This is a genomic window from Tengunoibacter tsumagoiensis, from assembly GCF_003967535.1.
Taxonomy (GTDB): Bacteria; Chloroflexota; Ktedonobacteria; order Ktedonobacterales; family Ktedonobacteraceae; genus Tengunoibacter; species Tengunoibacter tsumagoiensis.
In genome coordinates this window covers 2,463,086-2,520,756 of sequence record NZ_BIFR01000001.1, presented here as the reverse complement: position 1 = coordinate 2,520,756, position 57,671 = coordinate 2,463,086, and the positions used below count along the sequence as shown (strand labels likewise).

General features: G+C 48.0%; 48 protein-coding genes (2 of these 48 running past the window's edge). 31 read left to right on the top strand and 17 right to left on the bottom strand.

Annotated elements, in window-relative coordinates; genetic code table 11:
• The 3 genes from EL628_RS09890 to EL628_RS09880 form a co-directional block, all read right to left on the bottom strand.
• Positions 1 to 786, bottom strand: partial view of a site-2 protease family protein gene (locus EL628_RS09890; RefSeq protein WP_126579789.1) — the 5' portion only. It extends 330 nt beyond the left edge of the window; only the first 786 of its 1,116 coding nucleotides appear in the window; its start codon is at positions 784 to 786; its stop codon lies beyond the left edge, outside the window.
• 204 nt (positions 787 to 990) lie between these two features.
• Positions 991 to 3,339: a Tex family protein gene (locus EL628_RS09885; protein WP_443098278.1), complete on the bottom strand. Its 2,349-nt coding sequence runs from the start codon at positions 3,337 to 3,339 to the stop codon at positions 991 to 993.
• Between the two features lie 71 nt (positions 3,340 to 3,410).
• Positions 3,411 to 5,081, bottom strand: coding sequence for a serine/threonine protein kinase (locus EL628_RS09880; RefSeq protein WP_126579788.1), 1,671 nt, complete (start codon positions 5,079 to 5,081; stop codon positions 3,411 to 3,413).
• Positions 5,082 to 5,708: 627 nt separating this feature from the next.
• Between EL628_RS09880 and EL628_RS09875 the strand changes: the two genes are divergently transcribed.
• From EL628_RS09875 to EL628_RS09855, 5 genes are all read left to right on the top strand, one after another.
• Positions 5,709 to 6,635: a sigma-70 family RNA polymerase sigma factor gene (locus tag EL628_RS09875; protein ID WP_245994044.1), complete on the top strand. Its 927-nt coding sequence runs from the start codon at positions 5,709 to 5,711 to the stop codon at positions 6,633 to 6,635.
• Between the two features lie 340 nt (positions 6,636 to 6,975).
• Positions 6,976 to 8,211, top strand: coding sequence for a serine/threonine protein kinase (locus EL628_RS09870; protein WP_161975391.1), 1,236 nt, complete (start codon positions 6,976 to 6,978; stop codon positions 8,209 to 8,211).
• Between the two features lie 127 nt (positions 8,212 to 8,338).
• Complete coding sequence (locus EL628_RS09865) at positions 8,339 to 10,012, top strand: HEAT repeat domain-containing protein (protein ID WP_126579786.1); 1,674 nt, start codon at positions 8,339 to 8,341, stop codon at positions 10,010 to 10,012.
• 78 nt (positions 10,013 to 10,090) lie between these two features.
• A complete protein-coding gene (locus EL628_RS09860; RefSeq protein WP_126579785.1) occupies positions 10,091 to 10,813 on the top strand; it encodes a cytochrome c biogenesis CcdA family protein in 723 nt (240 codons plus the stop codon).
• Between the two features lie 16 nt (positions 10,814 to 10,829).
• Positions 10,830 to 11,651, top strand: a complete 822-nt coding sequence (locus tag EL628_RS09855; RefSeq protein WP_126579784.1) for a DUF2085 domain-containing protein — start codon at positions 10,830 to 10,832, stop codon at positions 11,649 to 11,651.
• An 11-nt stretch (positions 11,652 to 11,662) separates the two neighbouring features.
• Here EL628_RS09855 and EL628_RS09850 read toward each other — a convergent pair whose 3' ends face one another.
• Positions 11,663 to 11,965: a zf-HC2 domain-containing protein gene (locus EL628_RS09850; protein WP_126579783.1), complete on the bottom strand. Its 303-nt coding sequence runs from the start codon at positions 11,963 to 11,965 to the stop codon at positions 11,663 to 11,665.
• A 233-nt stretch (positions 11,966 to 12,198) separates the two neighbouring features.
• On the opposite strand from EL628_RS09850, the gene EL628_RS09845 reads away from it, so the two are divergent.
• Positions 12,199 to 12,864 carry a sigma-70 family RNA polymerase sigma factor gene (locus tag EL628_RS09845; protein ID WP_126579782.1) on the top strand — a complete coding sequence of 222 codons (666 nt, stop codon included), beginning with the start codon at positions 12,199 to 12,201 and terminating at the stop codon, positions 12,862 to 12,864.
• 88 nt (positions 12,865 to 12,952) lie between these two features.
• Here the strand turns inward: EL628_RS09845 and EL628_RS09840 are convergent, their stop codons facing one another.
• From EL628_RS09840 to EL628_RS09830, 3 genes are all read right to left on the bottom strand, one after another.
• The gene (locus EL628_RS09840) at positions 12,953 to 13,219 is read right to left on the bottom strand and encodes a MarR family transcriptional regulator (protein WP_126579781.1); all 267 of its coding nucleotides are present in this window, start codon (positions 13,217 to 13,219) and stop codon (positions 12,953 to 12,955) included.
• Between the two features lie 264 nt (positions 13,220 to 13,483).
• Positions 13,484 to 13,879 (bottom strand): hypothetical protein, encoded by a 396-nt coding sequence (locus EL628_RS09835; RefSeq protein WP_126579780.1) that lies wholly within the window; start codon positions 13,877 to 13,879, stop codon positions 13,484 to 13,486.
• A 96-nt stretch (positions 13,880 to 13,975) separates the two neighbouring features.
• The gene (locus EL628_RS09830) at positions 13,976 to 14,821 is read right to left on the bottom strand and encodes a helix-turn-helix domain-containing protein (RefSeq protein WP_126579779.1); all 846 of its coding nucleotides are present in this window, start codon (positions 14,819 to 14,821) and stop codon (positions 13,976 to 13,978) included.
• Between the two features lie 723 nt (positions 14,822 to 15,544).
• Between EL628_RS09830 and EL628_RS09825 the strand changes: the two genes are divergently transcribed.
• The 17 genes from EL628_RS09825 (at position 15,545) to EL628_RS09745 (ending at position 25,755) form a co-directional block, all read left to right on the top strand.
• The gene (locus EL628_RS09825) at positions 15,545 to 15,904 is read left to right on the top strand and encodes a hypothetical protein (RefSeq protein ID WP_126579778.1); all 360 of its coding nucleotides are present in this window, start codon (positions 15,545 to 15,547) and stop codon (positions 15,902 to 15,904) included.
• Between the two features lie 40 nt (positions 15,905 to 15,944).
• Positions 15,945 to 16,235 carry a hypothetical protein gene (locus EL628_RS09820; protein ID WP_126579777.1) on the top strand — a complete coding sequence of 97 codons (291 nt, stop codon included), beginning with the start codon at positions 15,945 to 15,947 and terminating at the stop codon, positions 16,233 to 16,235.
• Positions 16,228 to 16,536 (top strand): hypothetical protein, encoded by a 309-nt coding sequence (locus EL628_RS09815; protein ID WP_126579776.1) that lies wholly within the window; start codon positions 16,228 to 16,230, stop codon positions 16,534 to 16,536. Before EL628_RS09820 ends, EL628_RS09815 begins: the two co-directional genes overlap by 8 nt.
• The gene (locus tag EL628_RS09810; RefSeq protein ID WP_126579775.1) at positions 16,526 to 16,798 is read left to right on the top strand and encodes a hypothetical protein; all 273 of its coding nucleotides are present in this window, start codon (positions 16,526 to 16,528) and stop codon (positions 16,796 to 16,798) included. Before EL628_RS09815 ends, EL628_RS09810 begins: the two co-directional genes overlap by 11 nt.
• 445 nt (positions 16,799 to 17,243) lie before the next feature.
• Positions 17,244 to 17,564 carry a hypothetical protein gene (locus EL628_RS09805; RefSeq protein ID WP_126579774.1) on the top strand — a complete coding sequence of 107 codons (321 nt, stop codon included), beginning with the start codon at positions 17,244 to 17,246 and terminating at the stop codon, positions 17,562 to 17,564.
• Positions 17,564 to 17,857, top strand: coding sequence for a hypothetical protein (locus EL628_RS09800; RefSeq protein WP_126579773.1), 294 nt, complete (start codon positions 17,564 to 17,566; stop codon positions 17,855 to 17,857). Before EL628_RS09805 ends, EL628_RS09800 begins: the two co-directional genes overlap by 1 nt.
• Before the next feature lie 47 nt (positions 17,858 to 17,904).
• The gene (locus EL628_RS09795) at positions 17,905 to 18,177 is read left to right on the top strand and encodes a hypothetical protein (protein WP_126579772.1); all 273 of its coding nucleotides are present in this window, start codon (positions 17,905 to 17,907) and stop codon (positions 18,175 to 18,177) included.
• A gap of 71 nt (positions 18,178 to 18,248) precedes the next feature.
• Positions 18,249 to 18,884: a hypothetical protein gene (locus EL628_RS09790; RefSeq protein ID WP_126579771.1), complete on the top strand. Its 636-nt coding sequence runs from the start codon at positions 18,249 to 18,251 to the stop codon at positions 18,882 to 18,884.
• Positions 18,885 to 18,893: 9 nt separating this feature from the next.
• Complete coding sequence (locus EL628_RS09785; RefSeq protein WP_126579770.1) at positions 18,894 to 19,856, top strand: hypothetical protein; 963 nt, start codon at positions 18,894 to 18,896, stop codon at positions 19,854 to 19,856.
• An 87-nt stretch (positions 19,857 to 19,943) separates the two neighbouring features.
• Complete coding sequence (locus tag EL628_RS09780) at positions 19,944 to 20,924, top strand: TOTE conflict system archaeo-eukaryotic primase domain-containing protein (protein ID WP_126579769.1); 981 nt, start codon at positions 19,944 to 19,946, stop codon at positions 20,922 to 20,924.
• 13 nt (positions 20,925 to 20,937) lie between these two features.
• Positions 20,938 to 21,132: a hypothetical protein gene (locus EL628_RS09775; protein WP_126579768.1), complete on the top strand. Its 195-nt coding sequence runs from the start codon at positions 20,938 to 20,940 to the stop codon at positions 21,130 to 21,132.
• Positions 21,133 to 21,184: 52 nt separating this feature from the next.
• Positions 21,185 to 21,592 (top strand): hypothetical protein, encoded by a 408-nt coding sequence (locus EL628_RS09770; protein ID WP_126579767.1) that lies wholly within the window; start codon positions 21,185 to 21,187, stop codon positions 21,590 to 21,592.
• Between the two features lie 211 nt (positions 21,593 to 21,803).
• The gene (locus EL628_RS09765; protein WP_126579766.1) at positions 21,804 to 22,070 is read left to right on the top strand and encodes a hypothetical protein; all 267 of its coding nucleotides are present in this window, start codon (positions 21,804 to 21,806) and stop codon (positions 22,068 to 22,070) included.
• A complete protein-coding gene (locus EL628_RS09760) occupies positions 22,057 to 22,278 on the top strand; it encodes a hypothetical protein (RefSeq protein ID WP_126579765.1) in 222 nt (73 codons plus the stop codon). The genes EL628_RS09765 and EL628_RS09760 overlap by 14 nt, the downstream gene beginning before the upstream one ends.
• Positions 22,275 to 24,128, top strand: coding sequence for a hypothetical protein (locus tag EL628_RS09755; protein WP_126579764.1), 1,854 nt, complete (start codon positions 22,275 to 22,277; stop codon positions 24,126 to 24,128). Before EL628_RS09760 ends, EL628_RS09755 begins: the two co-directional genes overlap by 4 nt.
• A 182-nt stretch (positions 24,129 to 24,310) precedes the next feature.
• A complete protein-coding gene (locus EL628_RS09750; RefSeq protein ID WP_126579763.1) occupies positions 24,311 to 24,568 on the top strand; it encodes a helix-turn-helix transcriptional regulator in 258 nt (85 codons plus the stop codon).
• Between the two features lie 17 nt (positions 24,569 to 24,585).
• Positions 24,586 to 25,755, top strand: coding sequence for a tyrosine-type recombinase/integrase (locus tag EL628_RS09745; protein ID WP_126579762.1), 1,170 nt, complete (start codon positions 24,586 to 24,588; stop codon positions 25,753 to 25,755).
• Positions 25,756 to 26,038: 283 nt separating this feature from the next.
• Here the strand turns inward: EL628_RS09745 and EL628_RS09740 are convergent, their stop codons facing one another.
• Positions 26,039 to 28,174 (bottom strand): sensor histidine kinase, encoded by a 2,136-nt coding sequence (locus EL628_RS09740; RefSeq protein WP_161975390.1) that lies wholly within the window; start codon positions 28,172 to 28,174, stop codon positions 26,039 to 26,041.
• A gap of 403 nt (positions 28,175 to 28,577) precedes the next feature.
• Here EL628_RS09740 and EL628_RS29780 point away from each other — a divergent pair, with 403 nt between their 5' ends.
• A complete protein-coding gene (locus EL628_RS29780) occupies positions 28,578 to 28,817 on the top strand; it encodes a hypothetical protein (RefSeq protein WP_161975389.1) in 240 nt (79 codons plus the stop codon).
• A gap of 610 nt (positions 28,818 to 29,427) precedes the next feature.
• Here the strand turns inward: EL628_RS29780 and EL628_RS09735 are convergent.
• From EL628_RS09735 to EL628_RS09720, 4 genes are all read right to left on the bottom strand, one after another.
• Entirely contained in the window at positions 29,428 to 31,923 is a 2,496-nt protein-coding gene (locus EL628_RS09735) for an NACHT domain-containing protein (protein WP_126579760.1), read from the bottom strand.
• Positions 31,920 to 34,415: a helix-turn-helix domain-containing protein gene (locus EL628_RS09730; protein WP_161975388.1), complete on the bottom strand. Its 2,496-nt coding sequence runs from the start codon at positions 34,413 to 34,415 to the stop codon at positions 31,920 to 31,922. The genes EL628_RS09735 and EL628_RS09730 overlap by 4 nt, the downstream gene beginning before the upstream one ends.
• 114 nt (positions 34,416 to 34,529) lie before the next feature.
• Positions 34,530 to 34,799: a hypothetical protein gene (locus EL628_RS09725; RefSeq protein ID WP_126579758.1), complete on the bottom strand. Its 270-nt coding sequence runs from the start codon at positions 34,797 to 34,799 to the stop codon at positions 34,530 to 34,532.
• A 297-nt stretch (positions 34,800 to 35,096) separates the two neighbouring features.
• Positions 35,097 to 36,920 (bottom strand): reverse transcriptase domain-containing protein, encoded by a 1,824-nt coding sequence (locus EL628_RS09720; RefSeq protein WP_170211134.1) that lies wholly within the window; start codon positions 36,918 to 36,920, stop codon positions 35,097 to 35,099.
• A 734-nt stretch (positions 36,921 to 37,654) separates the two neighbouring features.
• Between EL628_RS09720 and EL628_RS09715 the strand changes: the two genes are divergently transcribed.
• Complete coding sequence (locus tag EL628_RS09715) at positions 37,655 to 37,972, top strand: hypothetical protein (RefSeq protein ID WP_126579756.1); 318 nt, start codon at positions 37,655 to 37,657, stop codon at positions 37,970 to 37,972.
• A gap of 774 nt (positions 37,973 to 38,746) precedes the next feature.
• On the opposite strand, the gene EL628_RS09710 is transcribed toward EL628_RS09715, so the two are convergent.
• Entirely contained in the window at positions 38,747 to 39,337 is a 591-nt protein-coding gene (locus EL628_RS09710; RefSeq protein WP_161975387.1) for a helix-turn-helix transcriptional regulator, read from the bottom strand.
• A gap of 214 nt (positions 39,338 to 39,551) precedes the next feature.
• Between EL628_RS09710 and EL628_RS09705 the strand changes: the two genes are divergently transcribed.
• The 6 genes from EL628_RS09705 to EL628_RS09680 all read left to right on the top strand — a co-directional run bounded on the left by EL628_RS09705 (position 39,552) and on the right by EL628_RS09680 (position 50,232).
• The gene (locus tag EL628_RS09705) at positions 39,552 to 41,867 is read left to right on the top strand and encodes a penicillin acylase family protein (RefSeq protein ID WP_126579754.1); all 2,316 of its coding nucleotides are present in this window, start codon (positions 39,552 to 39,554) and stop codon (positions 41,865 to 41,867) included.
• A gap of 70 nt (positions 41,868 to 41,937) precedes the next feature.
• The gene (locus tag EL628_RS09700; protein ID WP_126579753.1) at positions 41,938 to 43,119 is read left to right on the top strand and encodes a hypothetical protein; all 1,182 of its coding nucleotides are present in this window, start codon (positions 41,938 to 41,940) and stop codon (positions 43,117 to 43,119) included.
• Positions 43,120 to 43,948: 829 nt separating this feature from the next.
• Entirely contained in the window at positions 43,949 to 44,974 is a 1,026-nt protein-coding gene (locus EL628_RS09695; protein ID WP_126581913.1) for a queuosine 5'-phosphate N-glycosylase/hydrolase, read from the top strand.
• A 52-nt stretch (positions 44,975 to 45,026) separates the two neighbouring features.
• Positions 45,027 to 46,547 carry a UDP-N-acetylmuramoyl-L-alanyl-D-glutamate--2,6-diaminopimelate ligase gene (locus EL628_RS09690; RefSeq protein WP_161975386.1) on the top strand — a complete coding sequence of 507 codons (1,521 nt, stop codon included), beginning with the start codon at positions 45,027 to 45,029 and terminating at the stop codon, positions 46,545 to 46,547.
• 114 nt (positions 46,548 to 46,661) lie between these two features.
• A complete protein-coding gene (locus EL628_RS09685; protein ID WP_161975385.1) occupies positions 46,662 to 48,674 on the top strand; it encodes an MraY family glycosyltransferase in 2,013 nt (670 codons plus the stop codon).
• A gap of 250 nt (positions 48,675 to 48,924) precedes the next feature.
• The gene (locus EL628_RS09680; RefSeq protein ID WP_126579750.1) at positions 48,925 to 50,232 is read left to right on the top strand and encodes an MFS transporter; all 1,308 of its coding nucleotides are present in this window, start codon (positions 48,925 to 48,927) and stop codon (positions 50,230 to 50,232) included.
• A gap of 18 nt (positions 50,233 to 50,250) precedes the next feature.
• Here EL628_RS09680 and EL628_RS09675 read toward each other — a convergent pair whose 3' ends face one another.
• The 4 genes from EL628_RS09675 to EL628_RS09660 all read right to left on the bottom strand — a co-directional run.
• Positions 50,251 to 54,030: a tetratricopeptide repeat protein gene (locus EL628_RS09675; RefSeq protein ID WP_161975384.1), complete on the bottom strand. Its 3,780-nt coding sequence runs from the start codon at positions 54,028 to 54,030 to the stop codon at positions 50,251 to 50,253.
• A gap of 331 nt (positions 54,031 to 54,361) precedes the next feature.
• Positions 54,362 to 55,666, bottom strand: a complete 1,305-nt coding sequence (gene obgE, locus EL628_RS09670) for a GTPase ObgE (protein WP_126579748.1) — start codon at positions 55,664 to 55,666, stop codon at positions 54,362 to 54,364.
• Between the two features lie 296 nt (positions 55,667 to 55,962).
• Positions 55,963 to 56,463, bottom strand: a complete 501-nt coding sequence (locus tag EL628_RS09665; protein WP_126579747.1) for a hypothetical protein — start codon at positions 56,461 to 56,463, stop codon at positions 55,963 to 55,965.
• Positions 56,464 to 56,597: 134 nt separating this feature from the next.
• On the bottom strand, positions 56,598 to 57,671 hold the 3' portion of the coding sequence (locus tag EL628_RS09660; RefSeq protein WP_161975383.1) for a serine/threonine protein kinase. 558 nt of this gene lie beyond the right edge of the window; only the last 1,074 of its 1,632 coding nucleotides appear in the window; its start codon lies beyond the right edge, outside the window — the gene reads right to left on this strand; it ends in the stop codon at positions 56,598 to 56,600.

The following is a 57,671-nucleotide window of genomic DNA, read 5'->3' as shown; positions in this document are numbered from 1 at the left end:
TGAGATATTGGCAGGGACAGTAACAGGATTCTTCACCATCACTTCCTCTACTGTTACATCCCCCAGAACCTCATCAAAGGTAGCTTGAGCCCGTACAGAATTGGAGGCCGACAACAAAAACCAACCAATAAACCCGATCCAGATCCCATCCAGAACATCCCCACTGAAGACCTGAAAGATTCCCCAGATAATAAAAAGGTACGCAATCAGACTCCCGACACCAGTGGTAATCCGTGTCGCACGATTGGCATTCCCCGTTATCTTCCAGAACACTGCCCTCAACACACGTCCCCCATCCAACGGATAGCCCGGAATAAGATTAAAGACGCCAATCACCAGGTTCATGACAAAGAGAACCTCTAACAAGGCCTGAATAGCTGATGATGATTGCCGCAGCGGCCACCATAAACCAAAGCAGAGAAGACCAATGCCAATACTCACCAATGGACCTATTATGGCTATCTGAAAGTCTGCCCCGGGGGTCCTGGCCTCCTGCTCTATATTTGAGACGCCCCCAAATATAAACAGGACAATGTTTTTTACCTTCAAACCATGGGCACGCGCAACCAGTGAATGACCTAACTCATGCAATAAAATAGAGAGAAAAAGAAACAATGAACTGATCAATCCCAGCAAGATATACGTTCCACTAGAGGCATTCGGATAGATTCGAGGCAACCAGCCAGAGGAAAGTGTGACTGTAAGGAGAATGATTGCAATAAACAATCCGAAGCTAATGTAGACATCAATGCCCGCTAAACGGCCCAGCCGATATACCCCAGACATAGACTTCCTACTTTCTACAGTAAGGTAAAGGATATTTACCTTATTGTCCGTTGCTCCTTCCCAGGAAAAAGGATATTCTTCAGAGTCATCGTATGATACATCTGGCTGGCGATGCAAACTGAACTTTTACCCAAAAAAGCCTTCTTCTGTCCATTCGCTTTCTGAGGACAGAAGAAGGCCCGGTGTGAATTACGTCAGCACAAATTATTTGACATTTCTCATGCTCAACTGAACGCGTCCACGGCGCGTATCGATGCTAAGAATGCGGACCTGAACAACCTGACCAACAGCCACAACACTAAGAGGATCACGAACAAAACGATCTGCCAGTTCTGAAATGTGAATCAGGCCATCTTGCTTGACGCCGATATCCACAAAGGCTCCAAAATCAACAACGTTGCGAACCGTTCCCTGCAAGATCATATCTGGCTGGAGATCTTCCATCTTGAGCACATCATGGCGCAGAATGGGTGCAGGTAATGCATCGCGTGGGTCCAGGCCTGGCTTCTCAAGATTCTCCAGAATATCATTGAGCGTTGGCAGACCTATACCAACCTTCTTCGCCAGTTCACTCCAGGCTGCACTCTCACTACCTTCAGTTGAACCCGTTGAACGATTGCGATTTGAACGTCCACCTCCCAGGCTGTTCTGCAATTTGCCCAGGGTATTTTGCATCTGTAGATTCTTCCGAAACAGCGCAATGCGTTCAGAAGGTTTATTCTTACCACCAGGCTCAACAGGCAGGAGATCCAACAGCGTGCGTGTGGCCTGATAACTCTCAGGATGGATAAATGTATTGTCCAGAGGATCACTTCCATTGGCAATCTTTAAAAAGCCCGCTGCCTGAACAAAGGTAGCCGGTCCCAGACCAGGAACCTTCTGTAATCCCTGACGCGACACAAAAGGACCATGAGCCTCACGATATTTCACAATGGCATTCGCGACACGCGAATTAATCCCGGAGACATGCTTCAAAAGCGCGGCTGAGGCCGAATTGACCTCAACACCCGCAAAGTTCACGCAGGAGACAACCACACGATCGAGCATAGCTGCCAGTTCCTTCTGATCAACATCATGCTGATACAGTCCAACTCCCACGGCCTTGGGATCAATCTTGACCAGTTCGGCCAACGGATCTTGCAGACGGCGGGCAATGGAGATCGTGCCCCGCTGAGTCGCATCTAAGGTGGGAAATTCTTCCCGAGCAGCTTCTGATGCCGAATAGACTGATGCCCCTGCTTCGTTGACGATGACGTAGCCAATCTCGTTGTTACCCGCTTCTTTCAACTCGCGCAAGAGATCGGCAACCAGTTGCTCAGTCTCCCGAGAGGCTGTACCGTTCCCAATCGAAATCACACTAATCTGATATTTCTCAATCAGTGAACGCAACAACTGCCGCGCCTTCTGCTCCTGAAACAGATACAGCGTATCCGAAGTGATAAACTTGCCAGTCTCGTCCACCACCGTCAATTTACAACCAGTACGAAAGCCCGGATCTATACCAAGCACCTTCTTGCCACGCAGAGGGGGCTGAAGCAGAAGATTACGTAGATTGGCCGCAAAAATATGAATCGCATGCTCTTCAGCCTGTCTGGTCAATTCGACGCGGACCTCACGCTCCATTGCCGGTGCAAGCAGGCGTTTATATCCATCTTCCATCGCATCGGAGAGCAATCTGGCAAATGGTGATGTCTGTTTGATGGGATGATGTTGAGCGATGCTCTGTTGCACCTGCTCATAGGGCAGGGTGATGCTAACGCGCAAGACCTCTTCCCGTTCGGCTCGATTCAATGCCAGGACGCGATGAGGCACCAGTCTAGTCACATCTTCATGAAAGTCGTAGTAGAGCTGATAGACACCATTGGGATCTTTTTCGGCAACCTTCTCTGGATCTGCCGCTTTTGCTCCAACAACCGACTGCTTAAAAAATTGCGTTCGCACACTCCCACGAACAGCCGCATCTTCGGTAATTATCTCTGCCACAATATCACTGGCCCCAGCATACGCCTCCAGGCTGGTAGGGACCCCTTTTTCTTCACTCAGATAGGCAGCAGCGGCCAGTTCAAGCTGATGTTCATGATCGGTGGCAAACTCCGGTTGGGCAATGATCAGCTCGGCCAGGGGAGCCAATCCTTTCTCACGAGCCACGCTCGCCCGGGTTTTTCGCTTCGGACGATAGGGAAGATAGAGATCCTCAACCTCCTGCAAGGTTGTTGCAGTCTCAATTGCTGCCGCCAGTTCGGCTGTTAACTTCCCCTGACCTTCAATTAAACGGCGCACATCCTGTTTGCGATCGTACAGAGCCCGTAATGAGGCGGCCCGGTCTGCAATCGCCTGGATCTGTACTTCATCCAGGCTACCTGTGGCCTCTTTACGATAGCGCGAAATAAAGGGAATAGTATTACCCTCGTCGAGGAGGGCAATTGTACTCGCAATCTGTCCCTTCCCGATACTTAATTCTGTACTCAGGATCTGCGCAATCTCACTAACAGAAAGGACTGTCTCCGTTGACTGCTCTCCAACACTTTCACTGTGCTTGCTATCTTCTTGTATAGCCAAAACTCTCAACCTACCTTCTCTAAAATTGCAATGCTATGCCGCATGAACAGGCATGTAAAGTCGGCTTACGGACGGCGACCATTTTGGGGACGTCCACTTGACCGTAGCCTGCGGATCAGACCACCAAGCCATCCACAGAGCCATGCTACCACTAATCCTGCCAGCAATAAAGCACCTACGTTTATCCATAGTGGCTGGCGCGCAAATAATAAGACTTTTGGCCAGATTGGCTGAACATCGCGCCAGGCCTGGTTTACGATCTCATTGGAGGGCTGACCCGCCAGGCGCTTGTTGAGATCATTCGCCCGCAGACTCACGCGCACAACCAGCCCGATCCCCAACGTAATCCAGAAAGAGATCGTACCAAGGATACCAGCCCAATAGCCAGCCCAGCCACCACGAAGCACCGATCCCCCCTTACGCGTTGCCCGCATCCCTGCCCAGACGTAAAACAGCAGCCCTAATCCCCACGCCAGAATAAAGGCGCCTGGTTCCCGAAGAAACAGGACAATGAGGGCACTCAACATACCCTGCAGCAACCCCCAGGCACACCCTACATCAGTCGGATTAGGCAATGAGACCATCCGAGGCTGAGGAGAAGAGGGGGCTCCATAACGCGGCGAGACGGGTGGATGGGCAGGCAACTGAGGATAGACAGCATGCACCTGTATTGGTGAGCTATATCCTCCAGGCTGAAATGCTGGATAAGAGGACTGAACCGTTGAGGAATTATAAGGGTTATAAGCTACAGGCGGTCCTGGATACGCCGCAGGAGCGGCTGGATGAGGTGCACTCAGATAAAGCGGCGCAGGCGAGGGCACAATTGGCAAAGAGGTCAGCGAGGGCCCCAGGATCGTCTGATCAGCATGAGCCGTAAACTCAGGCTCCATCAACGCTTGTGCAAAATCATGCATACTCCCATAGCGATCATCTGGATGAACAGCCAGTGCTTTCAATAGCACCCGTTCCATCTTCTGAGACACAAGAGGATTAAGCAAGCGAGGAGAAATAAGTTCATCCTGAACGCTTCTTGTTACGGCTGGTGGAGGCAAGCGATTTGTTAACAGGAGGTACATAGTAGCAGCCATGGAATAGAGATCCGATCGTGGGCTTGTCTGTCCAATATACTGCTCTAACGAGCTAAAACCTTCTGAGACTGCTTTGACCAGGGTCTGTGTACCACGCGTTGGATCATATAACTTTGTCAATCCAAAGTCCACCAGCACAGCCTTCTGCTCTGGTGTGATGATGATATTTCCGGCTTTAATATCACGATGCAAAATCGGTGGCTTACGGCTATGTAACTCTTGCAAGACATCAATAATAGGCAGCAACCAGTTTAAAACCTCTTGCTCAGTGCAGGGTCCACTGTGAGCCTGATAGGGCTGTTGTTCACCGATACGCAGACCTGGCAGACGTTGCTGAAGGAGTTGAAGGAGATTCTGCCCTTCAACAAATTGCATGATGAGATAGAAGCGGCCATGATCCTCCAATGCATCGTAGACCTCCGGCAAATGAGGACTCCGGACAGTAAACAGAATGCTCGCCTCCATCAAAGCCTGGCGTCGAGCTGCGGGAGTGACATCGTAGGTCTCTTTCAGTGCACAGAGACGATTCCCCTCGCTCGTATCTACTCCCCGATAGACAGCCCCAAAGCCTCCACGGTTGATCAGATCCCCAATAATATAATGACCACCAATCACCGTTCCCGCTGTTAATAGCACAGGTGAGCTCATAAGTGAGCACTTGCCTCAACTTTCCGCACAACAACACACACTACATATCCTCTTCTCTCGCATATTTGACGTTAGCAATCTTCTCCCCTATCTACGTTTTACCGTTCTCATTAGTTAGAACGTAGAAGATACTCTTCTCGCAAACTGACCATATCTGGCTACAGGCCCAGACGAAACACACAGAGCAAAGAAACCAGACGAAACATAAACCGCAAATGAAAATGAAATGCTTCGAAAACTTCACCCACAAAAAATTGTTTGTGCGACGTTCACTAATGGATGAGGACCTTTTCTTGCCCATCAGATCGAGGGGGGTTGCATATATGGGCATCGCCGGGTTTATAATGATCATACTATCCTTCAACAATATGCTCTAAAGATAGGTAACGAGGAACAGACGAGCCAGAGCTCCGCCAAAATTTGCTTCGAGCCGGCTCCTAACCAGTAGGTTTCCTACCTCCATTTACCAGTCGGAGCGTCCAACACCCAGAGCCTCTAGCCGGGCATGAAGGACTGTTTATCTACTGAATCCGGGGAAGATGTACCTTGCAATACCCCATACGTATGATACAATAAACCAGGACTGAACTGATCTACGTACATGTTGCAGGAGAAGAGAGCAAGCACTTGGAACGAAATGTGATGTTTAACGCAGAACGTGATCGTGAGAAATCGGGTGAATCCGAGCGCGAAACACAACAGGACCATGGCGATATAAGTAGTCTGGCGCAAAGCGATAGCCTGCGTCTCTACCTTCGCGAAATTTCACGCATTCCTCTGCTCTCAGCAGCTAGCGAGTCTCGCCTCGCGGAACGCGCCGAAAATGGAGACAGGGATGCAAGAAATCACCTCATTGAGGCGAATCTTCGTCTAGTCGTGAGTATTGCAAAAAAGTACGTTGGGCAGGGGCTGACCCTGGAAGATTTAATTGGTGAGGGCAATATCGGCTTGATCCGAGCCGTTACCAAATTTGATTATCGAAAAGGCTTTCGCTTCTCCACCTATGCAACCTGGTGGATCAAGCAGGCCATTACACGCGCCATCTTAGAAGGGACACGTGTCGTTCGCCTCCCAGTCTATATTATGGAAGAGGTCATGCGCGTCAAACGCACTACCCGCCAGTTGTATCAAGAAATGGGACGCGAACCTACCCCTGAAGATATTGGCGAACGCCTCAATATGACACCAGAACGCGTCAATGAGCTGTTGATCTGGGCCGAAAAGGTCTTTTCGCTCGATGCTCCTCTCTCCGAAGAAGAGGAGAATACCCTGGGCGATATTATCGAGGATATGCACGAACGCAGTCCATCCGAGATTACCGATCAACAATTGTTACGTGAAGAGATTCGTAAGGTTCTTGGACAACTTACCCTCCGCGAACGACAGGTAATCGAACTGCGCTTTGGTCTGGTCGATGATCATGATCATACGCTGGAGGAGGTTGGGAAGAAATTGAAGGTGACACGAGAGCGCGTACGCCAGATCGAAGAACGCGCAATCCGTAAACTACGTCATCCACAGGCTAGTCGCATTCTCAAAGACTACCTCGACTAAACAAAGCTTTATTATTGTAGAAGAGCATGATGCAGAGGCAAGATACCTGCCATGCTCTCTTCCTCGACCCATTTATTTGGGCACTTCTGCTCGGGTGTCTCACCCGGGTAGCGAGAATATGCGTCGGGTTACCTCTCCTGGGCTCGCTTCTTTCTGTTCTATAGAGAAAGGCGCGACAAACAGAGAGATAACCCGACACTATCAGGTGTTTAAGCGTTCCCACCTCAAAAACGCTTCCCCGCATGGGGACTTGAATCCTTTTGTTCACTAAAGCGAAGAAAGGGGATGCAGCGCCTGTTCCTCACGCGTCTACGCTGAGGCTTCTGCGCTGTAGATGCTGATGAATGAACTAGCAGGGCATACCCTTGGGGGCTACTATTTAGAGGAAGAAGTTGGTCGAGGCTCGATGGGAGTGGTCTATCGCGGCAAACAGATCGCTTTAGGACGCGAGGTGGCGATCAAAGTACTCCCCCAGGTCCTGGCTCGTGATACTTCCTATATCGCTCGCTTCATTCGTGAAGCGCAGATCATCGCTGGACTCAATCATCCCAATATTGTGCAGATCTATGACGCAGGACAGCAGCAGTCGTTGCTCTATTTTATCATGGAGTTTGTTCAGGGTCCTACACTTGCCAATCTGCTCTATCTTGATGGTATGATCCCGCAACACCTGGCTGCCGAATACGCGGCTCAGATCGCTGATGCACTCGATGCCGCCTACAAAGAGCGCCATGTCATTCATCGGGATATCAAACCTGAGAATCTGATGCTCAATCGCTGGGGCAAGATTAAAGTGATGGATTTTGGTCTGGCACGTGCATCTGGCCTCCAGACGATCACGGTGGCTCGTACCCTGGTCGGCAGCATCTATTATGCTTCTCCTGAACAGGTCTGGGGCCATACACTTGATAATCGGAGCGATATCTATGCGTTAGGTGTCGTACTCTATGAGATGGTTAGCGGACGCCGCCCGTTTAATGGACGCACCATGCCCGAGTTGACGCAGATGATTATCAAAGGGTCCATCACTCCTCCTGGTACGTTAAATCCAGAGCTCTCTCCGGAGCTGGAGCAGATTATTATGACGGCCCTCTCTCGCGATCGCCATAAACGCTACTCAGAAGCCAGCTTGATGGCTGAGGCGCTCCGAGGCCTCCATCTTCCAATACCTTCAAATACAGGGGCGCTCCCTCTTGGTCAGCGTCTTCAACGTCCCTTGCAACCACCCAAACGACCACAAGCCCAACGCCCTCGCTATATGGAACAGGTCGAGGATCTCCCAACTAAGAAACAGCCAACACAGGAGATGAAACCTATCCCACACACTCCTTCACATCCATCACTGGCGAATAATCCAACTGCTCAACAGGCCTCTCCTCTACCTCCTACCTATGAGGACCGCCAGGCGATCAGTAATATACCCACCCATCCCTTTCCACGCCCACAGCAGCAAGAAGAGCTGGCTCAACAAGAGCGAGCTACCAATGCTCGCTCAGATGAGCAACAGGCACCCGAAAAGAACCAGGATCGCCATAAGCTCTGGCAACAACTTCAGCAGCTCTTCAAATCTCCCTAACCGGGTTTGGATGAGCAAGGTATAACAAAAAGAGAGCGTTTCTCTGCTCTCATATACAGAGATGGGAGGAGTAAATCATTTACCTTGCTCTTCATTTGATGCTGGTATCGTGGGTGAAAGGAGTGGTGTGGTTGTGCGACAGGCTCGACGAGAAAATGTTCAGGCTGCACTCACCCTGTTACTCGGCCCCGAAACGGAGTATGCGTTGCGTGTGCGTGCAACCCGTCGCCTGATTCGCTACGGTCCTGATATCCTCCCGATCGTCCTCAACGCATTTACCTCGTATCCCGAGATCACAACGCCTGCCTGGCCCTGGTGGCCGCCACAATATGAACATACGAGCAAGCTCCTCCTCCATCTCAGCCAACAGGCTCATCTCTCTCTGGAGGATCTCCTGACATCTTCTTCCTTGACACAACCACCAGGACCCGTCCTCTGGGCAAGCATTATAGAGGCTACATCCCATGTTCCGCATTCCAACTACGAACAACTCCTCTGCCAGGGCCTGGCTGCTCCCTGGCAGACGGTTCGTTATGCGGCGGCTCTTGCCCTGGCGACACGTTCCAGCAAGGTCTTTCTTCACGCTGACTCTCTACAAACGCTGCGAACTCATCAAACGACCGAAGAGAGCTATCCTGTTCGTCTTACTTGCTCCTATGCTCTGCTCCTCAATCATGAACAGTCTGGACTTGAAATCCTTCTGACATTTTTATATGAGGCGGTTCCAATCGATATTCGCAAGGCGGCACTGTTCATTCTTTCGACTGAATTACCAGTACAATTAGTGGCCAATAAACGTGAGCAAGCGACCACACAATTGCTCCACTTACTCTTTGATCCTGATCCCGAACTGGCCCTCCAGGCTGCCTATGCCCTCCATCTCGTGGCGACACCAGCCCTCTTACCTCGCCTTGCTGATCTGCTTGTCACTCCTGAAGAACAGGGGCAAGCAATGGTTCTGGTGGCCTTTGAGGAGCTGGCTAAACGGCAGACGTTCCGCCAACTTATTCGCCATCTCGCACTACCTGCTCGTTTCTTACCCTTTCTAAAAGCTCAGTCTCCTGTCGTACGCCGACAGGCCTGTTATACTCTGGCCGCTTGCGGAGGAGAATATGTTGCTGCTGTTTTAGGGACTGTTGTAATTACAAGAGAACATCCAGCTTATCTCGAGGCAATTGAATGTCTGCGCTTTCTCCATGGCGTACTTCGTGCTCCATTACGGGAAAATGTGCTTCGCTGGCTCATTGGAACGATCAAATTGGCGCAGGAAGAAGGACGTGTGACGGCGCTCGATACGCTGGCCTCTCTGCTCTGGCAGGCACGGAAACGACGCCAGAAGCAGGCCTGGCAGGATCTTAGCCTCGGCCTAACGAAGACAGGGGTAGTGTTCTTACTCCTCCACGATGCGAGCGCCTGGATACGCCAACGAATCCTGGAGATGCTACCTCTTTTGTATCAGCCAGTCAGTACGTTGCCTGGTCTAGAGGCCCTGATTGAGTCTATCCTGCTCTATGACGCAGATAGTGGGGTTCGAGCCTGCGCTGCCTATATCTGCCGTCAACTGGAAGCACGATGGGCACTTCCAGCCTTATTACTCAGCTTGCTCGATGTAGATAAAAATGTTGCTCGTACAGCTCTGCTTGCGTTGGAGCAACTCGCCTCGCCTGAGGATACCATCGTAGTAGCTGCCCTTCAGGAACTTGCTCTGATCCAACATGACGCCGATCAATCAGTCGCAGCATTGGGCTTGGAGGCTCAGGCGCTTCTTAATCGGTGGCTTCCTCAATCGTACTCTGGATAATGTCTGCTTCGCCTTGCGAGCTTCTGCTATAATATGAGGGCGATCGCATCTCAAAGTCGGTAGGAGCAGGCATTTTTTATGAATCCAACAGATATCAGTCTCGGTCTGGCCTTTCTCGCGGGCCTGGCCTCGTTTCTCTCTCCATGCGTCTTACCTCTAGTCCCTATCTATCTTATTCAATTAGTGGGGCAGAGTGTCTATCAGAGCGGTCAGCAACAGACCTTAACGGCACGCTTAATCACATTCCTTCATGCTCTAACATTTGTAAGCGGCTTCACTCTGACCTTTGTAGCCCTGGGAGCTACAGCAAGCACTCTGGGAGGACTCCTGTCAAGTCATCTCCATCTTCTGCGGCAGATTGGGGGGATCGTCCTTCTCCTGGCTGGACTCTACCTGACAGGGATCCTAAAACTCTCATTCCTGGAGCAACAGAAGCGCTTCTCATTCCGCTCAACTCGCCCTGGCTATCTAGCCTCGCTTCTCACGGGCATCATCTTTGCGATTGCCTGGACTCCCTGTATTGGCCCCATTTTGAGCTCGATTCTTATTCTGGCTGGCAGTAGTACCACGTTACAGCAAGGTGTCTTGCTCCTGCTCGCTTATGCCCTTGGATTAGGGGTACCATTTCTCTTGCTTGGGCTGGGCCTGACTGGTCTAAGCCTTGCACTCAAACGGTTAAAACCCTTCTTAGGAGCTATTCAGATTGGGACTGGCGTGCTGATGATGATCGTAGGAGTGGTGATCTTTTTCAATCTCTTTAGCTATTTCAATGCTTACTTTGGCCTGGGATTAGCCCTCTAAGAGAGGATAAAGTAGTATGTGGATGTCACGTTCGGCTGGCTCACAACGATATCTCAAAGCTCCACGCTGGCTCTTACTCTCGACTATGGGGGTCTATCTGGTGCTGGCTGGTCTGCTCGTCTGGTCGCATGAAAGCTCATTGCTCAACGCGCTGCGCTGGCTGGATAGTGGCATCTGTGCCCAGATCTTGACACATTCATTTTATCCTGGAGGTGAACGGCTCCCTCTCTGCGCACGCAATACAGGGATCTATCTGGGAGCATTTCTCAGTGGTCTTATACTTTATGCAAGTGGACATGGACGGGCCCAATTATTGCCTCCTCGTCCCATTCTGGTGGTATTATTGCTCGGAGTCCTGATGATGGCCGTTGATGGCACAAATTCCTTCTTGCTCGATCTTGGCCTCATTCACTTGTATCAACCACAGAACCCGTTTCGCCTGGCAACTGGTCTGCTGGCTGGATTAGCACTGGGCAGTTTGAGCCTTCCTATTCTGAATCAGTTTCTCTGGTGCGATCTCCACGAGCAGCGCAGCATCTCTTCCTGGTCCCACCTCTGCCTGTTCTTGCCTGCGCTGCTACTCTGCTTTTTTGCCATCTGTGCGCAAAATAGCGTGATCCTCTATCCTATTGCCATCTTTAGTAGTCTGGGCCTGATCCTTACAATGGGCTGCTTCAATCTATTGCTGCTGCTGACCGTGTGCCGACGCGAACAACAGTTTGTCGCTTATCGGGAACTCTTTCCCTTTGTAGGATTGGCGATCGGCTGCGCCATAGGAGAACTTCTCCTGCTAGCACAGGGGAAAATGTGGCTTCTCCATCTGTCAGGTCTTAGCTAAGCTTTCTTTGATTAGCAACCTTCAAGATCTGCGCTCAGCGATTGATGGACCTCTTTTGCAAGGGCTGGATCAATCTTTACACGCTCTCCACGCGCCAGGTTCATTACAGCTTCGCGAAGGTGTGCTGGAGCATGCACGATCGTACAGCGATCATGGATGAGTTTCTTTACATGCGAGTCAAAATGAAAGCGACACTCACAGTGAGGACAGCTCTCTAAGTGCTGTTGTACAATAATGACCTCTTCATCACTTAACTCGCGATCAATATAGAGATGAAGCCGTGCTGTCGCTGCAACACAATCCAGACATTCCATAGATACCTTCTCCTACTACAAACTAGCGCTCCATTCCAGGAGATACCATCTTACGTTCTCCCAGCGACAGCCGCCTTGACTGCCAGAGACGAACTCGTCACGCTATCTGTTCATTTTAACAAATCGCGGAGGGGCTTTCATTCCCCAGGCCAGTGCGCTATACTATTGTATACTTTCAAAAAGAAAGTCATGGGAGGCCTTCTCAGAAGAGGCCCGTGTTAGAGGAGCTTTGAATGCAGGACCAGCCACTATTTGAAGTCATACAGAACGAAGAGACCAGTCTACCAGAAGGTACGACGACTGATAACCAGGCGACGCAATCCACCCCCCTACCCGATGAGGATTTTGAGGCTGGCGTTCTCGCACAGCTCGATAGCCTCTATCGTACAGCTTTACGCCTGACAAATAATCCTCAAGAGGCCGAGGATCTTGTGCAAGAAACGATGCTTAAAGCCTTCCGTTTCTCACATTCTTACCAGCCTGGCACAAATCTACGCGCCTGGCTCTTCCGTATCTTGAATACATCGGCAATTAATCGCTATCGCAAACAATCAACTCATCCCAACGCGGTCTCATTACCGGATGGCGAAGAGTTTTATCTGTATAATCAGGTACGAGATCTCAACGGGCAGGAGCTTTCACAGGGCGCGGAAGAGGAAGTATTAAGTCGCTATCTAGACGAGGATGTGTATAAGGCTCTCAACGATCTCCCTCCCAATTTTCGTATGGCAATCATCCTGGCCGATATCGAAGGACTCTCCTATAAGGAGATCGCTGAGGCATTACAGATTCCGATTGGTACCGTGATGAGTCGCATATCGCGGGCTCGGCGGCAGTTGCAGAGATCTTTGTGGCAGTACGCGAAGGATAGAGGCTATGTAAAAAGTGAAGCATCTTAAGCTTCACGAAGTCCCTTCCGCCCTGCCACCCCTCACGCATGAGTACTAAAGATTTCCTTAATCAGTCTAAAAATGAAGAAGAAGATTGTTACACCGGTTTAGCAATCTGTCTGACAGCTTCTGAACCTGCACGCGTAATACGTACATTCACGCAGCGCCGGTCCATCATATCCACAGAACGTGTCACTAATCCTTTACGTTCCAGACGTGCAATTGCTTTGGTTGCAGCAGCAGAACTGACGCCAAGAGCAGATGCAATTTCACCCACTAACCAATGTTCGCGTCGTGCCAGAAATGCCAGAACTTCCAGTTGACGAGATGTAATATTGGCAGACATGCGACGCATCATAGCCATACGCTTTATCTCCTACACATTGAATTCTCTTTGCATATACCCTCTATATGCGTTCATGAGAAATGACGTTGTGTCAAAGATAATCGGGTACAGTTAACTCTTTGCACATGTACGCTCGCAATCCCCAGAGATTCATAAAAGTCATTGAGAAATTGGCAATAGGTGTTTTTAGCTTTGTTTTTGACACCTCAATTGACACCTTATCTATTTGAGCATAAAAAAACACCTTAACCTGAGCAGCTAGGGTGTTTTGAGGAAGCGTAATTATGGTTTTTCTGGAAGACGCTTTAAGATCTGAGTAAGAACAGTTTCTATATTGGTGAAACGTATATTGTGTTCTTGATGGTTTGTTGCGATATTCGATTCCATCCTGTCAAAACGCTGGCGGGTTTCGGTTTGCAGTCCAACAATTTTACCATCTTCTCCAATTAAGTCTGTTCTTAGTTCTGCCAGTTGTGTATTGGTAAATTGATCATGATTGGTAAGTGTTTCAAACAATCGGTCATACTTTTCATTGAGCCTCTCAAGAGTTGCTTTGTTAACAAGTGCTCCAATTGCAATAGTTTGCAACTCAATCGTTTTCTTGAGTTGGGTATGCTCTTGTTCAAGCTGGGTATGTTCCTGTTCGAGTGCTTGTAATCGTTCCTCAAACGTTGGCATGGTTTCGTCTCCCTTCCTGATTGATGGTTCTAGTATAACATCTAGGCGTCGATTTTTACGTAAGTTTTTTGTTAAACCCTTTTTTTGTTGTTGTGATTACTGAGATTGCTTGTTGAAATTTTCTAAAGCTTCTCGGTATGCTTGGATCAGTGGTGCTCCAGATTGTTTCATGTCAATTGCAAACATTCTAGTATCTGAACGTGGAAAGACAATTTCGCTGAATCCAAAGTGTTGCAGTAGTTTGATTCCGCTCCTTGTTGCTCCAACTGATGTCATACTGTCGATAATAATTCCTCTTTTTCCAAGATCAACAACTGTATCCATAAAGCTAGAGATGAGCTTTGCTCCATACCGGCGTCGTAAGTCTTTTTCTAAACTGGGTTTGATGCCAATTTCTGCTATATAAAGTTGTACAGTATTTCTAGCTGCGTATTTCTCTATATCATCCTCATTAATGTCTACATCTCCTAGTAATATAGAAGTATCATCATGTATAACTTTCTCGTATTTTGTGGACCCTGGCCGGAATGGTATAACGGTAGCTATACCTAGAATTTCGTTATTGGTTTTCAGTATATGGACAACTTCAGGATTTTTCTGTATCCAGTTCGTCCATTTTCGAATGAGTGTAGCATCATCCGTGTCTACTTTGGCAGTGAATAATTCTCTGTTAAGTGCAATACATCCAGGGATATCTTCAGAGCTGGCAACTGTAAAACTAGTAGGTTCTATCTCTTCTTCAAGATTGAGGAATGCCTCTAACTCATTATAAAGATTATCGACATCTTTCTTTAAGTAGAAACCCTGTTTCCTCTCTGGAGGAGTTGAATAAGTGATTTTTCCTTTTTGTACATACCGTCTAACCATTGAATCGCTAATATTAAGGATCTCTTTGACTTCTGTTGCTGTATAGTATCCCTTTGGTGCTTGCATTCTTGGCATTTTGTTTCCCTCCCAGTTTTATTTAGCTCGTTTGTCTTGTACCATTCAATTATAATCCTTCCTGTGAAGATTAGCAAGATTTGTAAGATTACACCCTTGACTTTTCTCTGATTGGGTGTTATCATACTTATGAAGCTTAGTAAGATTTGTAATGATTGTAATCTAACTAATGCAATTTGGAACGCTAAGGCAAATAAAAGCCGCTCACGTCTGGTCCACGCTTGCGGCAATGTTTGAGAACTTAGCAGATGGTTACGTTGGCACATAACTAAGCGTTATCCTCACGGTTATTAAGCCATAGGGGACACGCACGAGTCAAGGAAGGAGATCTGAATGCTTCGCTGCTGGCGCATTTATTATTCAGATGGTTTGATTATTGAGCTTTGGCGTGTTCGTATGCCAACACGGTTTGCAAAAGCAATGGTTGATGGCACAAGTTTTCAAATTAAATTGTGGTTTGGACAGAGCCCCTTAAAAAGCATTTAAGGTTTTCGCTACCTCTTTGGTATTGATTATCTACCAGAAAGAAAGGAACGGTGTTTCTATGAAAAAGCTTTTCATCCCTGCTCTTCTCGCGCTTGCTAGCATGCTGTTGTACCTGGATTGGCCCCAGATCATCCCATTTCTTCATCAGATTTTTGGTGTGTCCCTTTAGCTGGTTGTGTTGGCTGAGGAGATGATGCGTCCAGCTCTCTCCTCATCAGAAGAAGGATTGATAGAGCTATGGCTCATTTAACAGCAAATGATTTTTATTGTGATGATCGTACTCAGCTTCTTCGTCAAACGTGTCTTGGCCTTGCTGATGCTTCAGAAGTGCGTTTGTCTGCTTCTTTTGATGAGATTTCGACAGCAGATAATCGTCTCATGCAAGGCTTTCAAGTGCTTTCTGATTTAGGCGTTGCTCCTGGTCAGCATGTGGGCCTTCCTCCTGAGGCATACGACAGCAATGCATCGCTTATGGCTGAATATGTCGCTGGTCAATGGATGTTATTGCCGACACAGGGATCATCTAATTTCCTTGTTGATTTCATTGTCCTTCGTTCCTACATCAATCTAACGTATCGCTTTCTTGCAGCATCTTAAGAGTCTCCTGGCTGTTATTGTTTGGGGAAGGAATGTCTCTATGGAATTTCATCTACCAACTCTGGTTCTAGAGGTTTTTCTCGAGTGGGCACGTTGCAATCAAAAAGATCATGATTACGTGCAGCAGAATTTAAGCTTCCTTGATGAGTGTCAGAACAAAAAGGATCGTGTCTCTTTAGAGGTTGCTCGTGATGCTGCTCTTCGGCTCTCGCTACTTGCTCGTGATCATGGGTTCCCGTTTACTGCTGACTCTTTCGATGCTTACTATCAAGAGTGTTCTCGTCAATTGCTTCCCTATTGGCGGCAGAACTGGGAGATGAGCAATGTCTAAGGTATCGTCAAAAAGTAAAGATGTTGGTGATCGTGGGGGAAACCGTGTGCAGGTTTGGGTGAACTCTTTCGAGCAGGCTCAACCTGATGTTATTGTCAAACATTCCTATACGCATCATGTTGAGGTGAGCTTGCTTCGTGTCATGCAAGATCGTCGGTTAACTTCTGCCGCCGTTGCAAGCGTGCATGTTCCTCGGCTTAATTATTGGGTCTGGTTCAAGGATATTCACATCAGTTCAGAGTATGGGTTGCAGGCAACATTAATGTTGCTGCCTGATATGGTTGAGGCTTTTGGATGGTGAAGTGAAAAATAATCATTTTCGGGAAGTGCAAGCAATGAGAGTTTGCCTCTGGTTTTCTGGTTGTGATCCAAGTCTTGGCAGTGGTGCTGATATTCGGATAGAGGTTGAGGCAGTGTGGCCATCTGAAGCAGTGCAGCAAGTGATGGAGCATTATCATTTAGTGTCGGTTGAGGCTGCTCTCATTCAGACATTGGTGTCAGACGAGCATTTGTGGTTGTGTGCTCCGGTGATTGGTCAAGATGGTTTGCTTTACCGTCTGTAGCCAGGGAGGCATGTATGAACCATCGGGCAATTTCTCTTCTTGTTTTGCTGATTGATTTTGTTGGTATTGTGTATTGTTTCTCGGCAGGCAATCTTGTTGGAGGTCTTGTTATAGGGTTTGCGTTTCTGTTCTTTGTGGTGATGATCGTGATAGCGAGGTGAGGGATGGATAGCCATTGTGTGAATTCTTCCTGGCTGAATACCGCAGCGCAAGATTTCCGGCGTTGCTCTTCATGCGGATTTCTTCAGCGGCTCGTTGAGGGGGAATGGAAGACAGTGCCACTTTCTCCGTTGAGAAAACGGCGGCCACAGCATCCGTTCTCACTTGGGCGAAAGATTCAGCCTGGTTCTTATGTCAATTGGGAAAGATCAAAAACCCTTCGTGATTATTGGATGTGAGCTTGTCAAAGGAGTACAGGGCATTGGCCCAGAAAGTGGAATGAGATATGCCTCAGAATGAATCTCTGGATCAAGAGCAATGGGACGCTGGTACTGCTCGGTATGCCTATCAGTTCATTTCGTATGTGCGTCATGTGCAAGCTTCTTATTCTTGGCCTCAACCTCCAACCGTTGTCCAGATAGCGGGTTTTATCTGGTCGCTTTATCACATTGTCAGTGGAGGTTTGTCATATGCAGACTGCTTGCAGATGGTTCAAGCGTCGTTTCAACATCTTCAGGCGTCCCCTACTACTGAGCTTATTCCTTTAGCAGTCTTGTATGAGGCTGGTTTTCCTCCTCTAGATGTTTATCGTGAGGAGAACCAGTAATGGCGAAGAAGAGTACCATGGTCGCTGGTTGTCATAATCATACCTGGGTACAGAGCTCCGTTTGCGGGTATTGGATGTGTGCCAATACCTTTATGGGAGCAAAGTCAAAGCCTGTGAGTTGCGGTGCGGCTGCTCATTGTCCAGGGTGTCTAGGCCATGTGGTGCAAGGAGTGATGATTCGTCTCTGCTCGATGTATGCTGATTGTTACTTGCCAGCGCTCCCCACTCGTACTCGTGCTGTTGAGATTGATCGTTTTACGGTTCCGATTGCTGACCAGCAAAGCTTATTCTGATGTTCTGTTGTTTGGTTGTTACATCATCTTTTGAGGAGAGGAAATGCATGGAAATTGTTGTTAATGGGCGTGCTTATTCTATGGACCCTAACGATTCAAACGGTGTGTATCTCTTGTGGTCCATGGTGATGCAGGTTGTTGCGCTTTATCCTTCTTTGTCAGCGGATCAGATCGGCTCACTTATGGCTGAACGCTTTGGTGATTCTTCTGCTTTCTATCTAGCCATGGTTTCTGCTTTTTTTGAGTGGAACGCTCAACAGGTTCAGCTTCCTGAGCCTTTTTCGCTCGAGTTTTTGCGTCAACATGGCTTCCCTTTTTAAGTTTGTTGAATAGTTTTTGTGTGTATGGTCCCTGGTGAGGACTGGGGGCCTTTTCTGAAAGGAAAAAAATTATGATGCATTGTATCGGATATATCAAGTTTGGTAACACCTATCCTATCAAAATGAAAAATGGTGGGCAAAAAGAGATGGTTTCGTTTACTGTTGTTGATGGTTTTGGGACGAACTATTCGTTTCAGATGTGGCCCGATGACCCACAGCATGCTGAGGTTGCTGCAATCATTAAAGATGCTCGTCGTCAACCTGTTCAGGTAGATGTGGCGTCACACGTCGCCCGTCTCCGTAAGTTTCAAGATGGCAGTGAGAAGCCGCAAACAAACTTTACTGCAACGAATGTGCAGTTTCTTTCCGGTTCGATTACTCCTCGGGTCTGGTGCTCTGGGACGGTTCAGTACGGCGGAGCGTATGAAGTGGGCGGAAAAGATCGCTCCAAGAAAATAATGCTCTCGTTTTCTGTCGCTGATGAAATTGCAAATAGCTATGCGTTCCAGATGTGGCCCGATGATCCACAACACTCATGGCTTGCTCCATTGATTGCTCAGGCTCGCCGTCAACCAATTGAGGTTGATGTAGCCTCGTATGTGGCTCGTCTCCGCAAGTTTAAGGATGGTACCGAAAAGCCACAAACAAACTTTGTTGCAACGAATGTGGTGTTTCCTGGTTTATCGCAGTCCGAACAGTCGGCATAGGAGGCTTCCATGAAAATTAGTACTGTTGTGCAGGTCCATTTCTTTCGTGAGCGCTTTGATGTCTTGCTGTGTGTGCTGGTTCCCTTGTTCCTCATGATTGAGTCCGGGTATGCGAATGCCTGGACCTTTGCAGGTGGTGCTTTAGGCTTTGATCTCAATACCTTGAATGCGCTTATTCGTGGCATTCTGCTTGAAACGCTCATCTATGCAATGTTCTTGCTTGTTCGCATTTTTATCGGCAAGGGATGGAAAGGGTACCTGATCGCATTCATTCCAGGCATGATTGGAATGGTTGCTATGCTGGTCTCGGCGGGCTGCAACTTAGCCTGGGTGAATTCAAGCGGAGAGTTAACAAAAGCGATTGCAGCTATCTCTCTTGTGTTGCCAGCTCCAGTTGTTGAGGTGTTTAAGATCGGTTTAGGGCTCTTGTTTCCAGTCTCTGTGGGGGCTCTTGCTCTGTTGGATATTACGCGTCTGGTTCATGAGATGTTTAAGTCCTTAAAATTTCAACAGAAAGCCATGGCTGCTGAAACAGCGGAGCAACACATTCACCGCATCAAAGAAGAGCGCAAACGTGCTACAGCTCAAGCGGGCTCTGAGTATAAAGAATACTTTGAGGCGGAAGCAAAGAGAATGGTTGAAAATGTGAAACGAGGGGATATGTCATTTGGCTTGAATGCCATTTATGAGGATGAGCCAGAGAGTAAGCCTGTTGTTTCAACAGTCAAGCCTCTTCAGATTGCGGGTCCGGCTGCTCCTGCCTTTGGTCCTCCTTCTAGTCGTCGCCCGTCTATGCCTTCGGCTGGTGCTCCACTAGGGCCGTCTCCCTTTGCGGTTCCTGCTGCTGGTCAAATGATGCCTTCTGCTCCGAATGATGTGATCAGTGGTGTTCCAACCATCACGATTGACGCATCAGGTAGTCCTGTTCCTAGACCCAATAGAGGAGCTCCTAATTTCCCGCCACGTCGGTAGCGTTCATCTTGCACGCCTTGCACAATTGCCTGCGCACAGAAAGTGAAGGCGTGCATCCTCTCCGGTTGAGTGAAAAGGAAGAAGGATATGTCAGTTGATCAGAAAATTGCATTTTCATCTGAGGCATTGCGTCCTTTTATCTTTGCCTGCATTGGTCGTTTTTCAGATTTTGCAGTTCAACAGAAAAATGGTCAATATCGGCGGGTAGGTCGTCCTCTCTCCTATGATGATCTCATTGATCATTTCAATGGGAAGCTGACCATCGGAACCTATCTTATTACAGATGCTGGCCTTTGTCGCTCGGTCGTGTTCGATAGTGATAGGGAAGATGGATTGCTCCAGCTCCTTGAATTGCAGGTTCAGTTGGAGCTTGCTGAGATTCCATCGTATCTGGAATCTTCACGGCGTGGTGGACATCTTCGGATCTTCTTTGATCGCGCGGTTTCTCCAGGTCTGGCTCGTCGTTGGTTTCTTCCCTGGTGTCCCTCTGGAGTAGAATTTTATCCTAAGCAGGATACTTTGGACGGTTTGACCTATGGCTCCTTAATGCGTCTGCCTCTGGGTATTCATCGTTTGACAGGGCTCTGGTATCCCTTTGTGACCCTGGTCAATGGGGAAATGCTTCCTGTCGCGAATACGATACATGAGACGCTGCAATGGTTTGCGACAATCGAGCGGGTTTCGGTTGCAGCATGTCCCACGGAGTCCGTTCAGCTTGAAGATCAACAAAAAAAATACCCTTCAAAAAAAGGCGTGGGCTTGACCACGCCCCCACAAAACATGACCATTCGCGACTGGTGCCATATGCAGAACGCCAGGGAAGTTATTGGTGGCTATGTTGATCTGGATCGACAAGGCCGCGGGTGCTGTCCCTTTAGTGATCATCATCGGAATGGGGTAGATCGTCATCCTTCTTTTTTTGTCTATCAGCCGTCACCTCCTGATATTGCCTGTTGGTATTGCCACACATGGAAGAGAGGCGGATCACTGTTTGATTTTTTGAAGCTCTACTACGGACAGGATGCGAGAACGCTCTGGGCGTCCATCCTGGGCGGTGCTCGATTTTAGAAAGGATGAATCTATGCCTGAGGAACAGAATGTGGAATTTGCGCTGCTTATGCAGGCTTGGCACGAGGGCGTTCGTGCTCAAGGGAAAGTGTATGAACCGTTACGATTCCTGGTGGCATTTGTTCAACAGCATGAACAAGTTTGCTCTGAAACCTTCTATCAAAAGGTGGTGGAGTTTTACAAGGCTGGCTATGTTGGAATGGAGTAATTTTTTGTTGTCCTGCAAACAGGGAATACAGTTTTAAAAAGGATTGCGTTTCATGAATGAAAAAAGAATGATCTCCTTTGAGGTTTCGATTGAGTATCTTGTTTCTTACGCAAGGTCTGTAGGTCGTCTTCAGCACTCACTTCGCTCTCCCTATGATGAAGCGTTTCTTACTCAAATGCTTAAGCAGACTGGACCTCTTGATGCTGAGTCATGCGCCCTTTTAGCGCAGGCATATGCAGAAGGATATGGGGAAGGGGATAAGATGGAAAGTGATCTTTCAGATGTTCGTGACATCAATCAAGCCATTTGGGACAATGTGAATGGACACAACAATGGAGTTTATGCAGTGCTTTCTAGTGGTGATGTTGTTCGCATTAATCAAGCGAAAATCGTTAGTGGTTTACTCGAAGTTCATGCTCCTTATGGTTGGATCGCTCCAGTGAGAGTCTACAAAGTGTAGTATGTTTGTCTGTTTGTCTGGTTGTCCTGGTAGGTTGTTTCTTATCTGCTGCGCCCCTGCTCTCGTTGGTGGGGGTGCGCACCACAGAATTAGTAATACGTGGTGCGCTATTTACCTAGATGATTACTCTAGTTATATTTCTTCCCTGGTATTTTTCTGGTTGTGCTGAATGGATGGTTCGTTTATTGCTAGTCTGGTTGGAGGTGCTTCTGTGGGAAAAAGATTTATTCTCAGTCGATATCGTCTTGATGAGATGAGTAGCCGTGGGCGAAGTCATCGGTTGAATGAGGCAGATTTTAAACCGCATCGATTGCGTCCATATGGCTATGATACTGGCTCCTTTTCCTATCAACAGATGTTTCAAGTTCATCAATCACGTTCAGGCAATGTGGCAGACAAGAGGGCTTCGAAAAAAGCGGCCCGTCAACAGTTTCAAAAACAGCTCAGACAGGAGAGGATGACAGATGAACGTCTATAATGTTGCGCTTTGGCGTCGGTTTGCAGTGAATGAGCTTCCTGTCCTGGTTGATGATATTGAAGCGTCTTCTCCTCTGCTGGCTGCACTCTTTGTGATGCAATTCTATAACATTCGTGTTGTGCAGCATGTAGCGGTAAGCTGTTCTAATGGTTTCATCTGGCGTCATGGTCGTCTTTCCATGGTAGAAGAGAGTAAGGTGTCGGTATGAAAAAGCAGACACTTTTGACTTCTCCTCCTGAACTGAAAATTGTCAATCATACACCCGATACGGTTTTTATCAATTTTAAGTTTGCGAATGAAGATGGGACTTTAACCGGCGAATCAATGCCTGATGAGGTGGCTTCACAATTGGATGAGTGGCAACAGCAAGCGAAGCAAGAGCAACAGGATGTACAGACTTCGCTTGTCTTCTCCTATCCGGTTAATGGAGTCTTCTCCTATCAGCCGCTTTTCATGCGATCTCATGGCTCATCTATGTGGTCCTGGCTTCTGCATACGCCGTCCAAAGACATCTCTGTGAAGATGGCACATGGAACGGTGAATCGTGGGCTCTTCTGCCAGGTGCGTTATTCCTCTCACTTGTTGCATATGTTCAGTGCAGAAGAGTGCATCATCTGGGCGGAAGCAATGCTTGCTGAATTGTTGCCTGGGACATTTCATAAGCAGGTCTCAGAGCTTCATCTCTGTTGTGATGTCCAGGGCTTTGACTTCTCGCACTTGCAGCTTGCAGGCAATAATCAATTACCCTTTGTCTCTCGGGTGACAACTATTCGTGATCGCCCTTCTGTGCCAACGAAAGAGGAACAAGAGGGCGGGCTTTCTTCACAAGAAATTACTGCATTGGAGCAACGTATTCAAGCGGAAAGTGCATCCTGTGAAGGGGTTGAGGTCTTTCCTATGGGAGTTTTGACCACCGCTCATCGGAAGATTGCAACAATTGATTTTGGCTCACATCGCTCGGATATTGCAGCTCAAATTTATAACAAGACATTGGAGGTTGTCAGGCATCAGAAACAGTGGATCTATCCGATCTGGCTCCTCAATGGTTGGGATGGTGAATCACCAATCTGGAGAATAGAGTTTCGTTTTCGTCGCGCCTTCCTGCGTAAATATGAGCTCAATGAGGCTTTTACCGTCCTCCAACTGATGCGCCAACTCTGGCAATATGCGACGTTTCAATGGCTCCGCTTCGTGGATCTCGACCAGCCACACGGCGTCAACATGTCCCGTCTGCCAACCCATCCGGTCTGGGAATATATTCAACAGGCATATGACCAGGATGAGCCCGAAAGAAGCAAGGAAGGTGAGCGAGACATTCTGACCAGATGTATTGTTCATGAAAAACCATTAGAGACAATCAGACAAGCAACAGCTATCCAGCTCCATGACCAATTGCAAGTAGAGATTGATCTATCGGCTCCTCATCTCTGTGATGATCTTCATCAGGACCAGATGAAGAGATTACGAGACAATGATCTGGGTATTGTTCAGACCTTGCAGGATGAGGATATTGAACTGCTTCGTGAGCTGGCCGCGGAAGCAATGAGTACGTTGACTGGACCGCAACAGGATCAGGTGTGTTCCTGGCTGGCCCCATCGCTTCAGGAAGTGCAAAAGGTCATTGTCAAACAGGAAAAAGGGATCACAAAACGTCGGGCGGCTCTTGCTCAGTGTTTGGGAAATATGCGGTCCTATATGGCCCTTCTCGAGCCAGAAGAAATACCATTCCGAATGCGCAAGTTTAACCAGTCGCTTCCCGATTTCTTTACCTCAATGATGCTCTTTGCACGTGCTGCCTGGGCCTATGATCAGGAAAAAGGACGTTCTCATGTGGAAGAGGTTCATAAAAAGCAGTGTAAATATGGTTTTACCCTGGCTCTTCAACGTGAAGTGGATCGTGAAACGCTCGGTGTTGAGCTTCCATCGGATGACCCCTTTCATGAGGACTTAGTGAAAGAGGATTGGGACGCTCTTTATGCTGCTCTGGCAGAGAGTAAACGCTCCTTCCAACGTCGTCAAGAGAGAAAAGATCTTGATGATGACAGAGAGCTAATTTAGAAAGTAGGTGTGCTATGAAGGTCAATTGTCACCAGTGTGGATCGGTTGCTGAGTGTACTTCGTACTGGGTCCATCTTCCGAAGGGCCGAAAAGAATTACGGCTCCTGTGTGCTCATTGCGTCGTTCGGTTGTCAGCTACTCCTTACTTACAGTTTCCTGGGAAGCAGAAATAGAGGTGTATTATGGCTCGATCTCGTCGTAATCCAGTAGGCAAATTTGGAGGTGTTGCAGTTCCTCCTCCTGGTCCAGCTCCGGAGAAGCTTCTTGATGTAGAAGGTGCTGCTGCTTGGCTTGGGGTTAGTCGCACAAAGGTTTTTGAGCTGATGCGTGATGAGGGCCTTCCTGTAATCCGTATGTCCGGTCGTATGATTCGCTTTGATACCAATAGCCTTTATCAGTGGGCTTTGACAAGACAGACTAATTATGTGTTTATCGCTTAAGCGAAAGGAGAAATATTGTGGCAAAAAAAGAACAAACAGAAAAGCCAGAAAAAAAGCGGCGTGCTCGTGGCGAAGGGACAGTCTTACAGCGTGCTGATGGTCGGTGGGTCGCCCGTGTGCCTCTGGGAGATGGTAAGCGCAAAGAAGAGTACTACGATACTAAACAGGAAGCGGAACGAGCTAAGCGGCGTATGCTTAATGAGCGAGATGCGGGTAATCTTGCAGTGGGTAAGGATCAGACTTTTGGGGAATATCTGCTGTACTGGATCGGTGTTCATGGCCCAACTGTATTGTTACAAACACATTCCATGTATCTAAGTTACATAAATTTTCGCCTTATTCCAGGGTTGGGGCATGTAAAGATGAAGAAGTTAACTGTTGAAATGTTTCAAACCCTTTATCAATCATGGGAAGAGGAGTTGTCACCGAATACAATTCGTCTTATCCATACTTTAGCAAAAAAAGCACTTAATGATGCAGTCGTATGGAAAAAGCTTTCTTACAATCCTGTTGCACATGCAAAGCTTCCGAAGTCTCGTCGTGCAAAGGTGCATGTTTTTACTGATCAGGAATTGGATAGACTGTTGGAGCATGCAGCAAAATCGAGATTGTATGTGTTGTTTGTAATGGCTCTGTTTCTTGGCATGCGTGAAGGTGAGCTGCTCGGGTTGAAGTGGTCTGATATTGATTTTAAGGAAGGTGTTTTGCAAATACAGAACAAGATTTACTACACAAAGCATCCACTATTAGAAAAGATGGTTTTCATTGAAGGGCTCCCGAAAACTGTTGCTGGTCAACGTAGTGTATTTTTGCCGTCTGATATTATAGATATGCTGCGTGATCATTTAGAAGAGCAGAAAAAAATTCAGGAAAAAAAGCCAGATTGGAATGGGTCAGGTCTAGTCTTTTGCAGTAATACTGGTGGATTTATGACTGATGCTAATATTCGTTATCATTTTAGCAGGTTGTTAAAAGAAGCTAGTATAGAGCATACCAAATTTCATGCGTTGCGTCATAATGCATCTATGATTCTCCGTCGTTTAGGGATTGATTCAGTTGTACGCAAAGAAATGCTGGGTCATAGTAGCATTTCAATGACTGATGATGTCTATGGTCATGCTACACGAAAAATGCATAGGGATGCAGCTACACAGATGGAGAATCTTTTTAAAAAGGAAAATGAATAGGTTTTTGTTCTTTCAGATCGGCTTTCCACATGCTCGAGGAAGCCGATTTTTTTTTGTTTTTTTGACACCTAAAATGACACCTTAAAGCGTATATGAAGGTGTATTTTACTGAACTGACATGAACGCATTATGTTTCTTTTGGAGCTTAGCAAGTTATTTATTTCTCTGAATGAGCTTGTTATTTTGAGGGTTATATAGCTTACTTTATACCCTCTATATGCGTTCATGAGAAATGACGTTGTGTCAAAGATAATCGGGTATACTCCTCAAATAGAGTAGTCATTCAAACACGCCGTACTTGTAGAGATTTTCCGCCGAGGCTGAGGTCTTCTGAGACTGTTGGTAAGGTAAACCAGAAACAGCTTCCAGAACCTTCTTCGCCGCTGCTCTCCAACCAGATACTCCCTCCCATCGCTTCAATGAGTTGCTTACAGACCGCCAGGCCCAGACCAGCTCCACGCACCGGGCTATTGATCTCTCGCTCAAGTCGCACAAAGCGCTCAAACAGCTGCTCCTGCTCTACCAGTGGTATTCCTACCCCATAATCACGTACACCAATCTTGACCATTGCTCCCTCGGCTTCTGCATAGACCTCAATCTGGCTCCCCGCTTTAGAATAGCGCAATGCATTGCTTAAGAGATTAAAAAAGATCTGCTGCACACGCTTCTGGTCTGCATAAACAGAAAGCTCGCTATCCACCAATACTTGATACTCACGCTTCTCTTTCTCAAAGATAGAGCCAAGCATGGTCAGAACACGCTGCACTTCATTGCGAAGAGAAAGCTTGACCAGTTTAAGTTGTTCAATCTCTATCTGCAACTGGCTGGCATCAATAATGGTGCCCACCAGTGTGGTGAGTTCATCACAACCCTGGCGCGCCCTTTCAATAAAATCAACCTGAGCCTCTTGTGGAAGCGTATCGTTATACTCATAGAGCAGTTCAACATAGCCCATTACTGCCGTCAATGGTGTTCGTAGTTCATGAGATGCTGTCATAATAAAACGATCTTTTAAGTGATCTAGCTCCTGTTGACGCTCATAAGCAGCAACTAGCTCGCTTGTCATGCGTTTATTTTCCAGGGCCGCAACCCACTGATTCGCAAACATCTCCAGAATGTGCATCTCTTCTTTGGCAAAAAAATGCGGCCTCGCATAGTTTAAGATTACGATCCCCCAGTGCCACTCCCCCTTTACTAAGGGAAGCCAGGCCAGAGGAAACGTTGGTCTCTCTAGCGATGTTACGGTAAAGGCTGTGGGATCGCTATTAGCATCGATAAATTGCGCATGCCAATCAGCTTCTTGTATATCAAATGTGTTCAGATGCGCAGTTACCGTAGGACCATGTCCAAGTTGGATGGCCTGACGCAACTGCCCTTTCTGTTGATCATACAACCAGAGCTCGATATGAGTCTCTGTAGCTTCATAGGCAACTTTCGCATACGTCCTGATAACATCTTCTAACGTCTTATACACATAACTGGGCATCGTACCAACTTGATAGAGACTATTCAGCAGTTGAGCATGCTGATGAGCTCGATAATATAAGCGAGCGGTCTCCAATACGGATGAGAAACGAGCCAGTAAGATCTCTACGATCTCAAAATCTGGACCAGCATACATCTGGCTCTCTCCTCTTCTCCCAAGAACAAGAATCCCAATCATCGATCCCTGTACACGAAGAGGAGCCAGGAGAATACTATCCTCTTGAGTTGGTTCGCTAGAAGAAATATAGCGGCTCAACCCCCTGGGGGCCTGCTCCTTCGAACGAATCAGTTCACTCAACAACTGAGGACGACGGGCAGCTGCCAGACGTTGTAGAGCAGGCAACTGTCGTTCCAACCAGTTATCCAGCCTGCTCTCCACCTGTGGCTTAAAATATCGACAGAGCATCTGTAGTAAGCCAAGAGCGGGGTCATCTCTCATCTCGCTGGAGTTATTGGCGACCAGATGATAATAGCCGCCACTTTCATCAAACACGAGAAGAGCTACCTGATCAGTCCCAAATGTATTAATGGCCGCTGAAGTGATGAGGTTAGAAGCGTAAATCAGATCAATCTTCTGATTCGCTAGAATCTCTGGCCGCTCAATAATTCGTCGATAGTGCAGAACTTCACTAAAGAAAAGCCGATCGGCAACCCTGCGCGATCCTAACCAGACAGCGGGTGCTAAAGCAGTAATGATGCATGTTACACAAACAACATACAGAAGATTGTATTGCTCATTTAAATGTGGAGGAAGAATCTCATAGGCAGTGACAGACAAATAGACAAGAATAGCCAGTGCAAGAATGCCAACCATTGAGGAGATAGCTCTACGCACGTATGAATCCAGAACGAGCATCTGATAACGAAGGATCGCATAACCAAGCCAGATGGGGAAAATAGCGGTTGTGATAAAAGGGTATTGACTGCTAATCATATGGTAAGAAGCTCCATAGATTAGTTCCGGCAAAAAATAGAAGACAAGGACAGGCACAATCGAAAAAATGACGCCACTTAAAAAATAACGCAATTGTTGTTTTTCTCTTAGAAATTGGGACGTCATATAGGAATATGAGATCACAATCAATGAAAGAGAGAGGGTGATTATATAATAAATAATTCGACTTACCACTAACCATTCAGGGGAGGAAAGGTTACTTATTGCGTAGAACATATAGACAGAATTAAGCACTAAACATACAACGATAAGCAGCGATATATATACCTTCACACACAAAATAAGGGTTCTTTTCGCGATTCCTCTCTTGCTAAACCTTTTATCTTGTGTAGCATCTCCTAGTAAATTTTTAGGAAAAATAAAGAAAAGAGAGGAGATAATCATGACAGAGAACATCGCACCAGCATTGCGCAGAGCTTCAAATAAAGGGATATCGTTCATTACGACGGTCGTTGTAGCCAGCGTTAACGCCATGGATAAACAAAAACAAAATAATATTTGTGATATTTTGCGATTTTGCCCATACAGCCAGATCACGAGCCCAATCGCAAAAAACATAAAGGAGATCAAAGCAAAGAAGCCAAAGACAATAAAAAAGCTCAAGGTAAAATATGGAGTCTGATAAAGCAAACTGTACAAAAAATTTGCAGAGAGCAAAAAGAGATACAAAGATAAGGCTATCAATACTATAGCCGTTTTATAGCCCTTAAGCATACCGACCTCCTACTAAATGCTTTACAATTTTAAAATATTGTACATAATCGAAAATGAAAAGCATGTATAGTCTTTTAAATCTTCGCAAGGCATCTATTATTAAATAAGAAGCGTAAACTATTTCTACGCTCACCCTATACTGAGAAGAGATGAACAAGTATACTGCGTCTATGCTCATCCTATGATTAGGAGGAATGAATACGTAAGCTGAAAGAGGTTACAAAGCAATCAACCATATGCGACATGTTGACATCAGTAAGATAGACGAATAATAACACAAATGAAGCAAATAAATCAAGGTATTCAAGTGTATAAAGCATAACATACATCTTGAGGTGTGCATCCAAAGATTCTTGGGTGCGTACACAGATGACTCCGGGTGCGACCATTGATAGAGTCATCCTCAGAGCTCATCGCGTCTTTCCTGCTTCAAACATAACATGCACAGTTCAAGGGTTTCAGGTGGGATCATGTGGAATAATTATTGCGATGCCATGCACACAGGTGGAAGATGCAATCTACACGTTCGTTCTATCTAAATCAGCAAAGTAATCAAGCAACATGCGATGCACAAAAAGGTAGCCCCCGCCAACCTTTCTTAAGAGGAGACATTTTGCCATCTGATCTAAAAAAGTGGGGCTATCCCACATAAAGGCTTTACTTCTCCAGAGCAGGTAGCGTAATGAGATATGCCTGATGCAGGCTATACCACCATGAAGCAATCCAAAGATCAAGCCCGCCGGAATCCCAATCAGAAATGATCGCCAGAAGAGACTGATCAGAGAAACATCAGCAGAGAGTGCTCTATAATATAATTCATAAAGTGCCATATTCAAAAAAAAATACAGGCTGCCAATGAATAAAAAGGCCATGCCTGTTACCATTGCACTATTAAAAAAGGATTGGCGCATTCCATCATTGGGCCTTACATGCTTTGCCTCAGGTATGATATCGTTTTTGATGCCCTTAAAAGCATTGATTCCAATCCAATAGGCCACTCCCACAAGAAAATTAAGGACAAGTAACTCCCATCTGGAGTTGAGCAGGTTCATTCTGAAGAGAAAAAAGAGATCTATCGAGAACCCGACCAAAAGGCTATTCAGCAGATGCTTCACGCTTAACATATTTTCTCTGCAAGCTGGCCATGACCAGGAAACTATTTCAGCAGGTATAATAGTAGAATTATGTCTTACGACGGTCAGTATTCCAGCTGCAATTCCACACACAAGGGCGAGTAACGATGTTCTATCATCAAGAAATGGAATAAAGCGCCGCAGAATTGGAATAATACATTCGGAGACTCCCCCCACGAACAGACTATTTATTAAATAAGGAGGCACTTTTTCGACTTGAAAAAAGGCTAATTTCCGCCATTTCCTGGCAGAACCCAGGAGACCCTCACTTTTCCTCCCAAATATCCAGCCTAATAGGGCTCCTGGAAGCATATAAATGCAGGCTTCGACCAGTATCCCATCGTGTGCTTCCGAGGCTCCAAGCGCCTTTCCCATGCTCAGACAGAGGAGCATCCCGATGACAATCAGTGGTAATCGCTCACCAAGCAATCGATACCACTTTTGTGATCGCTCATCAGGCAGCCAATCAGCCTGCATATATTCGATATAATAGATGCTTTGGGAATGGCTTTTCATCTGGCTCGCTAACCAGTGCAACCACTGTAAGGTCTGATCAATAGTAAAAGGGTTCTGAAATTTTTGCCGTTGCAAGGCTCGTTGTACATAGGCGGCAAAGATAAGGTCATGTTTCTCGGCCAATAAGATAGACTGCTTTTCTTGCGCGACATCACTATATGTGAACGTCAAGATGTTCAGCATAAAAGGATTTTTCGCTAACTCCATGAAATCTGGGGCCTGCTCAAGAGCTTCTCGCAAAGGACTCATAACCGTTCCACGTCTGGTAAGATAGTCCCGAATCTGTTCTACGGTCAGTGGACACAGGTCGATAGCACCACGAATGTGAAGTTTTGCTTCTAACTGCTGATACTCACTACGTCTACTACAGATGACCCATGCAGAAATCCTGCCCTCCCGGCGATAACGATTAATGGCTTCTAAACAAGAATATCTATCCCTGGCAACAATCTCATCAAAACCATCCAGCAGAGGGAGGAGCATATCCTGTTCAACCCATCTCTGACTCAGTAAATGAGGAACCTGATATTTACTTGTAAGCTCTTCTTGCAGCCATTCTCCCAATGAGCGCTGCTTCTGTGTCCACGAGGAGAGCTGAAAAACGACGGGAATCGGATGCGCCTCATCCTCTTGTGCTCTCTCCAGAAGTGCTCTGGCTAACTCAAGCAGTAATATGGTTTTGCCAGATCCAGGGTCCCCCAGAATCAGAAGTTTCCCTCCCAGTTCATCGTATAATCGCAACATCTGTAAACCATTACTTATTTTCAGAGATGAAGAGGGCTTGGTATGAAATACGTCATCCCAGGGCTGCGAGAGAGCATCAGACAGAAAATGGAAGTCTGGCTCCATGAATACATTTTCAGGGACAGCATTCTCTAATACCCCTCGAACCCAGAACTTCTCAACTTTATTCAGCAAACGCTGCCTGGGTGTATATTTCGAACGCGGCTGCTTACCAGGAGGCTCATGCTTCTGATTGGCGGAAACAGCCGAGGGAGGGTCATACGTTGGGACAGAAACCTCTGTCCGATCTTGCCCATCTCTATTGATTGCATCAACATCACCTCCCAGAGGGGCATTGGGAAGCAGACTTGGATCAACGCCAGTCTTCTGCTCATCAGTAAGAGTGTTAACTTCAACAACAGTTAACAGGGCATATATCTCTGCTGGAGTTTTCTCAAAGATCTCGCACAGCCGCTGACGATAATAGGCACTCGGCTGCACATGTCCATGTTCCCAACGGCTCACAGTCACAAAGGTGGTCCCTAACTTTTCTGCCAGATCCTGTTGGGAAAGATGGCGCTTTAACCTCTCTCGTATGAGTCCAGGACGCTCTCTCGCTGTTACTATCCGTTTGGACCTCATATCAGGTCTCCCTTTTCGTCTTTAGAAGATGCCACAGGAGAGCTCCGCCTATCCTGTTCAACAAAATATTCCAAAAGCATTCTGTGCAGAAAAATATAGCCTCCTCCAACCTTTCTCAATAACATATAAGATGCCATCTGATCCAGAAATCGTGCACAGTCCCAGGCAAAGACTCCGCTTTTCCACAAATAAAAACGCAAGATGTAATGACGGATACAGGCAATGCCTCCATTTAAAAGCCCTATACTCAATCCAGCAAACATACCTACACACAATCCAAAGATGAAATGATGCAATAAGTATACTTCTGTAAGCGATGAATCCCAGATAGTTATAAAGTTAAGGATACCAAACAAAATGTAGATAATGAGATAAAGGACTGTAAAAAACAAACTACAGATAGGAGCAATAAAAAGGCTATTCAAGAAAGATTGAATTATACCATAATTTGGTGTGACCCGTGAGGCTTCTGGAATAGTTTCGTAGGCAAATCCCTGGAAAAAAGAGACGCCAATCCAATAAAAGGCCCAGACTAATACACTGTCTATCGAAGTATACAAAACTTCACTACTTGAAAAACCTTTTTCTCCACTCAACAGACAAGCAACATCAAAGAGAAGTGCAATAAGCAAGCTGTTGCGAATATGCACTCGATAGAATAGATTCTTTCTCAAGCGTGTCCAGGACCAGGATACGACTTCCGCAGGCTTGATAAAATGCTTTTTACTCACAAGAGTAATAATACCAGTTGTAATAGCACAATTTAAAGCGATAAAAGGATCAAGCGCTTCTCCTCGGTCAAAGTGGCTATTGCTGATGAGAATATAGCTTGTTTCGACAAAGCAGAAAGTAAGAAGGCTGTATTTAAGGTAGCCTGGAGTCTGGCACCATCTGTGGATGACCTGGCCTTCCTTGTGATTTTTTGTCTGATAAGTCCCTTTTTCTACTCCCCAGATCCAACCGATTAATCCTCCTATTAACAGACGATTTAGACTTAAAGCGATAAAAATATACGGAACATTCGAGATACGAAACGCAGTCCCTATGCCCAGGCACAACAGCATGCTTAACAAGACCATGACAGATCGGCCTGCTAAAAGCTCATAATGCTCTCGCCACTTCTCGGTTGATAGCCAATCAGGCTGCATTGACTCTATATAGTAGATGCTTTGCGAGTGTTCTTTCATCTGCCTGGCCAGCCAGCCCAACCAGTTCAGGGCTTGCTCCGGCCTCAGCGATGCAGGCAACATATGATGCTGAAAGACACGCTGTACATATAAAGATAGGATTTCATGTTTCCTCTCATCGAGTGTTTTGTCGATAAAGCTGATCTTCTGCTCACTTTGTGCATAGGTCAGGGTCAGAATATGGAGCATCAGCGGGTTCGTAGCCAGTTCCATAAAGGCAGCATCCTGCTCAAGAGCTTCTCGTAAAGGGCTCATCGCAGCCCCACGTCTGGTGAGGTAGCACAAAATCTGTTCTGCTGTCAGTGGATGCAAGCTAATCGCTCCACGAATCTGTAGTTGAACCTCTAATTGAAGATATTCGCTTATCCGGCTACATACAACGAGGGAATGTAGACCATGCTCTTGTCGATACTGATTGATCGATTGCAAACAGGAATGGCGCTCTTTTACGGGGATCTCATCAAAACCATCCAGAAGTGGAAGGACAGTATCCATCTCGACCCATCGACGACTGAGCTCTAGAGGAACTTGATATTTACTCTTGAGCTCGCACTCTAACCATTCACCAAATGATCGCTGTTTCTGTGTCCAGGAGGAGAGCTGAAAGACAACTGGAATCGGATGCGTCTCGTCCTCTTGCGCTCGCTGCACAAGGGCTTTCGTTAATTCAAGCAGGAGCGTCGTTTTGCCCGATCCAGGATCGCCCAAAATGAGAAGCTCTCCTCCTAATTCATCATAGAGTTGCAGGATCTGTGAGCTATTCGTTAATTTCTGAGGCAGAGAGGTGGTGGCATAAAACATATCATCCCAGGGTTGGTGGATAGCATCAGGCAAGAACGAGAAACCTGGCCTCATAAGTACCGTTTCGGGCACAACTTTTTCTAAGATGCCTCGAACCCAGAAGGCCTCAACTTTATTAAGCAAGCGCTGCCGCGCTGAATATTTTATAAGTTGGAATAATGACTGAGGATGTGCTGAGACGGCCTCTTTCCGAACAGGCTGCAACGGTTCAGACTCGATGGCTGACAAATCTTTCTCTTTTTTGGGGGGAGTAATCATAGAATCATGAGGGGCCACATCTACTAACTTGAGCAGGTGTTGCAGTTCCTCAGGCGTCTTGTCAAAGATCTCGCATAACAGCTGACGGTAATAGGCGCTCGGCTGCACATGTCCATGCTCCCAACGGCTCACGGTCACAGAGGTAGTCCCTAGTTTTTCGGCTAGCTCCTGCTGAGAAAGATGAAGCGCCAGTCTTTCTCTTACTAACCCTGGTCGAGCTTTCGCCTTCAATGTATTCTTTTGCATCACGAAAGAAGTTCCCATTCTATTAATTGACGTTTACATAAACAGGACTTTTCTCAAGTGAACGGTTCATTTGAGATGGAAAGGAAAAAGAAGATGAAGGGAGATAGATGGCCCTCAAATGATCAGAGATGTGTCCTCTTTCGCCTCTTTTTCCCCTTTGTTGACTACCTCATGGCGTTCTTCTTGCTTGGGATGAAACCCTTTGGCATGCTCAGGCGATTTTCCACGCGGTTGGCACACACGAACTGATGTGCCAACCTGCCCCAAAATCAGATTCATGACTCGGCGCATCTGCCGAGGAGTTACCGCAGCCTTTGGTGGCTCCCAAGCTAGACACTGTGACAGCCCAAGATCGCGGGCCAACCGCAATTGATTCATCACCATACTAACCACCGTACTCCAGAGCTCAAATTGCACGGGAGTACAAACGCGTACAGTGCCCCACAACAGATCTTGTTTGAGATAGCGATACCATGCTCATGCGAAAACCGATGACTGTAGACTGTAGAGTGGAACAATGTCAGACAAGGCCAGTCTGGCGCTCAACAGGACAAACCAACTGTCTTGTGGGTCTCTGTAGGGTAGGCATCTAGCGAGGTACGTTACCGCCCTGTTCCAAATGCCCCCCTCCAAACGCAGCATGCGACTTTCACCGCACTGCGCTTTCCAGCATCATTGGAGTCATTCCATCCGAGAACGTGATACCTTTTTCCTGAGTGGTCGCCCTGCATGAAGTTCTCTATGACAGGTTTGACAGAGAACGAGCGTTTTACGCCGCCGAGCGGCCATGATCTTCACCCAGTCTGGTTTTTCTCTCCCATCATATTTTTGCAGATCTTTGAGAGCGCGAATATGATGAACTTCCAGTTTGTCAGTGATCGAGGTGACCCCGCAGGCTTCGCAAGTTTGGGCTAAAAGACGCTTTTCTAGCTCCGTCCGATTGTTCCAGGGAAGTTGATGTGGTCTATCCTGGATGATGGCATTGCTATCCCACACAAGCGGGATACCGCCCCAGGTCGCGATCAATGGCTTCTTCCCTTTTCGTGTGACGGCAGCGTGCAACCCTTTGTACATCCTTCCTTCTCCTTGAAGTTTGGTACGATAGTTGCCATACACTGCTCTCACTGAGATCTGGTGCTTCGCTGCGAGCGTTTTGGTGAGAGAGGTTTCCATGACCCATTTGAGACGCCGGAGTGTACGCAGGTTGTACGCTAGTCGATAATAGTTGACGATGCCTCGGTACTCCAATTGATACGTCGCAATAATGGTGTAGTCACTTTCGTTGAGTAACTCAGCCCGATGGCACGGTTTTCCTCGTCGTTCATAGCGCTTGCATTTCTCCAGCAGAATGGTTCGTGGCACGCGTAACCCTGTTTTTCCATTGATACCTCGGCGTTTCACCCCTCCTTTGGTGATGCTTTGTTTGGTATCGGCTTGCAGGGTCGTGATTTCGTATCCCAAGAACTTGGCGGCTTCGTTTCTTGCATGGGTGATCAGCGTCTTTTCTGGAGAGAGGGTCAATTGAAGTTCCTCTTGAAGAAAAGTGCTGAGTTGGCGCTTGATATCCTCTGCTTCTGATTTTGGACCAGTAAATCCGAGGACGAAATCATCTGCATAGCGGCAATAACGGAGTCGTCGGTAGGCTGGATCATGGGTCGCGATGGAAGGCAGTTGACGCATACGTTTTCTCAATCTCTGGGCAGCCTCCTTCTCCCCTTTTTGTTGCAGGCGATTGGCCTGTTTCATGAGTCGCGCATGCTCATTGTTGTGTTTTCTTCTTTTCCCTCTCGTGTAGCGCGGGATCAGCGTAGTTTCGACAAATGTGTCCAGTTTATCGAGTAGGATATTGGAGAGCAAAGGACTGAGCACTGAACCTTGTGGTACCCCACTCAGCGTACGATTGAATGTCCATTCCTCAAGATATCCTGCATCTAGGAGCTTTTTGATGAGGTGAAGGAAACGTCCATCTTGGATTTTCTCTGACAAGGTGTGCATGAGCAGTTCGTGTGAGAGTGATCCAAAGCAGTCGGAAATATCGCCTTCGATAATCCATGTACAACCCTTCCAAGTAGAGTAAATCTCCTGGAGTGCGGTGTGACAACCGCGTCCTTCGCGAAATCCATGCGAGTGTTCGCTGAATTGGCAATCATAGTAAGCTGAAAGGATCATTCGGATGACTTCCGCTAGGAGTTTGTCGCTCCAAACAGGCATGCCTAGTGGCCGCTTTTTCCCATTCCGCTTTAAAATGTAGACCCGCTTCGCTGGCTTCCATTGGTACCGCTCGGTACGTAGAGCAGCAATGATGGTCTCAATCTTCTCTGTTGACATCGCATCAACGGTCTCGCTGGTGATGCCTCTGGTCATGGCTCCTGCATTCCTGTACAGCTTGCCGTAAGCTGTGAGATACAGATATGGATTGAACAGTTGTCGATAGACTCGTTGGAGTGGCAAGCCTTTCTTGCCACGTTCTCGGAGAAGTCCCAGGTACGTTTCGGTGGTTTGCATTGCGCATGCCTCCGCGTGTATGAACTTCTTGATACCTTCCCTGCGCACCTGTATCAAGGGTGCGCTCTGGCTCTTTTTCAAGAGCTGCCCCTTCCTTCAAAAAAAAAACAATGTGTTGTTTCTTTTTCTGTCGTACTATGGGGGTTCCGTCACCGTGAGGGTTTCCCCTGGTAGGCGATCCCGTATTTACCCTCTATCAACGTTTAGAACGGGTAGGTGCCCTTTCGTTCCTTCTCAATTTCCTTAACTGCTACTCACCGGAGAGAGTGATCCTTCAGCCTGGTGGCTTCAGGTGTCTTTTCACATTTCACCATACCAAATGTGTATCCGGTGTCGCCACCTTTTGCGTGGAGTGACGGGTCGTGGGTATGACCGTGCGGAACTTGGGTTCGACAATCCCAGTCTCACCATGCGTTCAGGACTTGCGGAACGCGAACATACACGCCTTCTGTTTCTTTCCGCTTTCACAGCATGCTCTTGTTCTCTTTGAGTTTCCTCGCGAAGTAAGCTGGTGTCCTGGAGGATGTTTTACTCTCTTCCTCCCCCATATTGTATGGGAATTGATAGTGGGCCGAAACGGCGCACATGGCAAACCCTTTTGTCAAGACAATAGAAAGTGACTTTCTAAGGTGAAAACTCCTTTCGTTGCTTGGGCTTATAGAGAAGCTGCCCCATGAGTTCGCGTTCTCACTTGGGACGAACAAAGTAGACCTCTGAAGGAGTATGATACGCCAATGACTGGTGAAGTTGTTCACTATTGTAGAAACGTAAGTACCCCATCAAATGTTGCACACATCCCGAGGGCTCTCATATTCAAAAGCGCTCACCCACAACCACTGCAAGGCCGCATGTTCAATGCGCCGATTGCTCAAAGCCCGGTACAAACTGGGCCATTTGAGGCAAAAGCTGGACAATTGCGACAATTCCAGCAGGCTGCGAGCACGATCTTCCGACAACAATGCATCACAGAGATTGAAGAGCGCATTAGCACTTCATCCAAACGTTTGGGAGAGCTGCTGATGTATCGTAAGCAAATGTATTACAGTTCATGATGTTGTGTATTTCTTTCGTGTGTTTGATTGTGATGTGAAAGACACACTACACCTTTAGACACTCTTTGGCAACAAAGAGTACCTTTTTTCCTGGTTTTATCTAAGAGTATGTCTTAAGAGCCGCCAATGCTGATCGAGATAACCTCGATACTTCATTATTGAAGAGATATTGTCTGACGTCATATACATGACAAGTGTATATTTCATTCATCTTTGACAAAAAACCGTCCGTTTCTTCAAGCTGGAAGGGACATCAAACGTGTCCCCAGGCTCTTAAGACATACTCTAAATGTCAATATAAGAGAAAATGTGTAAAAGCACCGTGATTGAAAACACACTTATTCTTGTATTTCTGTTTGTTTCGACCACACACTACAGGCTGAGTACCGTCGAAAAGTCTCATTTCACAATCGCCTCAGCCTTTACCTCTCATTGAGTTGAGGTCGTTGTAGCGTAAATGCTCTTGGATGATACAAGCATGCCAGAAGTAGAGCCTGCATACCATAGCAGCCCCATAGCATGTCGAGATGCTATGAAGATGCAGAGTGAGTCAAAGAGGAAAGAGAGTCATACAATACAAAAATGCCACCAGGTGAATGTCTAGCAACGTTTACAGTAGACCAATTTGTTAAAATAGGCCAGAAGAAGGAGCGTTTGAAGCTTATTTCTATTGTTGGGAACAGTGGAAATTGATAAGATGTGTCAACAGATGCTCTACGAGGAGGTCATGGATCATCTTTTCGATAGAGATGCTTTTTTCTTCTTTCATGAGAGCTATTCTCCTTGTGTTTTTTTGATTAAATAGGGTCGAGGTGGTTGCTCTGGCTGATCGGAGCGTGGAGGCAAAAGCTGTTCTGGTGCGTAAAGGCGAGCGGCAATGGTGATATTGCCATTGCCATTGCCGTCATTGATCTGGATATCCTGTATTGACTGAGCCTGTTTTCCATTGACTTTTACCGACTTTTGAATACTTTGCAGGAATTCTCTGGCCGAAACCACTGAGGTCGGGATGGAAATTTCTAGCTCAACAAGTGGCTGCGCAGAAGGGGTGTATGAGGGCCTGGGCCACTGAGGGACCCCTCGACAAGCCTGCGGAGAGGAAAAAGCTGCTGCAGGTGGAATAGTCTGCTCATCCCGGTTCGAAACAGAGAGCATGAGTTCATTGCCAAACAGTTCTTTATGCTCTATCCGGAAAATCTCACAGAGTCGTTTTCGATATTGAGGCGATGGGACTACCACCCCGCTTTCCCAACGGGAGATCGTGGTGGTTGCGGCATCCAACAGTTCTGCCATCTGTTCTTGAGTTAGATTCATCTCGATACGCTTCTGCTGTATTCGTCGCCCCATCGAAATAGTATCTTCCATCAATGAGATCTCCCCCTTAAATAGATGTACTGATATATTCATATAATAGCATGGTATATTCATATAATAACATGTATATGAGTTGCTGTCTTGTGTATGGTCGGATGTACTACGCATCTTTATAGCATGTTGAGATGCTATGGTGTTTTCCGCCTGCTTTTGGCATGATCCGATTTTAGGAGAATCATTCTATTAGGAGTAGAAGGGGCGTAGCATGCGTACTATACTTTTACCTAATGGCACAACTATCACTCATAGCAAGCAGGGACAACCAACCATCCAGGCAAAGGATGAGAGCAGCATTGCGTTTGGCCAGGGCTATCTTGCGGCGCTTCATCGAATGTGGTCGATGGAGCAGCAGCGCCGCGTGGCATCAGCTCGTATGTCAGAGCTGGCAGGGGCAGCCACACTTGGTATTGATAGATGGATATGCAGGCTTGGTATCCTAGAGGCTGTAGATGCTTGCTACGAGCGCATACAGCAGGACGAGGGCTATCATTCCATTCTTACCAGTTATGCTGATGGTGTCAATTACGCTTTAAAGAAGGATCGCAAAAAAAGCTTAGGGATCGAATTTAAACTGATGAAGTGTTTACCAGAGCCATGGACGGCGAAGGATAGTGTTCGTGTTCTGGTCCTGGTTTCATGGTCATTAGCAGGCAACTGGGAGGAACAACTGGTCAGGATGAACACGTTAGCCTGCCTGGGATTAGAGCAGGCGGCCATGCTTGAGACAGACACCTGGGAACGCGGCCATCGCAGCTACCAGGAGTCAGCGCGAGGCGTTCAATCGGCCTTTGCCCAGACGAGCTTTTTGGTGGAAGAATACCAGGAGATCCGCAGGCGGGCTGGACTCCTGCCACGCAGGAGCGGGTCAAATGCCTGGATCGTGGCAGGCCAGCATACTGAGAGCGGCAAGCCGATATTGGCCGGAGATCCCCACATGCCCTTAGGGTTGCCTGGGCTTTTCATGGAGAATAAGCTGAGATCTCAGGACGGGAAAATCTTCGCAATTGGCGCGTCCATTCCGGGAATTCCAGGCGTGATTATTGGGCGCAACGCGAGCTTGGCCTGGTCGATCACTGTATCAGGGGCGATTACCGCTGAATTATGTTTGGAGCCAGTGGGGGTAGCCACTTACCCGAAGATTTACCCTATTTCTGTCAAAGGTGAGGAGAAGGCTCAGGAGGAACACGTCAACTGGACTGCCCACGGCCCTATTCTACCAGTGCAGCACTCAGGCTTTGACCTTGCCTTGTCCTGGACGGGTCATAAGGGATTAGATGCGGGAAGCATGTCTGGAATCTGGGCTTTAATGTGCTCTCAATCAGGCAAGGAGATAGAAGAAGCAACAAAACACTGGGGTGGACCAGTGCTCAATCTGCTCTGGGCAGAAGTTGAGCGACAAGATGGAAATTATGGCTGGAAAGTCATTGGAACAATCCCCTTGAGAACTGAGGCGTTCCAGGGCTTTCTCCCCTCGTTATCTTCCACTGATGAGCCGTGGCAAGGCTTTATTCCTGCAGAGAAGCTTCCAGCAGAGAGAAATCCGGAGCGAGGATACTTGGTATCTGCGAATCACCGTATGACACCAGCAGATTACCCATATGTCATCTCTCATGAGTACATGTCAGCCTACCGTGCCGAGCGTATCGAAAATTTGGTCAAGGCGTGTATTACGAACAAGAAATATACCATTGAGGATGCCCGAAACATTCAGATCGACCAGACAAGCGAAGCTGCAATAGATTTGAGAGACATCATTGTCCGTTCTTTAGCTGGGAAGGAGGAAGCTCTCGATCAGAAAGCTGTGCAATCTCTGGAACTACTAAAACGGTGGAACGGGGCGTTGAGTACCAATAGTTCAGCAGCAGCTATTGTGAAAATGACAGAAGATTATCTCTATCACCTGGTTGCTGATCAGCTTTTTGGGCTTGATGAGAGTTGCAAGGATGGATGGCTTGGAAATGGGCACACTCCAATCAATCCCGGCTTGATGAGCCACTGGCGAATGAGAGAGGTTTTGCTGACTTTAATCCTCACAAGGTTAGAGGAGTTTACATCCATTGCGTCTGGTGAGTGGGATGAACTGATACAGAAGGCATTCAAACAAGCTATCGAGGAACTGTCACGTCGCTACGGTCAGTCCACAGACTTATGGAGGTGGGGACAGATTCACAAGCTTGAGCTGTTACACCCACTCGTCCAGATGCCTGTCTATGAGCAACTTTCTCCGTTATTGACTGGCATAAAGATGCTTTTTCGGCTTTCTAGGGGGCCGTATGAGCTTGGGGGAGATGAGCATACCCCATGGCAGGCATCATCCTATCCTGTACCGCAAAAGTACCAAAAGCATCCGAAGCGGTTGTGGGCTACAGCATACCAGCCAGCTTATAGATTTGTGGCAAGCGATTCTGGCAGGATATATAGTTGTCTACCAGGAGGAATATCGGGTCATACATGGCAGATATGGAGTACAAATCAGCTTACGAGTTATCTTCGTGGCAGACTATTTGAGTCGTCTTTATAAAGCTTGACGTTCAGGCAAACAGGACTTTTCTCAAGCGAACCATTCACTTGAAATGGAAAGGAAAAAGAGAATGAAGTCAATAAAACAGAAAAGAGAAATAAAGATGGTAAAACGAGATACAAAACCACTAAGCGGGTCATTATGGTGGGAACGCAAAGGAATGCTTGGCTGGTGGCTGAACCTGACGGCAGCGATCCGGCCAACCGATATGAGTGAGCTTGCTACACGTGAATATATTCGTAAGAGTGAACTACTGAGTCTGGTTATTGTCGGAATTTGTGGATTTGTTTTAGCTTTAACTTCAAACAGTTTGAGTGACCCATCGACACTGTTGGCAGCCATTCTGTTGCTGATTACCAGTGTTATCTGCTTGATTTTCAATCGTTGCAACAAGCCACAAATAGCCGCTTATATTATTACCATTTTCACCTGTCTCATTATTATGCTTTCTATTGTCCTCGCAAAAGGAGGACTGCGTATGACTTGGATCGTGACCTATGATTTACTTACCGTACCTATTTTGATGGCCGCATTGATTATCCATCGTAATGTAGCGCTGGTTTTTGCTTTTATATGTGATATCTTCGTGGTTCTCGATTTCTTTTTGCATCCCCGTGCTCATATTATGGTTCATGGCTTTGCATTTGATGAGATACAGTGGGAGATAGACCAGCCATTCTTCAATCCTTGGGCGATGATTAACCGTAATTTCCTGTTGCTCTTATTTGTCGGTATTTTGGCATGGATGGCGGCTTATAGCTTTGAAAAGGCATTACTATGGGCGGAACAGATCAAACAGGAGGCGTTGGCTGCGCAGGATAGGGCTTTTGAGAATGAACAAGTTGCTGGGCTTGTATCGACATTTCTCACTGAGGTGATGAATGTCTTTACCGAGCAAGCCAATGGGAGAACCGTGTATCTGGCAGTAAGATCTAGCCAGGATGATCCTTTTGCCCCATATACACACCTCGTTAATGAGCGCCTAAGGCGCTTTGACCAGCTCAGAAAAAAAGGCTCATGGCAGGATGTTCAGGTAACAGAGGCCTCAAAAGCTTTGAGCAACATTTTGCATAAAATTGCTGTGCGATCCCTTCCGATCCAGGCGCTCGCGCCAAGCCACTTTCGTACGGGGATTGAAATCGTAGATGAGCTAGCCAATCAAATGTATATCCTCCTGTACCATCAGAGCCAGAGCCAGTTTGTCACGCCACCACCACAGCCTGCTCGTCAACCTGATGGCTATCTTCAGTAACCGCTGTTTCAAAAAAGGCACAATTCTCACGAAGAAGGATTGTGCTTTTTTTGTGAACACAGCGCTCACCTACCATCTTTAGCTGAAACTGTGACGGCTGGCTAGAGGTTACAGCCGAGCCACCAGGTTCATCTGGTGACGCGGAGCTGGCCGTCACACACACAGTCAGGCACCAACGATGTGACCATGTAACCACGTCATGTAGTTGCTGCGGAGAATCAGTGAGCCAGAGAAAAAAAGAAAAGGTTTATCAGCCATTTAACAAGAGTTCCTGACCCGAAATGGCTATTTGCCATTCTCACAATATGGTATTCGTCTCTATGAAGCCTGGAGGGCATAGAACGTTTTTTTATAAACATTCAAGATAGGGCTAGAACGGCCTTTATAGATAAAACAGACGCGCCATTGGCTTATGACAGGAGAGACTGGCTAGCTACCATATATGAGTAGATCAGCGAACCGATCCAGAAGGATTGTTTAACGCTTAAATAGAGGGTGCGGGCCAACGCAGGCGCCATGCCGCCTTCTATGGAAAAGGTCCTTTGCCCTCTTATTATCGGGGGGGAAAGGCAGAGCGGTTCACAGTGATTGACGAAATCTGGGATTGTCTGTAGAATCGTGGAGATACTACGAGAGGCATAAGATAAGGCATAATCAGGGGCATATTGCTATTCGTCACCGCCCTTGCTTCTGTCTCGGCAAAGTGGATCTGCACCCAAAGTATCTGCGTCGGGTGCATCGTGCAGATGGCTCTAGTTATGTGCACCTGCGGGTGCCTTTCATTCCTCCCATAGCCTGTAGGCATATGGGCCCCCCTAAAAGGATTTTTATGGATAATTTGCACAGGCACGATGAAGACGATGATCTCTATACGCTGCCCGGCCACGACCCTCTTGGTGTCCTTTCCAGCACACAGGTAGTGGTCGAGCAAGGTGAGCTGGTCTGGATTAACCCGGACCAGATTGAACAGCTCTGCGAGCGCTGGCTTCATGATGCTCCTACCACAGCCAGCCCACAATGGTTTGAGCAGTATCATTTCACTGATGGCACTCAGCGCACAGTCAATTGGCTTCTGCTGCTGGATGCCTTAAATTTTTGTTTCTGGGCCGAAAAAGGTCAGCCACGCTGGACGATTGAGTATCAGGGTGAGAGGCTCAATGGCTATTGGGCAGAGGCCGCAGCCCTCAAACGTGCTGTTGAAGAGGGGCACCCTCTTTGGGATGCAGAGTATCTTCGCCAGATGTCTGCCGAAACTCTGGCTCAGATCTTTCGCGGAGAGCAAAAAATTCCTCTCTTTGATGAACGACTGGCCCATACACACGAGGTGGGACGCATCTTACAGGAACAATTTTCCGGACAATTCAGCAATGCCATTGAGCAGAGTCAACACAGTGCGGTTACACTGGCGCTCTTACTGGCTCAACACTTCCCATCTTTTCATGATGTAGCGACCTACCATGGCAAGCAGGTTCGTTTTCTTAAACGAGCCCAGATCTGCGTTGCAGATCTGTCAGCTGCCTTTCATGGTGAGGGCTGGGGACGCTTTACAGACCTTGGCATGATGACCATTTTTGCCGATTATAAACTACCACAGGTCCTACGTCATTATGGTGTACTTACCTATCATACAAGCCTGGCACAACGCGTAGATACCCAGGAACTTATTCCCGCCGGCAGTGAGGAGGAGATAGAGATTCGCGCCTGTACTATCTGGGCCTGCGAGCTACTCCGACGAGCGATGGAGCGCAGAGGTTCGCAGTTGACTGCCGCCGATATCGACCTGAAGCTCTGGCTCATTGGTCAAAATGCGAAAGAGATGCGCCCATATCATCGCACTCGCACCGTTTACTATTAAGAATCCGATCACAATACGATCATACTATACAAAAGAACTGGTTAATAAACACATGCAATTACAGACTCTACTGGCTGCTCTGGAACAGCCTCCACTCGCGCTACAACCATCTGCATCGCTGCAAGAGCAGGAGATCACTGGCCTGGCCTATGATTCGCGGAAAGTACAGGCTGGGAGCCTCTTTGTAGCTGTTCCGGGAACTCATACCGATGGACGCCGCTTTCTCAATGATGCGGCCGAACGGGGAGCCGTCGTTGCACTTGGAGAAGAACTATCAGTTGCACAAAGCGAACTTCCTCTCCCTTATATTACAGTCTCAAACGTTCGCATCGCGCTTGCGAATCTCTCCTGTTCTTTCTACGGCTATCCTGCTCAAAAACTCTGCACCATCGGCGTCACCGGGACTGATGGCAAGACGACAACCAGCAATCTGATCAGTACACTTCTGGAGGCAGCTGGTCGGCCCAATGGTCTGATGACAACAGCTAATTTCAAGATGACTGGACAGGAATGGGAAAACCAGTCGCGTCAGAGCACAATGGAGACTCTGGAAATCCAGGCATTTTTACAGCGCCTGGTACAATCTGGTGGAACTCATGCGGTCATTGAAAGCACCTCCCATGGTCTGGAATTGGGGAAAGTGCATGGCTGCGCCTTCGATGTGGGCGTGGTCACGAACATTACCCATGAACATCTCGATTTTCACAAGTCAATCGATGCCTACCGGCGGGCTAAAGCTCGTCTGTTTGAGATGCTCGATCCACAGCGCGATAAGGGGATTGGTACCCATCCAGTGGCGATTCTCAATCGTGATGATAGCAGTTATGCTGTGCTTCAACCCTATTGCCAGGTACCAATTCTGGATTATGGCATCGAGACGCCAGCTGCTGTTCGCGCCGTTGATATCACAATGTCCGCCACAAAGACCCGCTTCCGCGTCATTCTGCCTGATGCTGAAGGGATAATTGAGACGCAACTCGTTGGGCGCTTTAATGTCAGTAACTGTCTGGCAGCCATTGCTACAGTGTATAGCCAGGGTGTCTCTCTTGCGGATATTCAGCGCGGCCTGGCCTCTGTTACCGGCGTTACCGGACGTATGGAACATATCGATGAAGGGCAGTCCTTCAGCGTTATCGTTGACTATGCTCATACACCAGATAGTCTTCATAAGATCATCGATACCCTTCGCCCATTGACTACTGGCAAGCTCATTCTTGTCTTCGGCTCAGCCGGTGAACGCGACACTCAAAAACGTCCTGTTATGGGCGGAATCGCGGCCCGCTACTCCGATTTCTTTGTCATCACCGATGAAGATCCTCGTGATGAGGATCGCGAACAGATTCTTCATGATATTGCTGTTGGGGCTCAGGCTGAAGGCAGTCAGGAGGGGAAGGATTTCCTCTGCATTGCAGATCGCACCCAGGCCATCGCCGCCGCCTTCTCTCGTGCACAGGCTGGTGATACAGTACTATTAGCCGGTAAGGGCCATGAGCAAAGTATTATTATGGGAAGAGAAAAAATTCCATGGGATGATCGAAGGGTGGCCCGTGAACAATTACGCAAGATCCTGTAGCAGGGAATATGCTTTATTAACGACATCTGATTCAGACGTGACCGTCTCTGTGACTATCGCGTTCCAATGAGTGGGGCGTTCAGCAATCATTTTGCCTGGGGAGTATCAATGCCAATGACATCAAATCTACCTTCATTAACCCCTTTATGGTTAATAGCAACTTTTATTGGCTGTGCAGCAGTCAGTTATGTCTTTTGCTTTCTTGCTAAATTCCTTTTTCCTACTTTTCGTAGCGGTGAACATAAGCCGGGCAATCATCGCCCAGATATGCCAACCGCTGGTCGCGAGATCAAAAAGATTGAGCTTCCCCTCGTAGGAGGGCCGGCCTTTACCATCGCTATCATGATCACTGGTATTGCCGCAGGCTTTGTGCTCAATTTTAGTTCTGATCAGTGGACTCTGTTACTTATTGGCCTGGGTGCCACTCTGGGCTATGCCATTATTGGATTCATCGATGACTGGCGCAAGGTCTATCGCAATGCAGGCCTGGCCGAACGTTCAAAATTCACTGGAGTCTTTCTGGTCGGTATGATTGCGGCTGGCCTCTATTTCTTATTGTTGCCAAGTGGTAAAGAAGCTTATGGTTTATATAAAGATCTTCCTATTTTAAATACTATTCTCTGTAACCCTCCTCTAGATAAGAATGCAAGTTACTGTACTCTGGTTCATAATCCGGTTATCTATTACGGCTGGATGGTCTTTCTAATGCTTCTCACAGGTGTCATTGGGAGCCTGACCTCACTCTCCGTCGATTTTAGCGACGGCCTGGATGGCCTGGCGGGAGGACTGGTCTTTAGCGCCGCTCTGGCGATGGGCATTGTTGTCTCTCCTTTGATTGATAAGCAGCCTTACAATGGAGCGGTCCTGGTCGTCCTGGCTCTGTTAGGGGCTGGTGCTGCCCTGGGCTATCTTCCCTGGAACTGGCCATCGGCCTGGTCGGCCCGTCGTGGTAAGGCCACACGTCGCTCGAAGATCATTATGGGAGACTGTGGCGCTTTAGGTCTGGGCGGACTTCTCGCACTGACGGCGATCTTCTCGCGCAATGAATGGCTCTTGCTGATGATCGGCGGCGCTTTTGTGCTCGAAGGTCTCTCGGTCGTTATCTCAGCTCGTATGCTCACTCCTTTCTTCCGCAAACGCCTGAAGATTCTCCGTTTTGCCAAGACACGAGATTTTATTCCGCATACTGAATTCCCACTTCCTTTCCTGGCAACGCCTTTGCATCACCATTTCGATCTGTTAGGCTGGGATCGTCGTCGGCTGGTCTATGGTGCCTGGGCACTGGGGGCCTGTTTTGCTCTGATCGGAGTGGCGGTGAACTTCTCTCCTTTCGCCTGGCAGCGCTATGTTGGCCGTTTCCTGGTGATTCTGGTAGCTGCGATTGTCTGGTTTAGTGGTGCCTGGTCTAAAGCGTACTTTGTGGGCAAACACGCAACTCCACGTAGCCGGAGACAGCGGCTCGCTCTTTACTATGGCTATCCCATCGAGATTGTTGGGATTCGTCTCTATCATCTGGTTGAGGTGATTGAAGCCAGTGAGGATGTGATCGAGACGCCCGCTGAAGAGCTGGCCCTCTGGCAACGCATGACGATCTTCGATGCCCGTTCGATGTTAGGGCTCTATTGTTATCGCGCTGGCTACTATCCTGCCGCTCTAACGCAATGGACGCGTATTCCAGAGAAGAACCGTATCCTGCGCCCTGAAATTATGCGCTTGCTCAATGAGGTCGATACACGTCTGGCACTCGAGAGCCAGGAGACCCAGCCAATGCGCAGAGATCAGATTCTACGCCAGGAACCAATTCTCTCAGGCAATCTTCCACCTGCAGATCTGCCAAACCCATACGAGCCCGTCAGTAGTGAAGAGACTGGAGGAACTCCTCTGGATATCTGGGCTTCTCGCGAACCCGGCTCCTTAGCGATCGAGGACGAGGAGGCTGAGGATGAACAAGAACATCAGGTCACAGCACCCCTACGGAGCGATTCCAATGGCTCAGGGCCGATCACTAACCATACCAGTTCCGAACATTCTCAACCATCTATCACACTGAGCCCACAAAAAGCTCCTGCGCAAGATGGTGATCAATCACATCATAAGCGCAAAAGGCGCTCGCCATCTGACAACTGATCTGACTCATCACACCTGAGATGAAGAGACAGTACAGGCCATCTATTATTTGACGATATGTTGTCAAAATAGATGGCCTGTATTGTCTCTTCACGATGCCACCACAATCATGCTATCCTGAAAATAAGGATATTCTCTGTCATCTTCTTTTGAAAGAGGGAAACATCACACGCTTCCCCATTCTGCTCAGAAGCAGCGTCTATAGAAAGCATGACACCCAAAAACAGAGAGGATCAAACATAGTTTATTTATGAGCATAACACCATCATCGACTCCGCAGATCAAGACTGAGCGACCACGAGTCCAGACGTTTCGCGCCCTGCGCCATCGCAATTTTCTCTTACTCTGGGTTAGTCTGATCGTCTCCTCGGTTGGGACATGGCTACAGATTGTCTCCCAGAGCCTTCTGGTATTACAAATAACCCATTATTCACCCGTTGCTCTGGGTCTGGTCTCGCTGGCACAGGCCGCTTCATTCTTTATCTTTGCGTTTATTGGAGGGAGCATCGCAGATCAGAGCGACAAACGGCGCTTTCTCTTGATTACGCAGACCCTGTCAATGCTCCTGGCTGCAATTCTAGGTGTACTCACGATTACGGGTGTGATTCAGGTCTGGATGATTATTATACTGGCCTTCCTGTCTGGCACTGTGCTCAGCTTTGACCAGCCAGCTCGCTCTTCTCTGGTCCCAATACTGGTCCCAAAAGAAGATCTGATGAATGCCGTCTCTCTTCAATCTATTGTGTTCAATGGAGCAGCCTTTGTTGGACCTGCTCTGGCCGGGGTGTTTCTACAACTGTTCACTTCTTTGGAGGGCCCCTTTGGCTTTGCGAAGGGAAGCCTCTTCCCTTATGCGGGCAATTTCTTTCTGAATGCGTTGAGTTTTCTTGGTGTACTGGCGGTCCTGTATCTACTACGTCTCCCGGCAGATGCAGAGGAGAGTATGGCCAAAAGAGGGCCTCTGCTGGCTTCAATCAAGGCATCTTTAGTAACGATAAAAAGAGATGAGGCTCTGCCATGGGTCCTGTCGGGGTATGGCGCACTTCTCTTCTTTGGACCCTCAAACACGCTCATCTTGCCCATTTTTGGAGCGCAGATTCTCCATATAAATCCCGTTCAATTGGGCTTACTCTTCTCGGCGGCTGGCTTAGGAACAATTATCGGGGCTCTTACCGTCGCTTCACTTGGCGATTTTCGCTCCAAGGGGCTCTTGTTGCTCTGTTCTTTATTCATCTGGACGGCCTCACTATTGATCTTTGCCGTTAGCCATAGCTTTCTCTTATCACTGTTCAGCCTCTTTATCTTTGGCATCTCACAGAACGGTGTTGGAGCCACAACTATTACTTTGTTACAGACCCGCGTGCCACCACAGATGCGAGGACGGGTAATGAGCCTGAATACACTTTTGATTATGGGGGTACGACCATTGGGAGACTTTCCTGCCAGTGGCCTGATTGCTCTCGTTGGAGGGCCTCTCACTGTGCTGATCTGTTCCTCAATTGTTGGGCTTTACTCACTCTTTCTTTTCGTGATGAAACCAGTGCTGCGCAAACTCTAATTCTAATTCTAATTCTCACTATGTCTCGACGCTTCGGGCTGGCTTGGGAGCTGTTGCCATCTGGCTCTGCAAAAAATTTCTGTTCTTAAGCGGCAGTTTGAGCTCTGTAGCTATCTCTGCCGCTTGCTGATAATAACCATCGGCCTCTTCTGTCGCATGCATTTCCTGTGCAACATCACCCAGACCAACAAAGGCATCACAGACTAACCGGAGCGCACCATGCTCTTGCGCCAGAAGCCGAGCCTGCTCATAACAGTTCCTGGCCTCTAGCGCTTCGCCTTCTGCCAGTTCCAATTCCCCCTGTGCGTTTCCTATCCAGGCCAGCGCAATGCGATTACCAGAAGCACTAAAAAGAGCTCTGGCTTCCTCGTAACAGGCACGAGCGGTCATCAGGTCAGAGCGCTGCACTAGAATCGCTCCCATTACACCAAGCGAGTAAGCAATCCCTAACGGAAACTTCTGTTCACGAAACAGCGTCAGGGCCTCCCGCACTAGCTTTTCCGCAGACTCTCGTTGAGCTAAAGCCAGGTACGCAATGCTCTGCTGTACCTGTACCCAGGCCTGAGAACTCATCAGGCCTTGTTCAGTAAAAATAGCCTGTGCCTCATGATATTCTTGTATAGCTTCTTCATATCTGCCCTGAGCGGTAAAGATACGGCCTCTCTCTAACCAGGCCGTAGCCAGACCAACCCCTTCGCTTTCCTGCAAGAAGTTGAGCAATGCCTGCTCTAATAGCTCCAGAGCTCCTACATAATCGGCACATTCCTGCTGAATCTCCGCAAGCACTATCTGGCACCAGCCCTCGCCCTTGCTATTTGCCATCTCATGGAAAAGCCGCTGGCCCTCCTGTACATACTTCCTGGCTTGCTGAAGATTCCCTTCCTCTAATTGGAGCCTTGCTAGCTCATAGAGGGTCCAGGGGACATCGGCACATTCTTCTTGCTGCTTTAACAGACTCAGGCTCCCATGCAGACAGGCATTGGCCTCGGCATACTGACCCATCTGCCGCAAAATGGCTCCTAAACGACATTGAATTCGCCCCTCCAATGCCCTCTCTTTAAGGCGTGATGCATGAACCGCAGCCCGACGCAACAATTGCTGCAATTCAAGGGTATACCCTCTGCCGGCCAGGACCCACGAAGCACGCACCGCCACATTACTGGCCTCACGAAGATCCTGAGAATCTCCTGCAGCCTCCAGATGCTCAAATGAGGCAAACCATTCTTCAGGTCTGGGCTGAGGCAGATGACTATAATACTCTGCCACAACACGATGGACGCGCCGCCGCTCATTGGCAGGCAGATGGGCAAGAGCAAAGTGAGCAACCTGAGGGTGAATAACATAGCCACGTCCATCAAATTGCATAAATGATGCCTGTACAAGCTCATCGCGAGCAGCACGCCAGTCCTTCACAAGTTCTTGAGCCAGTTGCTGGCCAGATGATGAGGGCTCAGTCTCCCTCGACAACTGGGGTGATTGAAGATGTTGCTGCGCCGCAGTCACGAGGAGGAGGATCTGTTCTCGATTAAAAGGCAACTTAAAGGCCGAGAGATACGAGAGCAGGAGAGCGGCAGCAGGCTTCAAACGTCGATAGGAGACCTCTAGCACTGCGAGGATACCTGCAAGCGGGCTCTCTCTCAACTCGTCACGTACCTCTTCTAATGATCGTGTAGAAGCCTCTGGGGCATAGACTGTTCCGCCTATTGAGCGAGCAGTCCCAAAGATCAGCTCAGCACCTAAAGGATAGCCATCTAATAATTGACAGATCTCGCGCATAACTCGCTGTTGATGAGGATCATCTAGATGGATACGTTGATCCAGGCCACTGGCTGCTGCAAGCTCAGTAAACAGATTGAGGAGATCAGACTCCGCCATCTTGCCAACACGATATTCATACCAGCGGCAGTGCGGGCCATCCACGACCAGCATATGTTCAGGGTTCGAGCGAGAGGTAACCATGACCACAACTTCCTGAGGCAGCCCTGCTAGAAATTGGAGCCAGCGCTCTAGCTCTGCTCGCTCGCTAATCTCTTCAAAACCATCAATTAATAAAAGGCTGGAGAGCTCACGACTGGCAAGAGAACGTAGAGTCCCTTGAACCAGTCGCACCCGTTGTTTGACATCAACAGTTGGAAGATTGCGCACTGGGATGCGCAGAGTAGTGATCAGTTCTCCCAGTCCATCAGCAAATGATTTGCCATCCTGAAGGGAGAGGCCCATAATACCACCCTGAAATTTCTCGCGATTACGTCGTACAATCTCAAGGGCCAGAGCACTTTTGCCAATGCCACCAGAACCTGTAATCGCAATATGATGGGTAAAGGCCGTCCGAGGTCTACTAGAGCGCTCCGATCGCTTCTCACCTGTAGCTGCCAATACCAGATCATTGAGCTCTTTTAATTCTCTTCCACGTCCAACAAATGTAGCTGGAGGGCCCAGATGGACGAGAGGATGACCATGATCGCCGATAGTATCCCCCGTCATAATCAGGGGCGCTGGTCCCTCATCACCATCAGTAACATGACGATAAAGCACAGGGATAAACCAGCTCTTCTGTTGCATTGGAAGAAGGGCTTGCCGGGCTCGCGAAAGAGCCTCCTCAAGCGTTCGCCCCTCAGCAAGAGCTTCATAAAAATGATACATAAACGTTGGACTCAGATCATCCTGCAAGGAGAATGGCATTGCTACAACCGCAGGAACCTGGGCTGTCACAAGAGCTGTGGCCAATGTCGCATCAACAGCCGCATGTGCCTGTGATGGCCCTTTTCGTCTCTCCGTAAAGGTCGCTGTCTCACAGGCAGCAAATACTGCAAGGCGCACATCGCTACTCAAAAAGAGGCCACGCAGAGATTGGGTATCAATAAAACGTTTTGAACCATCCTCATCGCAAAAACAGAGATAGGTCTGAGCTTTAATCCTGGTTAAACCAGCGCCACAATGTGCACACAGGCGTATATCTGGTCCATTCATGGTTCGACAATCATCACGCGGGCAAAGCTTCCCATATGCTCCATGCCCATCAAAATGCACAACATAGCAGGGAATCGTCGTATCGCTATCATCCAGCATTCCTGCGCCACCATAAAGATTCAAATAACGCACCAGTTGACTAAAGGTAGCTGGCTCTAAACGATCAAGGAAGATCTGCCCACTCTCAATCAGCGGACTCAATGCCTCTTCCATTGCAGCAAAACTACGCTCTGTCTCCAATGGGGCACAATCATGTGGTGATGCGGAGATATAAAGGACCCGAAAGGGAGGATGAACTGGAAGCTCACAGCCTCCTGGCAGATCTGGACGCAGCAGCGCACGGCTCAGCGTAAAGATACCAGAGACAAGGAGAAAATGATCTCCATTATGCAAAAGCTCCCAGGGATAGCGCACAAACTCTTCACAACCAGGACCAAAACAGAGCGTTAACGCCACTGTCCCGCGCCGCTTTAACGTACGATGTATCACACTGTGCAAAAGAGTCTGGACAGGAGGATGAGTAGCCTCCAGATGCTTAGGATCATTACCGCACAAGGCTCCATACAGGCGTCGACCGATATCACGTAGCTCCGAGTCCCGGCTATCGAGACCGTTGAGCTTCTTCTGGAGAGCACTGACCTGCTTACTTGAATAGGGAGGGAGAAACTCACCAGAGACGGTGTTGCCTGACCAGCTTTCTTTCACCTGCACTTCATATGTGCCATCAGTGCGCGAATTAAATAATATTGTTACTGTTTCACCCATGATATCTGTCTTATTCCCGCTCTTCTGTGTGCTGTGAATCTCTTCTGAAAATAAAGGTTTCATGCAGGGGCGGTGAAACCCTTTCATGAACGTCTACTCGGCGAAAGGTTGAGTCTGGAGGCAATCTTACCTTTTTCATTGATAATTAAGCGTATTAAAGCATAGCACACCCCTACCCCAACGTCAAGAGTAGCAAACAGCCGGCCTTTATAAATCATTTCTGGAACAGAAGCTTGTAAGTTGAAAGAAAGCGTTCTGACCGTATCTGCTCTCATTCTTTCGTAGGTAGACTTAAACGGCGAGATTCAAGTTAAGCCAGAATGGGTCCGGCAGATGGTAGCAATCGATCGCTACCATCTGCCGGACCCATTCTGGCTTATCAGTGTGGGAAAGGCTACTCACCCCAGAAGAGTTCAACACGGCCAAAGCGGACGGTATCACCAACCTTAACGCCTGCCTGCTCCAGGGCTTTCGTCACGCCCATCTTCTCAAGCATGACCTGCATACGATCCATACCCTCTTCACTATCCTGGTTCGTCATACCCACCATGCGCTCAACACGCTTGCCACGTACAACATACACACCATCTTCCTTACTAACCGTGAAGGCATCATCGGCCACCGGGCGCAATACGGGACCGTCAGGTGAGATGACGGGCTCCGCAGCAGCTCGTTCGGCCTCTTCTCTCTGAATCTCCTGCAAACGCCGAGAGGTCTCTGCCATCAGTTCATCTACATCTTGATGAATGACCGCAGAGATCGCAAAGGCAGGATAGCCAGCGGCCTCTACCTTCTGTTTAAAGTCTGGCCAGAGCGCCTGAGCTTCAGCAGTATCCATCTTATTAAGCACGACAATCTGTGGACGTTGACCTAACTTTTCATCGTATTCACGTAACTCACGATTGATTGTCAGGAAATCTTCCCAGGGATCACGCTCTTGTACAGCCCCATCAACCATATGGATCAACAGGCGCGTTCTCTGCACATGGCGAAGAAATTCGTGTCCCAATCCAACGCCCTGTGCAGCCCCCTCAATCAAGCCAGGAATATCGGCCAGGACAAAGCTATACCCATCACCACGGCGAGGCTGGCCCACCTCAACAACACCCAGATTCGGTGCCAGGGTCGTAAATGGATAATCAGCAATTTTGGGACGAGCAGCCGTCACAACTGAGAGCAGCGTCGATTTACCGGCATTCGGATATCCAACCAGACCAACGTCGGCGATCATCCGCAACTCAAGTGTGATAGTACGTTCTTGACCTGGTTCACCCTTCTGGGACTCTTTGGGCGACTGGCGTGTCGAGGTCGCAAAGTGTGTATTCCCAAGTCCGCCACGTCCACCACGTGCAACCATCACCCGCTGGCCCGGGTCCAGCATATCGGCAATAACTTCATTGTTCTCAGCATCACGAATAATCGTGCCACAAGGAACCATTAAGATCACATCCTCGCCTTTGGCTCCGTGCATTTTCTGTCGTACACCTGGCTCGCCTGGCTCAGCCTTAAACTGGTGACGATAGCGATAATCAATCAATGTATTCAGATTATTCGTGGCTTCAAAGTAGACGCTCCCACCGCGGCCACCATCGCCGCCGTCAGGCCCGCCAAAGGGAGCGAATTTTTCGCGACGAAAATGCATTGAGCCATCTCCGCCATCGCCAGCCTTCACAAAAATTTTCGTATGATCGTATAACATGACACATCCCTAATGCAGTTCTTGCTGCACAATTTCTTATCGTAGCTACTCTAGTACCATCTTTGCGGCAAAGGGGAGTATATCACAAATCACCACTGGGCGATAGAGCACTAGTAACCTCTCTCTGGTTGGGAAACAGGGCTCCTTGCATGGACCAGGTATGCACCAAAAAAAAGAGACTCATAGAATGTGGTCTTGTGTCCAACTATTTATTGACAAATATTGGGCACAAGACCACATTCTATGAGTCTGATGGCATTGTTGCGGATGCCTCATGTTATCGCATTATTTGATGGCTATAAGAGACCGCCTCGATTATTGCCACCGAGGTTTCCACCTCCACCAAAGCCACCACCACCCAAAATCTGCTTAGCCGCCAGAGCTGCAATCCCTGCGACAGCCATTTTGGCGATCGGGCTTCCTAATGCTCCCCCTGGCGAAAAGATCTGGTGCAGAATATCCGGCTGCTGTTGCTGAGCATAACCCGTTAAACGTGAGGCATCTACTGGTGACATAGCATATGGATCCGTATTCTGAATTCCTGACTGCCGGGGATCAATGCCACGCTGGGTCAGGCCATTCATAATACTTTGAAGTAGCCCACCACGTTGTTCCTGAGGCATCTGTTGATAATATTGTTGATGCACCTGATCAACCATCTGAGGGGGCGCATTCTGGATGAATTGATTGTAATTCTGCCAGGCCTCCTGATGAGGAATCTGATGGTAGTTTCCCTGGTCCCAGGAATTGGCATACTGCTGATACATCGGTTGATTATTCTGATTAAACGGCCACATACAACACCTCTTCTTCTATTTTCACGTTCATCTGTTATTTCATTTAGCGAATTTTTTCGTACAACAATATGTATACTACGATAGGCAATAAAGAACGGCTTCAATCTGCTCTGGCAAAAGTATTGAGAAGAAGCTTACGCCGTTGGCCTGACGGTCCAATCTCCCCAACCACCTGCGCTCTTATCGCACTGGCCCTGCCCTCGATAGCTACAATAGGTTCCTGAGATGCTGCGATCACTCTGAACGCTCCCCTGAAACAGAAGGGGCAACAGGCCAGAGCCAGGACTGGGAACGGTAAAACTGATTGAATTGTCGCTCCCCACTGTCCCTGTAAAATTGCTGCTGCCGAGAAGACCATTGCCCAGGAGGAGATACCCGCTTAGCGTGCCACTCTGCTGCTGAACATTCTGCAAAGCCATGCTCACACTGGTCGCAGGATCGGTATAACGATCATTGATCGTCCCTCCATATCCTCCAGCCAGAATGGGATAGCTTGCTGGTGGCGTGGTGGGAACGGCGGTTGGGACGGCTGTAGGAACAGTCGTTGGAACCGTGGTTGGCTCTACAGAAGGGGTATTTGTAGGAACGCTGGTAGGAATAGCCGTAGGCTTACTCTCAGGCGTTTTTGTTCCCGCTGTACTTGTTCGATGAGGAGATGGCGCACTGACAACTGCTGTCCCCTTTTGCGGCGCGCTCATCCCAGAAAAGAGTAATCCTCTCCCCCAGACCAGTCCACTTAGCAGAGCAAGCAATGCCAGACATGCAAGTAGGATCAATAGCATACGTGATTGCTTTCCTCGACGCACAGGTATAACCTCTGTAGCACGCCGGGTAATAATAGTCGTAACTGGAAGATCACGTTTCTGCGTCTGCGCAGGAAAGGCAAGAGGAGCCACAGCGGGTGTAAGAGGGATACGCTCGATAGTCTTTTCCTGCAATGCTTGCCAGAACTCTTCAACAGTGGCAAAGCGATCCTCACTGCGAATAGAGAGTGCGCGTTGGAGAGCATCCGACACAAACAGCGGAATATCCGGCATAATTTCATGCACTGGTTGCAATGGATCACCGCGTTTGCTCCCTATCTGCGTCATCCGATAGAGTGCATCAATCGGAACCTCTCCCGTTAACAGCGTATAGAACGTAGCGGCCAGACCATACAGATCCGTCTGAGGATTTGTACCGCTGGCATACTGCTCTGGAGCACCATA

Coding starts and splice junctions, on each gene's coding strand:
- EL628_RS09835 (WP_126579780.1), bottom strand. CDS start 13,879: ATGCCAACGTTTGAGGAACGATTACAAGCACTCGAACAGGAACATACC.
- EL628_RS09710 (WP_161975387.1), bottom strand. CDS start 39,337: ATGGAAGATACTATTTCGATGGGGCGACGAATACAGCAGAAGCGTATC.
- EL628_RS09720 (WP_170211134.1), bottom strand. CDS start 36,920: ATGCAAACCACCGAAACGTACCTGGGACTTCTCCGAGAACGTGGCAAG.
- EL628_RS29780 (WP_161975389.1), top strand. CDS start 28,578: ATGACAGAGAACATCGCACCAGCATTGCGCAGAGCTTCAAATAAAGGG.
- EL628_RS09790 (WP_126579771.1), top strand. CDS start 18,249: ATGATGCATTGTATCGGATATATCAAGTTTGGTAACACCTATCCTATC.
- EL628_RS09675 (WP_161975384.1), bottom strand. CDS start 54,030: ATGAAACCTTTATTTTCAGAAGAGATTCACAGCACACAGAAGAGCGGG.
- EL628_RS09870 (WP_161975391.1), top strand. CDS start 6,976: ATGAATGAACTAGCAGGGCATACCCTTGGGGGCTACTATTTAGAGGAA.
- EL628_RS09770 (WP_126579767.1), top strand. CDS start 21,185: ATGAATGAAAAAAGAATGATCTCCTTTGAGGTTTCGATTGAGTATCTT.
- EL628_RS09730 (WP_161975388.1), bottom strand. CDS start 34,415: ATGCAAAAGAATACATTGAAGGCGAAAGCTCGACCAGGGTTAGTAAGA.
- EL628_RS09740 (WP_161975390.1), bottom strand. CDS start 28,174: ATGATTAGCAGTCAATACCCTTTTATCACAACCGCTATTTTCCCCATC.
- EL628_RS09845 (WP_126579782.1), top strand. CDS start 12,199: ATGCAGGACCAGCCACTATTTGAAGTCATACAGAACGAAGAGACCAGT.
- EL628_RS09685 (WP_161975385.1), top strand. CDS start 46,662: ATGACATCAAATCTACCTTCATTAACCCCTTTATGGTTAATAGCAACT.
- EL628_RS09705 (WP_126579754.1), top strand. CDS start 39,552: ATGCGTACTATACTTTTACCTAATGGCACAACTATCACTCATAGCAAG.
- EL628_RS09830 (WP_126579779.1), bottom strand. CDS start 14,821: ATGCCAAGAATGCAAGCACCAAAGGGATACTATACAGCAACAGAAGTC.
- EL628_RS09735 (WP_126579760.1), bottom strand. CDS start 31,923: ATGAGGTCCAAACGGATAGTAACAGCGAGAGAGCGTCCTGGACTCATA.
- EL628_RS09850 (WP_126579783.1), bottom strand. CDS start 11,965: ATGGAATGTCTGGATTGTGTTGCAGCGACAGCACGGCTTCATCTCTAT.
- EL628_RS09785 (WP_126579770.1), top strand. CDS start 18,894: ATGAAAATTAGTACTGTTGTGCAGGTCCATTTCTTTCGTGAGCGCTTT.
- EL628_RS09700 (WP_126579753.1), top strand. CDS start 41,938: ATGAAGTCAATAAAACAGAAAAGAGAAATAAAGATGGTAAAACGAGAT.
- EL628_RS09760 (WP_126579765.1), top strand. CDS start 22,057: ATGAACGTCTATAATGTTGCGCTTTGGCGTCGGTTTGCAGTGAATGAG.
- EL628_RS09815 (WP_126579776.1), top strand. CDS start 16,228: ATGTCTAAGGTATCGTCAAAAAGTAAAGATGTTGGTGATCGTGGGGGA.
- obgE (WP_126579748.1), bottom strand. CDS start 55,666: ATGTTATACGATCATACGAAAATTTTTGTGAAGGCTGGCGATGGCGGA.
- EL628_RS09825 (WP_126579778.1), top strand. CDS start 15,545: ATGGCTCATTTAACAGCAAATGATTTTTATTGTGATGATCGTACTCAG.
- EL628_RS09880 (WP_126579788.1), bottom strand. CDS start 5,081: ATGAGCTCACCTGTGCTATTAACAGCGGGAACGGTGATTGGTGGTCAT.
- EL628_RS09695 (WP_126581913.1), top strand. CDS start 43,949: ATGGATAATTTGCACAGGCACGATGAAGACGATGATCTCTATACGCTG.
- EL628_RS09820 (WP_126579777.1), top strand. CDS start 15,945: ATGGAATTTCATCTACCAACTCTGGTTCTAGAGGTTTTTCTCGAGTGG.
- EL628_RS09855 (WP_126579784.1), top strand. CDS start 10,830: ATGTGGATGTCACGTTCGGCTGGCTCACAACGATATCTCAAAGCTCCA.
- EL628_RS09750 (WP_126579763.1), top strand. CDS start 24,311: ATGGCTCGATCTCGTCGTAATCCAGTAGGCAAATTTGGAGGTGTTGCA.
- EL628_RS09795 (WP_126579772.1), top strand. CDS start 17,905: ATGGAAATTGTTGTTAATGGGCGTGCTTATTCTATGGACCCTAACGAT.
- EL628_RS09775 (WP_126579768.1), top strand. CDS start 20,938: ATGCCTGAGGAACAGAATGTGGAATTTGCGCTGCTTATGCAGGCTTGG.
- EL628_RS09805 (WP_126579774.1), top strand. CDS start 17,244: ATGCCTCAGAATGAATCTCTGGATCAAGAGCAATGGGACGCTGGTACT.
- EL628_RS09665 (WP_126579747.1), bottom strand. CDS start 56,463: ATGTGGCCGTTTAATCAGAATAATCAACCGATGTATCAGCAGTATGCC.
- EL628_RS09860 (WP_126579785.1), top strand. CDS start 10,091: ATGAATCCAACAGATATCAGTCTCGGTCTGGCCTTTCTCGCGGGCCTG.
- EL628_RS09800 (WP_126579773.1), top strand. CDS start 17,564: ATGGCGAAGAAGAGTACCATGGTCGCTGGTTGTCATAATCATACCTGG.
- EL628_RS09840 (WP_126579781.1), bottom strand. CDS start 13,219: ATGGCTATGATGCGTCGCATGTCTGCCAATATTACATCTCGTCAACTG.
- EL628_RS09690 (WP_161975386.1), top strand. CDS start 45,027: ATGCAATTACAGACTCTACTGGCTGCTCTGGAACAGCCTCCACTCGCG.
- EL628_RS09755 (WP_126579764.1), top strand. CDS start 22,275: ATGAAAAAGCAGACACTTTTGACTTCTCCTCCTGAACTGAAAATTGTC.
- EL628_RS09680 (WP_126579750.1), top strand. CDS start 48,925: ATGAGCATAACACCATCATCGACTCCGCAGATCAAGACTGAGCGACCA.
- EL628_RS09715 (WP_126579756.1), top strand. CDS start 37,655: ATGACTGGTGAAGTTGTTCACTATTGTAGAAACGTAAGTACCCCATCA.
- EL628_RS09780 (WP_126579769.1), top strand. CDS start 19,944: ATGTCAGTTGATCAGAAAATTGCATTTTCATCTGAGGCATTGCGTCCT.
- EL628_RS09725 (WP_126579758.1), bottom strand. CDS start 34,799: ATGGTGATGAATCAATTGCGGTTGGCCCGCGATCTTGGGCTGTCACAG.